This window comes from Collinsella aerofaciens, assembly GCF_015552075.1.
GTDB classification, from domain to species: Bacteria; Actinomycetota; Coriobacteriia; order Coriobacteriales; family Coriobacteriaceae; genus Collinsella; species Collinsella aerofaciens_Y.
Genome location: NZ_JADNDZ010000007.1, coordinates 1 through 51,722, shown reverse-complemented (window position 1 = coordinate 51,722; position 51,722 = coordinate 1). Strand labels below are relative to the sequence as shown.

At 60.6% G+C, this 51,722-nt stretch carries 41 protein-coding genes; 24 read left to right on the top strand and 17 right to left on the bottom strand.

Going from position 1 to position 51,722, the window contains the following annotated elements; all coding sequences use genetic code 11:
• Positions 1-161: 161 nt before the first annotated feature.
• Together trmB and I2D41_RS00505 are read right to left on the bottom strand one after the other, a co-directional pair.
• Positions 162-1,010, bottom strand: a complete 849-nt coding sequence (gene trmB / locus I2D41_RS00510) for a tRNA (guanine(46)-N(7))-methyltransferase TrmB (protein ID WP_195363194.1) — start codon at positions 1,008-1,010, stop codon at positions 162-164.
• A 118-nt stretch (positions 1,011-1,128) separates the two neighbouring features.
• Positions 1,129-2,001: a methyltransferase domain-containing protein gene (locus tag I2D41_RS00505; protein ID WP_195363193.1), complete on the bottom strand. Its 873-nt coding sequence runs from the start codon at positions 1,999-2,001 to the stop codon at positions 1,129-1,131.
• A 267-nt stretch (positions 2,002-2,268) separates the two neighbouring features.
• Here I2D41_RS00505 and I2D41_RS00500 point away from each other — a divergent pair, with 267 nt between their 5' ends.
• The 4 genes from I2D41_RS00500 to I2D41_RS00485 all read left to right on the top strand — a co-directional run bounded on the left by I2D41_RS00500 (position 2,269) and on the right by I2D41_RS00485 (position 6,773).
• Complete coding sequence (locus tag I2D41_RS00500; protein ID WP_195363192.1) at positions 2,269-2,991, top strand: helix-turn-helix domain-containing protein; 723 nt, start codon at positions 2,269-2,271, stop codon at positions 2,989-2,991.
• A complete protein-coding gene (locus tag I2D41_RS00495) occupies positions 2,988-3,887 on the top strand; it encodes a DUF4097 family beta strand repeat-containing protein (RefSeq protein ID WP_195363191.1) in 900 nt (299 codons plus the stop codon). Before I2D41_RS00500 ends, I2D41_RS00495 begins: the two co-directional genes overlap by 4 nt.
• Positions 3,888-3,986: 99 nt before the next feature.
• Positions 3,987-5,894, top strand: coding sequence for an elongator complex protein 3 (locus I2D41_RS00490; protein WP_195363190.1), 1,908 nt, complete (start codon positions 3,987-3,989; stop codon positions 5,892-5,894).
• Complete coding sequence (locus I2D41_RS00485; protein WP_195363189.1) at positions 5,895-6,773, top strand: spermidine synthase; 879 nt, start codon at positions 5,895-5,897, stop codon at positions 6,771-6,773. It abuts the gene before it with no gap.
• Between the two features lie 26 nt (positions 6,774-6,799).
• Here the strand turns inward: I2D41_RS00485 and I2D41_RS00480 are convergent, their stop codons facing one another.
• The 9 genes from I2D41_RS00480 to I2D41_RS00440 form a co-directional block, all read right to left on the bottom strand.
• Positions 6,800-9,244, bottom strand: coding sequence for a DEAD/DEAH box helicase (locus tag I2D41_RS00480; protein WP_195363188.1), 2,445 nt, complete (start codon positions 9,242-9,244; stop codon positions 6,800-6,802).
• A gap of 116 nt (positions 9,245-9,360) precedes the next feature.
• Positions 9,361-10,665 carry an ATP-binding protein gene (locus tag I2D41_RS00475; RefSeq protein WP_161145013.1) on the bottom strand — a complete coding sequence of 435 codons (1,305 nt, stop codon included), beginning with the start codon at positions 10,663-10,665 and terminating at the stop codon, positions 9,361-9,363.
• Positions 10,658-12,418 (bottom strand): TerB N-terminal domain-containing protein, encoded by a 1,761-nt coding sequence (locus I2D41_RS00470; protein WP_271741609.1) that lies wholly within the window; start codon positions 12,416-12,418, stop codon positions 10,658-10,660. The genes I2D41_RS00475 and I2D41_RS00470 overlap by 8 nt, the downstream gene beginning before the upstream one ends.
• Positions 12,419-12,506: 88 nt before the next feature.
• Positions 12,507-13,223 (bottom strand): DUF554 domain-containing protein, encoded by a 717-nt coding sequence (locus I2D41_RS00465; protein ID WP_195363187.1) that lies wholly within the window; start codon positions 13,221-13,223, stop codon positions 12,507-12,509.
• A gap of 118 nt (positions 13,224-13,341) precedes the next feature.
• A complete protein-coding gene (locus I2D41_RS00460) occupies positions 13,342-14,772 on the bottom strand; it encodes a hypothetical protein (RefSeq protein ID WP_195363186.1) in 1,431 nt (476 codons plus the stop codon).
• An 18-nt stretch (positions 14,773-14,790) separates the two neighbouring features.
• Positions 14,791-15,072: a hypothetical protein gene (locus I2D41_RS00455; RefSeq protein WP_035137055.1), complete on the bottom strand. Its 282-nt coding sequence runs from the start codon at positions 15,070-15,072 to the stop codon at positions 14,791-14,793.
• Positions 15,056-15,655: a hypothetical protein gene (locus I2D41_RS00450; RefSeq protein WP_195363185.1), complete on the bottom strand. Its 600-nt coding sequence runs from the start codon at positions 15,653-15,655 to the stop codon at positions 15,056-15,058. The genes I2D41_RS00455 and I2D41_RS00450 overlap by 17 nt, the downstream gene beginning before the upstream one ends.
• A gap of 90 nt (positions 15,656-15,745) precedes the next feature.
• Positions 15,746-16,255: a hypothetical protein gene (locus I2D41_RS00445; protein ID WP_195363184.1), complete on the bottom strand. Its 510-nt coding sequence runs from the start codon at positions 16,253-16,255 to the stop codon at positions 15,746-15,748.
• Positions 16,252-16,548, bottom strand: a complete 297-nt coding sequence (locus tag I2D41_RS00440; protein WP_117746255.1) for a hypothetical protein — start codon at positions 16,546-16,548, stop codon at positions 16,252-16,254. Before I2D41_RS00440 ends, I2D41_RS00445 begins: the two co-directional genes overlap by 4 nt.
• A 346-nt stretch (positions 16,549-16,894) precedes the next feature.
• Here I2D41_RS00440 and I2D41_RS10165 point away from each other — a divergent pair, with 346 nt between their 5' ends.
• From I2D41_RS10165 to I2D41_RS00425, 3 genes are read left to right on the top strand one after another with little or no spacing between them, the layout of a single operon-like run.
• Positions 16,895-18,496 carry an FAD-binding oxidoreductase gene (locus I2D41_RS10165; protein WP_195363183.1) on the top strand — a complete coding sequence of 534 codons (1,602 nt, stop codon included), beginning with the start codon at positions 16,895-16,897 and terminating at the stop codon, positions 18,494-18,496.
• A gap of 2 nt (positions 18,497-18,498) precedes the next feature.
• Positions 18,499-19,314 carry an electron transfer flavoprotein subunit beta/FixA family protein gene (locus I2D41_RS00430; RefSeq protein WP_117769804.1) on the top strand — a complete coding sequence of 272 codons (816 nt, stop codon included), beginning with the start codon at positions 18,499-18,501 and terminating at the stop codon, positions 19,312-19,314.
• Complete coding sequence (locus I2D41_RS00425) at positions 19,315-20,520, top strand: electron transfer flavoprotein subunit alpha (RefSeq protein ID WP_195363182.1); 1,206 nt, start codon at positions 19,315-19,317, stop codon at positions 20,518-20,520. It begins immediately after the preceding gene.
• Here the strand turns inward: I2D41_RS00425 and I2D41_RS00420 are convergent.
• Positions 20,517-21,329, bottom strand: a complete 813-nt coding sequence (locus I2D41_RS00420) for an HD domain-containing protein (RefSeq protein ID WP_195363181.1) — start codon at positions 21,327-21,329, stop codon at positions 20,517-20,519. The genes I2D41_RS00425 and I2D41_RS00420 overlap by 4 nt on opposite strands.
• An 81-nt stretch (positions 21,330-21,410) precedes the next feature.
• Between I2D41_RS00420 and I2D41_RS00415 the strand changes: the two genes are divergently transcribed.
• The 4 genes from I2D41_RS00415 to I2D41_RS10160 all read left to right on the top strand — a co-directional run bounded on the left by I2D41_RS00415 (position 21,411) and on the right by I2D41_RS10160 (position 24,956).
• Positions 21,411-22,148, top strand: coding sequence for an AzlC family ABC transporter permease (locus I2D41_RS00415; RefSeq protein WP_324249155.1), 738 nt, complete (start codon positions 21,411-21,413; stop codon positions 22,146-22,148).
• Positions 22,138-22,461, top strand: coding sequence for an AzlD domain-containing protein (locus I2D41_RS00410; RefSeq protein ID WP_195363195.1), 324 nt, complete (start codon positions 22,138-22,140; stop codon positions 22,459-22,461). Before I2D41_RS00415 ends, I2D41_RS00410 begins: the two co-directional genes overlap by 11 nt.
• A gap of 141 nt (positions 22,462-22,602) precedes the next feature.
• A complete protein-coding gene (locus I2D41_RS00405) occupies positions 22,603-23,625 on the top strand; it encodes a 2-keto-3-deoxygluconate permease (protein ID WP_195363179.1) in 1,023 nt (340 codons plus the stop codon).
• 188 nt (positions 23,626-23,813) lie between these two features.
• On the top strand, positions 23,814-24,956 hold the full coding sequence (locus I2D41_RS10160) for a GGDEF domain-containing protein (protein ID WP_195361638.1): 1,143 nt from the start codon (positions 23,814-23,816) through the stop codon (positions 24,954-24,956).
• Positions 24,957-25,056: 100 nt separating this feature from the next.
• On the opposite strand, the gene I2D41_RS00395 is transcribed toward I2D41_RS10160, so the two are convergent.
• Positions 25,057-25,992 carry a DMT family transporter gene (locus I2D41_RS00395; protein WP_195363178.1) on the bottom strand — a complete coding sequence of 312 codons (936 nt, stop codon included), beginning with the start codon at positions 25,990-25,992 and terminating at the stop codon, positions 25,057-25,059.
• Positions 25,993-26,091: 99 nt separating this feature from the next.
• On the bottom strand, positions 26,092-29,838 hold the full coding sequence (locus tag I2D41_RS00390; RefSeq protein ID WP_195363177.1) for a phosphoribosylformylglycinamidine synthase: 3,747 nt from the start codon (positions 29,836-29,838) through the stop codon (positions 26,092-26,094).
• Between the two features lie 184 nt (positions 29,839-30,022).
• Between I2D41_RS00390 and I2D41_RS00385 the strand changes: the two genes are divergently transcribed.
• Positions 30,023-31,585, top strand: a complete 1,563-nt coding sequence (locus I2D41_RS00385; RefSeq protein WP_195363176.1) for a cation:proton antiporter domain-containing protein — start codon at positions 30,023-30,025, stop codon at positions 31,583-31,585.
• A 121-nt stretch (positions 31,586-31,706) separates the two neighbouring features.
• On the opposite strand, the gene I2D41_RS00380 is transcribed toward I2D41_RS00385, so the two are convergent.
• Positions 31,707-32,456 carry an SDR family NAD(P)-dependent oxidoreductase gene (locus tag I2D41_RS00380; RefSeq protein WP_195363175.1) on the bottom strand — a complete coding sequence of 250 codons (750 nt, stop codon included), beginning with the start codon at positions 32,454-32,456 and terminating at the stop codon, positions 31,707-31,709.
• A gap of 214 nt (positions 32,457-32,670) precedes the next feature.
• Positions 32,671-34,014 (bottom strand): homoserine dehydrogenase, encoded by a 1,344-nt coding sequence (locus I2D41_RS00375; RefSeq protein ID WP_195363174.1) that lies wholly within the window; start codon positions 34,012-34,014, stop codon positions 32,671-32,673.
• A 583-nt stretch (positions 34,015-34,597) separates the two neighbouring features.
• Here I2D41_RS00375 and I2D41_RS00370 point away from each other — a divergent pair.
• The 7 genes from I2D41_RS00370 (at position 34,598) to I2D41_RS00340 (ending at position 41,116) form a co-directional block, all read left to right on the top strand.
• A complete protein-coding gene (locus I2D41_RS00370) occupies positions 34,598-35,785 on the top strand; it encodes an ABC transporter substrate-binding protein (RefSeq protein WP_195363173.1) in 1,188 nt (395 codons plus the stop codon).
• 139 nt (positions 35,786-35,924) lie between these two features.
• Positions 35,925-36,806, top strand: coding sequence for a branched-chain amino acid ABC transporter permease (locus tag I2D41_RS00365; protein WP_089573309.1), 882 nt, complete (start codon positions 35,925-35,927; stop codon positions 36,804-36,806).
• A 9-nt stretch (positions 36,807-36,815) separates the two neighbouring features.
• Positions 36,816-37,901: a branched-chain amino acid ABC transporter permease gene (locus tag I2D41_RS00360; RefSeq protein ID WP_195363172.1), complete on the top strand. Its 1,086-nt coding sequence runs from the start codon at positions 36,816-36,818 to the stop codon at positions 37,899-37,901.
• A complete protein-coding gene (locus I2D41_RS00355; RefSeq protein WP_195363171.1) occupies positions 37,885-38,745 on the top strand; it encodes an ABC transporter ATP-binding protein in 861 nt (286 codons plus the stop codon). The genes I2D41_RS00360 and I2D41_RS00355 overlap by 17 nt, the downstream gene beginning before the upstream one ends.
• The gene (locus I2D41_RS00350; protein WP_006234438.1) at positions 38,746-39,459 is read left to right on the top strand and encodes an ABC transporter ATP-binding protein; all 714 of its coding nucleotides are present in this window, start codon (positions 38,746-38,748) and stop codon (positions 39,457-39,459) included.
• Between the two features lie 175 nt (positions 39,460-39,634).
• Complete coding sequence (locus I2D41_RS00345) at positions 39,635-40,312, top strand: copper homeostasis protein CutC (RefSeq protein ID WP_195363170.1); 678 nt, start codon at positions 39,635-39,637, stop codon at positions 40,310-40,312.
• A 3-nt stretch (positions 40,313-40,315) separates the two neighbouring features.
• Positions 40,316-41,116, top strand: coding sequence for a DUF4931 domain-containing protein (locus I2D41_RS00340; protein ID WP_195363169.1), 801 nt, complete (start codon positions 40,316-40,318; stop codon positions 41,114-41,116).
• A 27-nt stretch (positions 41,117-41,143) separates the two neighbouring features.
• Here I2D41_RS00340 and I2D41_RS00335 read toward each other — a convergent pair whose 3' ends face one another.
• Positions 41,144-42,142 carry a bile acid:sodium symporter family protein gene (locus I2D41_RS00335; RefSeq protein ID WP_195363168.1) on the bottom strand — a complete coding sequence of 333 codons (999 nt, stop codon included), beginning with the start codon at positions 42,140-42,142 and terminating at the stop codon, positions 41,144-41,146.
• Between the two features lie 274 nt (positions 42,143-42,416).
• Between I2D41_RS00335 and recJ the strand changes: the two genes are divergently transcribed.
• The 5 genes from recJ to I2D41_RS00310 all read left to right on the top strand — a co-directional run bounded on the left by recJ (position 42,417) and on the right by I2D41_RS00310 (position 51,700).
• The gene (gene recJ, locus I2D41_RS00330; RefSeq protein WP_195363167.1) at positions 42,417-45,704 is read left to right on the top strand and encodes a single-stranded-DNA-specific exonuclease RecJ; all 3,288 of its coding nucleotides are present in this window, start codon (positions 42,417-42,419) and stop codon (positions 45,702-45,704) included.
• Between the two features lie 15 nt (positions 45,705-45,719).
• Positions 45,720-48,080 carry a RelA/SpoT family protein gene (locus I2D41_RS00325; protein ID WP_195363166.1) on the top strand — a complete coding sequence of 787 codons (2,361 nt, stop codon included), beginning with the start codon at positions 45,720-45,722 and terminating at the stop codon, positions 48,078-48,080.
• 88 nt (positions 48,081-48,168) lie between these two features.
• Positions 48,169-48,852, top strand: coding sequence for an MBL fold metallo-hydrolase (locus I2D41_RS00320; protein ID WP_324249154.1), 684 nt, complete (start codon positions 48,169-48,171; stop codon positions 48,850-48,852).
• 194 nt (positions 48,853-49,046) lie between these two features.
• Positions 49,047-49,913: a class II fructose-1,6-bisphosphate aldolase gene (gene fba / locus I2D41_RS00315; RefSeq protein ID WP_006234429.1), complete on the top strand. Its 867-nt coding sequence runs from the start codon at positions 49,047-49,049 to the stop codon at positions 49,911-49,913.
• 350 nt (positions 49,914-50,263) lie between these two features.
• Positions 50,264-51,700: a transglutaminase-like domain-containing protein gene (locus I2D41_RS00310; RefSeq protein WP_195363164.1), complete on the top strand. Its 1,437-nt coding sequence runs from the start codon at positions 50,264-50,266 to the stop codon at positions 51,698-51,700.
• The last annotated feature ends 22 nt before the right edge of the window (positions 51,701-51,722 follow it).

Below are 51,722 nucleotides of genomic sequence, written 5' to 3'. Positions count from 1 at the left end.
AGAGAACGCTCCCGCAAACTGCCTCTTGACAACTTATAGGAGCGTCGGTTTTAGTATTGGTTATGCGGGTTGTGCTTGGCTATTGCAAAAAAGTCTACTCACTTAGATTTGAGGGTCGTTTGTTGGCGCCTATTCGCGCTTGTTTGCCGACGTCGCGACCATCAGAAGCCCCTAGGATCCTGCGGTAGGCGCTTCTTGCCCTTGCGGGCACGGTTTCTAAAGTTCTCGACGGCCTCTTCCATGCCCAGAGGCACATAGGCGAGCTCATCGAGGTTATCGGGCAGGTAGCAGGCTAGGCTTTGCTCCTGCGCGCGCCCCGCCGCGAGCTGTTCATCGCTGGGCTGCGCTCCAGGTGTGGCGCAAATGCCATAGACGGCGGCGCCCATCTCGCGCGTGCGGCGCTCGTACTCGGTCTCGGGATGCTCGGGATGGTCGCGGCGGACGTTGTCGCTTACCCAAAGCGTGTCGTAGCCGGCCGCGGTAAACTGCCCTAGGGCGTAGTCGCGCAATGGCTTGCTGTCGGTGCGCAGCGTGACGGTGGCGCCGGCTGCAAAGAGCGGGCGGTAGAGCATCAGATGGTCGACATGGACGAGTCGTTTTTTGGCGTACTTGGCCTTGGGCTGCGGCGTGGGAAAGTTAATGGTGATGACATCGAGCTCGCCTTCGGCAAACAGCTGCGGCAGCGATGCGGCGCCTCGGGGCAGGACGAGTGCGTTGGTCAGTTCCTGCTCGCAGATTTTCTGTGCGGCATAGGCGATGCAGATGGGCTCCTGGTCCATACCGATAAAGAGGGTGTTTGGCTTGTGGGCCGCGCGCTCTACAAGGTACGTTCCCTTGCCGCAGCCAAGATCCAGGTGAAGGTGTTCGAATGGCTTGCTGCCAACTGGCGCACAGGCTTCACGCCAATCTCCGGCATAGGCCTCGGGGTTCGTCTCAATCGCATCGGCGTAGCGCTCCAGGCGCTCCTCGAGCACAAAGTTCTTAGGCGTGCGAACGTGGACGGCTCCCATGAGGCTCCTTGGTCATAAATATGGAACGCATAGCTGCGCGTTCCGTCAATGGGTTGAAAAGGGGTGGGCATTATTTGCCCGAAAGATGCGGTACGGCTCGACGGCGAGTCGTCGGTGCCTACAGGCGCTTGAGGATCACATAACGGTTGAGCTCGCCGCTGCGACCGTCGGCATGGAAGCGCTCAAGCTCGCGCACGGGGACCTCGCCGCTCTTGTAGAACGTACGGACGCCGCGCACCAGGTCGGTGATTTGCTGATCGTCAAAGTGATGGCAATAGCGGTAGGCGTGGCGGTCGTTTTGCCAGCCAATGAGGTGGTCGCCGGCTTCAAACTGCGCGGAATCGTAACCCTCAAACGGCGGGGTGAGCTCGGCGCGGGCCTCGGCTCGAACGGCCTTGCGCGCCATGCGCTCGTCGTTCATAAACTCCCAAAAGCTGATGGCGATGATGCCGCCTGGGCGCGTCTGGCGCACCAGGGCGTCGAGCACACGTACGCGGTACTCGCACGATGGCACGTGGTGCATAAAGCCAAAGCAGACCGAGATGTCGGCGAGCGGGGCGTCGAAAAGCACGTCGGGCGTCTCGGCGGGGTTGAGCTTCATGAGGGCGTCGAGCACGTCGAGTTCCTGGAAGTGCAGGTTGGGAATGCGAAGCGCGTGGCCATGTGCATCGATAGCCAGGTCTTGGCACGAGTCGACACCATAGAACTCAAACGGGCAGCTGGCATCTGCCGAGGGGTTTGCGCCGTCGACGCCCTTGGCGGCAAGTGCGTCGCCGGCGGCAAAGTTCTCGAATCGCATATTGCCGCAGGCAAGATCGAAGACGCGGACGGGATGCTCGATCGTGGCGGCGTTGAGCTGCCCGAGCGCGATGTCCATGGTGCGCACCCAGCCGGGCCACGGGGCCTGGCGCGTATCGGAAAAGGAAGCGGAGTGCTCGCGATAGAACGTATTGTTGAGCTGGATGAGCGATGAGGCGAAATCGCGGTTCACGGCGCGGAACTCCCTCCGTTGGCGGTGCGGAATAAACAGTACGACCATACTACCGTTAACGCCGCAACGGGGACAACCGAGCCGTGGGTCATTGCTTTGTTTGGACACATTTCCGCAGCTCATATGTGCCCGCAACCGCCGGTTGTCAAAAATCTCACTAGAATAGGTGGCATGCTTTTGGCGGTGGCGGATAGATTTTTAACTGTGCAAGGCGCCTTAAGAAGAAAAACGGTCCGGCGGCACGGCTGGCATCACATAGGAGGAACCATGAATGTAGAAACTGCGCAGCGGCTCGCCGACCTTCGTCGCAGCAAGGGTTTTAGCCAAGAAGGGCTCGCGCGAAAGCTGGGGCTGTCGCGCCAGGCGGTCAGTAAATGGGAGCGCGCGGAGAGCTCGCCCGATACCGAGAACCTGATCTCGCTCGCTAAACTCTATGGCGTGAGTTTGGACGAGCTCCTCAATCCGAGTGACGAGATCGAGGACGATATCGAGTTTGAGAACGAGGACCGCGCTCGTCAGCGCGAGGCCGAGGCGGCAGAGCGTGCTCGCACCCATGAGGCGGCGGCGCGCGCTACCGAGGCGGCAACGCAGGCGAGTGATGCTGCGGCCAAGGCGGCGCAAGCGGCAAGCTGGAGTGCGCAGGCCGCCAATGCCGCTACGGCGCAGGCGACGAGTGGCGGCGCAGTTGGTTCGACTCCGGTGAAGGGCCCGTTCCAGTCGTTCCCGTATTGGGCCGTGTGCTGGCTGCTGTTCTTTTTACTGATGTTCCTGGTTGGTGCCAGCCCCTTTCCCGCACTGATCTTCTTTACGATTCCCATCTATCACTGGGTGGCGCGTGCGCTCGATGGCGATTGGGCACGCGGGGATATCCAGGTTGGTCTGGCACCGGTGACGGCTAGGACTCAGGTGCAGGATGCTTCCGCTGCGGTTGATGCTGACGTGGCTACCGCGACTACCGCTGAGCCGGGCTCCAAAGAGGGTGATGAATGATGAAGCTTTCGCATGAATCCAAGGTACGCTTGGGCGTTGGCATCGGAGCGTTTGTTCTCATCATCGGGCTTGTCTTTGGCACTTCGCGGCTATTGGTTCATTCCGATATGGTGCGTACGACCGGTATTCTATCTGGCCATTTGTCTGATTTTGACGATATGTTTGACGAGGACGATTCCTTGAATAGCGGTAACTATTCTGCTCGGCCTCAGCAGCTTTCGAGCACGACTTTTGATGCCGATGAGTTCCGCTACCTCGATTTCGATATCGCTGCGGCTACGGTGGACGTCAAGGTTGTTGATGGCAACAAGGCTCGCGTTATCGAGCGGGGACGCGTTGCCAATGGTATGGATGCCTCCAAGGCCGCGACGCAAAACATCGCATCCGTCGAGGACTCGACGCTCAAGGTTTCCCAGTTTGGAAGTGATGACGGTAAGGCAATCGATCGCTCGGTTACGGTCGAGCTGCCGCGCCGTGTTGCCGAACATCTGAAGGGAGTCAACGCGCACGTGGGCTCGGGCGATCTGCAGATTGCCGGTGTCACCTGTGATGGTTTCGACCTTTTCCTGGGTGCGGGAGATGTAGAGTTTACGGGCAGCGTGACTGATGCGCTCAGCGCTGAGGTCGGTTCGGGCGATGTGACATTCGAGCTCTACCAGGCCCCCGCGAAGTCGATGGACGTGAGCGTGGGCTCGGGCGATGTGGAGATGACGGTTCCGAGCTCTACGGGCTTTAAGGCGAGCCTCACCTTGGGCAGTGGCGACTTCGAGAGTGATTTCCTTCCGCTTGGCTACGACGGCGAGACCATTTTGAATCTTGAATTCGATAACGGCGATAAGTCTGCCACGTATCGTTTTGAAGTCGATTCGGGCGACATGTCGTTTGATTCGGAGTAGTGAGGCAGACGAAAGCCTAGGCGAAGACATAGACGCGCTGTTTGATGAAGGCGCCGAAGCCGAGATCGGCTTCGGCGCCTTTGCCTTTACAATGGGGACATGGAACAGATTATCTTGAACATACTCGAGGCTCTGCGTCGCGGCGAGACCGTGGACGACAAAGCGCTCGTCAAACTGATACATGCCGAGGCGCGCCGTGAGGGTGCCGACAAACGCGATTTGGCCAAGCGCCGTCTGCTGCCGTTCTACCAGCGGGTTAAACGTGAGGAGCCGGTTCGGTGGGCTGCGTGGAATGTCGATTCCGATCTGGAGCGTCAACTGCTGCAGGTCCTGCGTATGAAGCCGCGCCGAACGGCCTCGGGCGTGGCGACCATTACCGTCATTACCAAGCCCTGGCCATGCTCGGGCGATTGCCTGTTTTGCCCCAACGATCTGCGCATGCCCAAAAGCTATCTGCACGCCGAGCCGGCGTGCGCCCGTGCGGAGCAAAACTGCTTCGACCCGTATCTGCAGGTGAGCGCTCGTCTGACCGCGCTTTCGCAGATGGGACATGCGACCGACAAGATAGAGCTCATTGTGCTCGGCGGTACCTGGAGCGACTATCCGCAAGGGTATCAGACGTGGTTTATGTCGGAGCTTTTCCGTGCGCTCAATGACGATGCCGTCGCCGGTGTGGCGGCAAACCCCATGTTGGCGCGTCCGGGCATCAGCCGTGCCGAGGCAGGGCGCCTGCTCGATGACGCTCCCGCCGATGCCCTGCCGCCGGTGGTAACAGAGCGCCGCGAGCGCTATCGGGCTGCCGGCATTGCGACCGACGAGGCCGAGCTTGCGAGCGGCGTTGCCGACGAGCAGGGGCGTGTGGATGCTGTCGTTGGTGGCTATAACCGCGCAGTGCGTCGTCTGTACGGCTCCGGTACGCCATGGGGCGAGGCTGCCGAGTGGCAGACGGCAACGATGGAGGAGCTTGAGCGTCAGCAGCGCATCAACGAGACGGCGAAGCATCGCGTGGTGGGGCTCGTTATCGAGACCCGCCCCGATGCCGTGACGCCACAGGCGCTCACGCTCATTCGTCGTCTGGGCTGCACCAAGATTCAGATGGGCATCCAGAGCCTCGACCAGCATTTGCTCGATATCAACGAGCGTCGCATTTCGGTGGCTCAGATCGAGCAGGCGTTTTCGCTTGCGCGCCTCTTTGGCTTTAAGATCCATGCGCATTTTATGCTCAACTTATTGGGCGCCACACCCGAGGGGGACAAGCGCGACTACGAGCGCTTTATGACCGAAGGGGCCTTTATGCCCGACGAGGTCAAGGTCTACCCGTGCGCGCTCATCGAGGGCTCGCGTCTGGTGGGCTGCTATGAGCGCGGCGAGTGGCGTCCCTATACCGAGGAAGAGCTGCTCGATGTGTTGGCCGACGACATCGTGGTGACGCCGGCGTTCTGCCGCATCAGTCGCATGATCCGCGACTTTAGCTCCGACGACATCATGGTGGGCAACAAGAAGCCCAACCTGCGTCAGCTCGTTGAAAACCGCTTGTCGGCTCGTGGGGAAGGCGCGACAGTGCGTGAGATTCGCTATCGCGAGATTAGCACGGCGGGCGCCGACTTGCATGAGCTGACCCTTGACGAGGAAGTGGCGTACGAGACGCCGGTGACGCACGAGCGCTTTTTGCAGTGGGTTACGCCGCAGGGCAAGATCGCGGGCTTTTTGCGTCTGTCTCTGCCCGATCGTGCTTTTGTTGCCGCGCATGCGGATGAGTTGCCGACGACACCGGACGAGGCGATGATTCGCGAGGTGCACGTGTATGGCATGGCGGCGCGCGTGGGAGATCAAGGCCAGGCAGCCCAGCACCATGGATTGGGGCGTTTGCTCGTAGAGCGTGCGTGCGAGATTGCCCGGGATGCGGGTTATACGCGTATCAACGTGATTAGCGCAATCGGTACGCGCGAGTACTATCGCCATTTGGGTTTTTGCGACCATGGACTCTATCTGCAAAAGGAGCTCTAGATGAACAAGCCGAGTGTTTCTGCTGGCGTCGTTGCCGGTGTTGCTCTGGGAGCCGCGGCGCTTGGTGCGGCCGCTGTCGCTGTTCGTGCTGCCTGTCTGCAGGTTGCGCGAACCCGCAATGGGTTGGCGCGTGTGAAACGCGTGCACGATGAGGGCGGCGACGAGATTCGCGTGTTGGTGCAAGGCAGCGTCTACCAAAGCGCAAGTTACGTTGGTGAGCGTTGGGCGGAGCCCGTCTTTGCGTACTATCGTGCGTTTGACGACGTGTTTGAGTCCGAGGATGCGATGCGTGATGCTTATGGTCACGGTATCAACCGCATGCTTATGCTGGGTGGCGGCGGGTTTGCCTATCCCAAGTTCGCGCTGATGTCGCACGAGGGCTTGCGCATGGACGTCATCGAGTATGACGGAGAGATTACGCGCCTGGCGCGCTGCTGGTTCTATCTGGACGAGCTGGAGTGCACGGCGGGCGATCGCCTGCGGGTGATAACCGCTGAGGCTCGCTCTTATCTGGGCGTGACGAGTGTTGGTCATCGTCGCTACGACGTGGTCGTGAGCGATTGCTTTGGCGGTGCCGAGCCCGTACGCGAGCTGGCGACGGTTGAGGCGTTGCGTTTGGTGCGGGGCAGCCTAAATGTCGGTGGCGTCTACGTTGCCAATATCGTAAGCACAAACGAGGGGAGCGATGTGACGTTCCTGCGCGACTGCGCTGCCACGGCACTCGAGGTATTCGCCCATGTCTGGGTGGTCCCCTGTGGCGATGCGGAGTTCGGCGGCGAGGAGAACTACCTGCTCATCGCCAGCGACGGCGACTATGTCTTTGCCGAAGCCGTGCCCTTCGACGCCGACTTCCTCGGCACCGCCCTTCACGACAAGTAAGTCTCTCCGTCCCAAAAAGACTGGTCTTAGGCGTGGTCGCGCCAGCTGAGGACGCGCTGCTTCATGCCCTCTATGTCGAGCACGCCTTCGGCAAAGCCCTTGCGCACGAGCTCTTCGGGAACAAACTCGTCGTAGCGGTCAAAGTAAGGCACCTCGCCAGGATAGACGAGCTCGATGGGATCGAAGTCTTTCTCGGCCTCGGCGGCGAGTACCTCAAAGAACGTCTCCTCGTCGGCCTTCATCTTAAACTGCATAAAGTACGGGCGTGACGGGTCGAGTCCGCGAAGGCCCAGCTCCGCGGCACATTTAATCTTGAGCATGCGCTCGAGCGCCAAAAAGGCGTAGCTTCCCAACCAGGGGAAGAGCACCCAGGTGTCGCCGCCCAGGTTAATGAGCGGCTTGGTTCCCGCGCCCGAAATCTCGGCGGTATGACGAGCCTGCGCAAGGCGGGCCCGTGCGTTACCCATAAGGTACGGATATGCTGCGTGCTCGTTGAGCGCCTTGCGCATGCGCTCGAGTACGTGTGTATTGATATCACCGGGGCAGTCGCCAAAGTAGGCCGGCACCCGGCCCTTGACCTGCGTGGCAAAGACGGTGTGGCGCTTCCAGTCCACTTCCTCGACAATCCAGCAGTGTCCGGCGATGGCGATGCGCTCACCGGGCGGTGGCGGATTGACGATCGTGCCCAACTCGGCCGACTCACTGCGAACGGTGAACTCCTCGTTTTCCTGGAACACAGCGTAGAACTTAAAGTTGTTAATGATGCGCTCGCCCGCGAGGCCCACGATGAGCCCGCCGCCCTCGGTGACTTGGATATGGTCGATCTTAATGAGGTGACGCAGCAACACGCAATAGTCATCGGCCGAGATGCGATGAAAATAGCTGAGTGTGAGCACGCGCTGGGCAAGCTCTGCCGGCGTGAGTTCGCCGGTGCTGGCAAGCGTCGACATAGTCTGGTGGTAGAGCAGGCTGTAGGGGAGTCGATCGAGTTCGGGTGGCTCGACCCACTTTTCCTCGCGATAGAGTTGTACGAGCGCGATGCCCTGCAGGAGCTTCCACGGAATGGTCTCGGGCATCATCGTGCGCGGCTCGGGTTCTTCCTCGCGCATGACAAACCACATCTCGGGCGGAAGATCGCGGCGCCCCGTGCGGCCCATTCGCTGCAAAAAGGAGCTGACGGTAAACGGTGCATCGATCTGAAACGCACGCTCCAGACGGCCGATATCGATACCGAGCTCCAGTGTAGATGTGGTGACGGTTGTCTGTGCCTGCTCCTCATCGCGCATGAGCTCTTCTGCCGTCTCGCGCAGCGATGCTGAAAGATTGCCGTGGTGGATGAGAAAGCGGTCGGGCTCGTGCCGGCTCTCGCAGTAGCTGCGCAGCATGGAGCACACGGCCTCTGCCTCCTCGCGCGAGTTGGCAAAGACCAGGCACTTGCGGCCGCGTGTGTGCTCAAAGATATAGCCCATGCCGGGGTCGGCGTTGTCTGGCGCCGTGTCGGTGGGGTTGAGTAATGCCTGTTCGGGTGCTCGGGGGATGTCGACTTCGCCCTCGGGGGCCGACGAAGTGCGGCGATCCCTGGAGGTAGCCTTGTCCCGTGCCCGCTCACGACGTTGACGGCGCTCCTCTTGTGTGAGCTGTCCGCTGTGACGCATGTCTTGGGCGCCGGCGGGCAGTGCCGCGGGTGCCGCTGCCTCAATGCGCTCGCACGCAAGCACTTCGGCCTCTTGAGGACCCGTGCTCTCGAATCCTCGTTGTTGCGCCTGGGGACCCGAGTTGTAGAAGTGCTCCATGGAGATACGCCACACGCGGCGCGGCTCCTCAAAGCGGGGGATGATGCAATCGCGTCCTGTTCCCTGCGAGAGGAAGGCACCCGTACGCTCGGGGTCACCGATGGTGGCCGAAAGGCCGATGCGGCGGGGCTGCACGCCTGCCATGCGCGAGAGGCGCTCGATAAGGCAGAGCGTCTGACCGCCGCGGTCGCCGCGCATGAGCGAATGGACCTCGTCGATGACCACGTAGCGCAGGTCGCAGAACATGCGCGGGATCGCCATGTGCTTATGGATTAAGAGCGCCTCGAGTGACTCGGGCGTAATCTGCAAGATGCCGCTCGGTTTTTTTATGAGCTTAGCCTTGTGCGACTGCGAGACATCGCCATGCCAGTGCCAGACAGGGATATCGGCCTCTTCGCAGAGGTCGTTGAGACGGACGAACTGATCATTGATGAGCGCTTTGAGGGGGCCGATGTAGAGGGCGCCTACGCTCGCGGGCGGGTTCTCCCAAAACTCGGTCAGGATGGGAAAGAAGGCTGCCTCGGTTTTGCCGGAAGCCGTGGATGCCGTCAGGAGCACATTATCTTGCGTGTTAAAGATGGCGTCTGCCGCTGCAACCTGGATAGAGCGCAGACTCTCCCAATCGTGGGAGTAGATGAAGTCTTGGATAAACGGAGCATATCGGTCAAAGGCGTTCACGGGGCCTCCTCTCAAATACGAATCTCTTAACGCGGTGGCCAAGGGTTTGCTGCATTACCGCCTCAACGTTTGCCCAGATAAAACCTGCCAAAATAAACCTGTCCCTTTTTGGCAGGTTAGATGGTGAACTCGGCGAAGTTGCGGTCTTCGCTTGCGGTGTCGGTGTTGTCCGTTACGGCTGCCGGCGCCAGCGCGTCGCCACCGACGCTTTGCAGCAACTCGGCCACGTTAGCATCGGGGTTTTGGCATAGGATGTCGAGCAGCTCGATAAAGTCACGAATGACTTCACGCGGCGTTAAGTGCGTATCGGCTCCCACGCGGCCAAACTCAATCTTGAGGAAGTCCACCAAGTCGTTTTCGGTAAGCGAGGGCGTCCAGCCAAAGTAGCCGGCATGGATCTGCATGAGTTTTTCGATCAGCACCAGCAGTTCCTCATAGGTGAGTGGCTGTAGGCGGATGATGGGCGCGAGCATGTCCTTAAGGTCCTCGCGCGCAAAGCGGCCCTGAGCGAGTCGGCTGCGCAGGGCTTCGTAGGAGAACACGCCGCGGCGGCGGTCTTCGATGGAGGTTGGCGTGCCGCCCATAATCATGCCCAGGTACTGCGCTTTGCCCTGAAGCGTGTCGTTGTACATGGTCAGGATTTTCTCGTAGTTGTACTGGCGCGTGATAGCGTTGGGAATCTTATACAGATTCACGAGCTCGTCGATGAGCACCAGCATGCCCTTGTAGCCGCTGCAAACCAAAAAACGAGCGATGAGTTTGACGTAGTCGTACCAGTCGTCATCGCTGATGATGGTTGAGGAGCCCAGCTCGGCGCGTGCCTCACTCTTGGTGCGGTACTCGCCGCGAATCCATTTGGTCACGCGGCTCATAGCTTCTTCGTCGCCCTCGGATACGGCCGCGCGGTAGCGGCGGAGCATACGGGAGAAGTCGAAGCCGTGGACCATTTCCTCGAGCGGGGCCAGTTGGGCATTGACGGCAGACTCATCGGCATCGGCACACGAGGCGACCCAGCGATCCAGGATAAGGTTGAGTGCACCGCCCTCGGGGCGCGTTTTAGTCGATATGTTGCGGATGAGCTCACGGTAGGTGGCAAGGCCCTGTCCCTGGCCGCCCTGCAGGCGGCGCTCAGGGGATAGGTCGGCATCGGCGACGACGAATCCCTCGCCCATGGCGTGCGTGCGGATGGTCTGGAGCAAAAAGCTCTTGCCGGCTCCGTAGCGACCGACTAAAAAGCGGAAGCTCGCGCCGCCATCGGCGATGAGACTCAAATCGGTGAGCAGGGCGCGAATCTCGACCTCGCGTCCCACGGTGATATAGGGAAGGCCGATGCGCGGGACCACGCCGCCCTTGAGCGAGTTAAGGATAACGGCAGCGACGCGTTTGGGTACACGGGGCGCTGCGGATGCGGTATCACTCATGGTCTAGGTATCCTCTCACGTCTGCTTCGTAGTCCTCGATAATCTGCGGCCCTGCCGCGCTAAATTCAATTACGGTGTCGCCCACCAGGTCAAAGAGCGCCTCGTTGATGCTGTCGACGAGCATGTCCTCGCTCTGCCCCGATTGCACTACCGCCGATTCCGCCTGTACTGCGTTGTGCTCGAGCAGCGCGCGGAGATAGGCGTCTGCGGCAGGCGTGAGTTCGTTCGTGGCGTCAGCGGGCGCAACAGCTGCGAACGCGGGCGTCGGCGCGAGAAGCGGTGCCACGACACCAAACTGTTCGGTGGATATGGTTGGCTCGTCGGTCTCGTCCTGCCGAATGGGTGCCGCGACCGCCTCGACAATCGCGTCGGCTACGGGCTCGGCTTCCGGTTGCCCTGAGTCCGCTGCCTCGGCTTCCACAGGTGCGCCGTCCTCGCGCTCTTCGTCGACTAAAAGTGCTTCGCGCGTTTGCGCAGCGGCGCTCCGAATGTGCCCCAGCTGAGTCAGGTCGATATCGATCTTGACGGGCTGGTGTGCGGCGTCCCACGAAAGCCATGCCACAATCTCGTCATCGATAATCTTGGCCAGATATTTGGGGACCTTTTCTTCCTTAAGGGGATGGGCGGGGTCCAGCGCCAGGCGCAGGCGTTGGTCGCAGGCGCGCATCATTTCACCGAGCTTGCTGCTCTTTTGCCTACTACCATGGATACGCATACATTCCCAAAAGCCGTTTTGGCAACGGTAGATATGGATGGGATCCAGGCGGTATTCGCAGTTCTCGTGGCGCTCGGGCGCAAAGAATACGGCCGAGGCAAACATGGTGTAGGGCATGGCCGTCTCCTCCCCAAACAAGCTCGCTACGATGCCGGTCTTTCGATGCGTGTCATAGTAGCGCGCCATGCGGACATACGCGGCGCATGCCACGTGGCGCAGATCGCGGTGGTGGCTGCGGTCGAGCCGCGAGTTACTTAGGTTGTACGTGGAGAGGGCGTTGATGGCGGCCATGAGTCGCTCCTCGCGCACCTCATCGGGCGGAAGGGGGAGCGTGGGCTCGGAGGTTTTGCGACGTTTGGGGGTCTGGTCGGACGGTGCCGGTGCCGGTACAAGGTCTCGTGCCGCGCGCCGCAGCTCGATAAGGGCGTTATCGAACATGACGGTTTTAGAGTCGCGGAGCAGCTTGGGGTCGAGCCCATGGAATACGGCGTAATCCTGCAACCACACGCGTGCAAACCGATCAATGCCGGGCTCGAAGGCGCGATAGACATCCCAAAAGGCCTTGATCTTGTTAAAACCGTCGAGCGGGTCATCTACGCCAATGCCGCAAATCAGCTCATAGAGATACAGAAAGGCAAAGGACGTAGACGTTTCCTCGACGGTTCCGCGGCGCACTTGGGCACGCCAGGTAAAGTAGCCGCGCAGCTGCCGGTCGCTCATGGCGTTGTAGGTGGGAAAGTACGACTTAAAGGTGCCGTTGTAGGGACAGTCGTCCTCAAAGTCGGCCATCAGCAGGCCCTGGCGGTAAAAAAGCTCGGCTTCCGAAAGCCAGCGGCCCGCACCGCCCTTGGGGTCATCCTGCCAGCGCGATATCTCGCGCATTTTACGGTACTGGTCGGGGAGGAAATTCTGCATCTGTCGGCCGGTTTTGAGAATCGGCTCGTCTGCGTAGATTTCGTTTGAGAAGCGGGTGGACTGATGGGTCCGGGCCTCGGCCATAATGCGCTCGATGAGCATCTTGATGTCCTGGTCGGCCACCGCTTCTCCTCTCCTAACGCAGCTACGGTGACCTCATATCATAGCACAGCATCAAACAGATGTTCGAGATACCGCTGCGTTGATAGATTTAGAACAGGAGGGCGTAGATGACGGCGATGACGACGGAGGGGAGCATATTGGCCGTGCGGAAGGTCTGAGGACGGATGAGGTTGACGCCGACGCAGAAGATGAGCATGGAGCCTACGAGCGAAAGGCTGTCGAGGGCTGCCGTGGTCATGATGGGGGAGAGCGCGCCGGCAAACAACGTGATCGTCCCCTGGAACACGGCGACGGGCAGGGCGGAGAAAATGCAGCCGCGGCCAAGCGACGCCGTCATGGTGCAGACGATGATGCAGTCCAATGCGCCTTTCAAGGCAAGCGTTGACCAGTCACCGAGCAGACCGTCCTGGATCGATCCCACGATAGCCATGGCACCGATGCAGACGGTCAGCGATGTCGAGACAAAAGCGTTGGTGAACTCGTTATCGCCCTCACTGCCAGTCTTGCGCTTGAGCCATTCGCCAAGGTTCTCGATGGCGGCCTCCAAGTTGATGGCCTCGCCGATGAGCGAACCGAGCGCAAATGAGACGATGAGCATGGTGGTACCGGTGGTCGCTAGCGCCTTTCCATCGATGATGAGCATCTTTTGCATGGTGCCGCCCAGGCCGATAAACAGGACGCACAGCCCCGATGCTTTCATGAGCGTGTCTTGGATGCGCGGTGTAATGAAGCGGCCGCCCGCTAATCCCAAAAGACCGCCCGCAACTAAAAGCACAACGTTGATGATTGTTCCCAAGCCCGGCATGAGCCCTCCTGTATTGATGCCAACGTGGCAATCGTAGCAGAACGAAATGCGAGGCACATCGCGACTCATCTAATACGTTATATAAGTGGTGTTAGGAATGATGCGCAGCATTTAAGCCTCAGGTGGTTGTCGGGACATAGGGATAGTATTCAAAGCGCAGTGTCATAAGCCGCTGCGGGAATTCAATAGCCGCGGCGATGATATTGGCATCGCGGGCACGATCAAACCCTTCGAGTTCGATCTGATACGAGACGTCTTGCATAATGTCCAGACGCCGCCAGGCTAGGAGTGTGTCGCCATCGAATTCCAAGGTCTTGCCTCCATCTGGAGCAACGGCGTATAGACGCAGCTTGGCGGTGGTTGCAGGGTCGACAACCGTGACCTTTTTAATTTCGTTTCGAGTATTCTTGGCGCCCAACAAGGTGAGCAGTGTTGGGGCCACGACCTCGCCCGATGGCAAAAAGACGACTTCGATGGATTCGGGAAATGCGATGATGGCCGACTTGCGGACGGGTTGATTGGCGGCGGCAACTTCGATGTTCGCAGCGTCGATGACCTCTGTGTGGTCGAGCGCGGCAAGCACGCAGCAGTTACCTTCATCGATCTCTTGAGGATCAGCAAGCCCCAGACTGTCCGCGAGTTCGGAATCGTTTGGATCGGTAGCGGGTTCATTCGGTGCTTCGAGAGAAGCTGGGACGCTGTTTGTCGGCGACGGCGTGTCGCCCGCACCTGCTTCTTTGTCCGCGCTCTCTTCTTGTATGGTTGCGTTGATGGGTTCGTCGTTTGGGGGGAGCGTCTTGGCGTCAAACGCGGAGGGGAGAATTCCGATAGCTCCGGATCCGTTCCACTCCATTTCGAGAAGCGCCGGGTCGGCAAGAATGCGTTGCCTGCTTTGCGCGTGGGAATCGATTTCAAAAGGACCTGCCTCTATCCCTCGTGTAAGGCTGAGTGATCCGGCTGGCTTCTCGAAATGAGCGTCTGTGTCTTTGGTACTGACGGCGTAGAACAGCAGGGACGCTTCTCCCGCCGCGATGGCATCGGTGCCGGCTTTGGTCAGCCGCAATGATGCCGTGAATGAGAGGGTGGGCTGCGCATCGTCTGCATTCGCGGCGGCGACGCCCAGACATATACCGCCTCCTTTCTCAAAAAACGTACCGTCGAAGGCGACCTTCGCTCCGTTCGCCGAGTCATCGACCGAAGCGATGTCGATGCGCAGCTCTAAATTGCATGGATCGCCATCTGCATCGAGCACAGCCGAGCGCCACGTGCAGACGGCGCACCCCGCCCGGGAGCCGTTTGCCTTGTTCGAACGATCGATATCCACGACTATCGAGCCGTCCGTATTACGACGAAGACATCCCGAGGTCGAGATTGCGGCCTGTGCGATCGAAAAACGCTTGCACGCAATGGCGCTCGATGGATTTGGTGCGGAACTTAGGGCTGCTGGTAAAGAGTCTGCCATGACGGGAGCCGCCCAAGCGGCGACAGACGTTCCGGTTGCGAGCGCGCCGCAGAGTGCGACGACGGGCAAAAGGTTCTTCGATGCCATGGGGTCTCCTTAGCTAATTTAGTGCGGCCTGTCCGTGTTTTGTTTCTGGCTGCGTTTGATGTGCAGACCGAGGCCGGCGGTTCCCGCGCCTGCTGCTGTGGCGCCTGCTGCCAAGAGCCATCGTCTGTCGCCTGTCTGCGCCAACGGTTCCTCGCGGTCGCCGCGGTCGAGCTCCGAGAGGTCGACCGTCACTTGCGTGGCGGCCTGCGCCTGTTCTTGCTGGGCAAAGGCCATGGCTGGCCCAAACGCTAGGATGCTGACGGCGGCGGCCAGGGCGACGGCCTTATGCCGTGTGCGCACCGGGCTCGACCGTCCAGGTGATCGTTGCAACCTGATCGCCTTCGCCGGTTACGCGGAAGATGTCGCGCGTGACGCGGGCGACGTTTCCGCTTGTCTTGAGCTTAATTTTGTCCGTGCCGCCGGCAATGCCCTGGTAGCCCATGTCGAAGGCTGCGTTCTTGGAAAGATCGAGGCCCGTCTCCTGCATTGCGGCGCTGGCGTTTTGGAGTGCGCCGTCGGGGCCGACCTTAAAGTCGATGGAGTTCTGTGCGGTTCCGGCCTTGGCGTCGGCGGCAATGGTCCAGGTGTTCATGGCGTCGATCTTCATGTTGGTGACATGGATGCCGTAGGCCGAATGATTGTCGATGGTGGTCGCGTCTTCTGAGGGGCCCTGAAGCGTGCCGTCGGCCTTGGCGACGAAGGGAATAACCGTCGGAACTTTGAACTCAACGTTGTCGATCTCGGTCCTGACCATTACTTTCGTGGTTCCAACGCGCCCGGCTGCCATAGCTGGCGTCGGGACGGCGCCCATTGCGAGCGCGAGCGCGAGCCCTGCGCCCACGACGAGCGCTCTGGCTCCGTTCATGTTCCTGGTGATGTCCATGGTCGTTCCTTTCTATTCGCCGCGGGCCGTCCCCGCGATGATTGGACGAATGCTGGTGAATTGCGTGCGGTGTCGCGTCGACTGGAAAAGCTAGTTCTCGGTTTGCTCAACCCGCACCTTGACACGTGTCGGATTGCCGTGGCTGTCGAGGGTCTTGGCATCGAGTGCCTGGATCTCGATGTACGCCTCGCCTTCTTTGATGTCGCCGGCGGGGCACGTCTCGATTGTCTTACCGGTCTCGACCACACCGGATTCGTACATGGTCTCGTCGTTTTGGATGACGCGGAATCGCTGGGGAAATTTATTGTCTTGGACGTTTTGCACGTTGACGCGCAGCTTGCCGTCCTCCTGCAGCTGAGCGACCGGTGCGACCGAAATCGTCATCATGTTGTCGCGGACTATGGCGTCGAGCTCATCTTGGATTTCCTGACGCGTTTTGCCCTCGGCCGTCGTAACCGAAGCGCCCGCCTCGGGTACGGGCTGCGACTGCCAAGCGTATAGTCCTACGGCGACAAGGGCACAGACGATGGCCAAGCAGGCAACGATGAGCTTCTTGCGACGACCCAGGCCTGCAAAGTGGGGTGGCTTCTTCGCGCTCATGCGGCATCCTTGGCGGTATAGATGCGCGCAAAGGTGGACGGGTTCGCTCCAAAGAGCATGTGAAGCATCAGGCGGCGTGAGTAGACAAGCTCGTCGAAGTCGGGAGGGAGCTCGATGTCGTGGATATGCGCGATGCGGTGGGCGAGCGCCGAGAACGACTCGGGGTCGCAGATCACATCGGTGGTAACGTGGTAGACCGTCGTATCGGGGAATGCCTCTTCGTCGAAAGGCAGGAGATGGGGATCGTCGTCGACTTCGATGGCGATGCCGTACTGGGGCCAGTAATATGCCATGGGAACCTCCCTGCTTCTGGGGCCAAAACTTCTGTCGGTTTTGGCTGTCGATGCCGACCGTATCAGCCGTTACTTGACCAATTGCTGACCAAATGCTTGACGGATTGGCGTCTCCGCAGGTAAAAGGCGGCAAAAAATACTCCAACTTTTTTCGAGCGGCAATCGCGCGGTCAGTGACGGCGGGGCCATATGTATTAAAAGCATCGTCTGCCGAGGAAATCCAGCCGCTCGCCGAATTGCACGAACGTAAAAATCGCCAATTATGGAGACGGTCTCGAACACGTCGACGAAACGATGCGGTAACATCTCCCTGCAAACACTGTAGTTAGCTAAAGGAGGAGTTCGCGTGTCTGTAACCATCAAACCCTTCACCGACGAGTTCGAAGAGTATGGCCGCGATGAATCTCGCGCATCGGGCGAAGCATCGAGCATCTCGTTTCCGACAACGGAAGACGAGGTCCGTGCCATTTTGGAAAAGCTCCATGCCGAGCGTGTCCCGGTAACGGTTCAGGGCGCCCGAACCGGCCTTGCCGCCGGTGCCGTGCCCCACGGCGGGCATATCCTCAATACTTCCCGTATGAATCGCTACTTGGGCCTTCGCCGCGATGAACAAGGCCAATTTTTGCTGCGCGTGGAGCCGGGCGTTGTGCTCTCGGAGCTGCGCAAGCAGCTGAGCAAGAAGGTGCTGCCGACCGCTGGTTGGGACCAGGCATCGCTTGAGGCCTACGAGGAGTTCCAAGAGGCTCCCGAGCAGTTCTTTCCCACCGATCCCACCGAGGCGTCTGCCTGTCTGGGCGGCATGGCGGCATGTAACGCCTCCGGTGCCCGCAGCTACGCCTACGGCCCCATGCGCCCACATATCACGGGACTCCACGTCGTGCTGGCTGATGGCGATTTGCTTGAGCTTCGGCGCGGCGAGGCTTTTGCCCAGGGCCGCCACCTGTCGCTCGTGACGGCAGCGGGCCGTACACTCGAGCTCGATCTTCCCGGCTATACCATGCCCAAGACAAAAAATGCTTCGGGCTATTTCGTTGCTGACGATATGGATGCCATCGATCTGTTTATCGGTGCGTGTGGCACAATCGGTGTCATCACCGAACTCGAGATTGCCCTGCAGGTGGCACCCGCGGTCGTTTGGGGCGTGAGCTGCTTCTTCGACAGCGAAGACAAGGCCGTGTCCTTCACCGATTCTGTGCGTCCCGTCCTGTCCCATGCGGCTGCCATCGAGTACTTCGATGCTGGCGCCCTGGATATCCTGCGTCGTCAGCGTGAGCAGTCGACGGCGTTTGCCTCGCTGCCTGCGCTCGACAAAGACGCCAAGGTCTGTGTCTACGTGGAGCTCGACTGCGACGACGAAGCCCAGGCGACTGAGGAGCTGTATCACTTGGGGTGGGTACTGGAGCTTGCGGGCGGCAGTGACGATGCGACATGGGTCGCGCGCACCGAGGTCGATCGCGAGTGTCGGCGATTCTTCCGCCATGCGGTGCCCGAGAGCGTCAACATGCTCATCGACGAGCGCCGCCGCATGGATCCCACCATCACCAAACTGGGTTCGGACATGTCGGTGCCCAACGCGCACTTGGCCGATGTTATCGCCCTCTATCGCCGCACGCTGGCGGAAAGTGGGCTTGAATCTGCCGCCTGGGGGCATATCGGTAACAACCATCTGCATGTGAACATTCTGCCGCGCGATGCACAGGATTATCGCCGCGGCGCAGAACTCTTTGCCCAGTGGGCTTCCGAGGTCACGGCCATGGGCGGTGCCGTCTCCGCAGAACACGGCGTCGGCAAGATCAAGGCGGGCTTCTTGGAGACGATGTACGGTCACGAGGCCATGGTCGAGTCGGCGCGGCTCAAGCTCCAGCTCGATCCTGCCGGGCAGCTGGGTCGCGGTAACCTGTTTTCGGAGAAGCTCTTGGATGAGCTCGTCCAGAAAGGGGGCGCGTGAAGATGAGCGATTTCCATATGGTGGTGTGCGTCAAGGCCGTGCCGGGCAGCACTGAGGTCAAGATGGACCCCAAGACCAATACCATCGTGCGCGATGGCAAGCAGGCGGTCATTAATCCCTTTGATGCGAGCGCTTTGGAATGCGCGCTGGCGCTGAAGGACGACTTTATCGGCTTTGGCATGGATGTGCGCGTGACGGTGGTGTCGATGGGCATCCCCGCGACCGAGTCGCTGCTGCGCGACTGCATCGCTCGAGGCGCCGACGATGCGCTGCTGCTGACCGATCGCGCCTTTGCAGGTGCCGATACCCTGGCAACCACCTATGCCCTCAAGTGCGGCATCGAGGCGCTCGACGAGGACTTCGACCTGCTCATCTGCGGCAAGATGGCGGTGGATGGCGATACGGCCCAGATTGGTCCCGAGCTTGCCGGTGCCTTTGATATTCCCTGCGTGACCGACGTGAGCTGCGTGCAGAGCGCGGGCTTTACGACCTGTGGCTCGCTGGCGCTCGTTCACGGATGCGATGCTGGCGAGGAGACGGTGTACCTTGAGATGCCGTGCGCGATGACGACTGCCAAGGAGATTGGCCAGTTGCGTATGCCGAGTATTGCCGGTATTCGCGCGGCGGAGGAGGCGGACGTGCGCGTGGTCAGTGCCGCCGACGTGAACGCCGACCCCGCGCGTTGCGGTCTTGCCGGGTCGCCGACACAGGTCGTGCGCTCGTTTGTGCCCGACCGTGACCAAACGTGCGAGGCCGTTGAGGGGACGGCGTCCGAGCAGGCGGCAAAGCTTGCCAAGATTATCGAGGGGATGGCATAGATGAGCGGACTGATTATCGATAGCGAAGCCTGTATCGGCTGCGGTCGCTGCGTTCGCGCCTGTGCCTCGGGCGGCATCGTAGTGGAAGGCGAGCGACCCAACCGATGCGCCCGCGTAACTGACGGCTGCATCCTATGCGGTGGGTGCGTCGACGCCTGCCCCGTCAATGCTATCTCGATCGAGCGTGACGAGGCCGCTGGTGCGGTGGACCTTGATGCATATCGAGACATTTGGGTCTTCGTGCAGACTGACGAGCACGATGCCGTGGCTCCCGTGGCCTACGAGCTCATGGGCAAGGGGCGCGAGCTTGCCGATGCTCGCGGCTGCCGTCTGGTGGCACTGGTCGGCATGAGCCCCGAGGGCTCGCTTGGGGACCTGGAGCATCTGGTTTGCGCGGGCGCCGACGAAGTCCTGGTCTGTCGCGACGAGCGCCTGCGCCAAAACGATGCGGAGGTCTACGCCCGCTTGATCTGCGATTTGGCAGCCGAACGCAAACCCGAGGCCATCCTATATGGTGCAACCGCTTTTGGTCGCGAACTGGCACCCGGCGTTGCCGTGCGTTCGCAGACGGGTCTTACGGCCGACTGCACCGTGCTTTCGATGGATGCGGAGTCGGGCCTACTGCAGCAGACGCGCCCGGCGTTTGGCGGCAACTTGATGGCCACCATTATCTGCCCCAATCATCGTCCCCAGATGGCAACGGTGCGTCCCGGCATCTTTGGAGCGCCCGAGTTTGATTACGGCCGCTCTGGCACGATTACCCAGGTATCGCTGGCGGATGATGTTAAGGCCCGCGTCAAGATCTCGATTCCAGCCGAGGAGTGGGGGCAGCAGGCATCAATTGCCGATGCCGAGCGCCTGGTCGTGGTGGGCCGCGGCATTGGCTCCAAGAAGAATCTGCCTCTGATGCGAAAGCTCGCCGATGCGCTGGGTGCCGAGCTTGGTTGCACGCGTCCCGTCGTGGAGGCGGGTTGGCTGGAGTACCGCCACCAGATTGGCCAGACCGGCGTGTCGGTTTCGCCTAAGCTCCTCGTGAGCATCGGCGTTTCGGGTGCTATCCAGCACCTAGCCGGCATCGGCGGCGCGGAGTGCATCATCGCCGTCAACGAGGACCCGGATGCTCCCATCTTTGGCGCTGCGCAGTACAAAGTTGTCGGCGACGCCGTCGAAGTCGTCGAGGAGCTCCTGGCCCAGCTCGAGCGCTAGGCGCGCGCCAGCCAGTCGCGCATCTCGTCCTTTAAGCGCTCCCAGGTCGCTTGCGTGGCGGGATCGGTAAAGGGGCGCACAATGCCAAAGGGTGCGTCGAGCAGGCGGTAGATATCGCCCTGCTCGCGCGCCAGCGCGCGGCTTGCCGGATAGACGAGCTCAAACATAAAGCAGATAAGCCCCACCAAGAAGTCGGCGGGCTCATCGCGTTCGTCGCGTGCGACGCAGCGGTGCTCGTCAAAGGCGGTAAGCGCCGGTGTCGAGAAGCGGCTGGCGAGAAATGTGTCCTCATCAACCTTGAGGATGGTGTCGACGGTGCTGTCGGCGATGGCGCGCATAATGTCAATCTTGTCACCATCGCGCACGATATCGCAGAAGCTCCGCGTGCGCTCGTCGAGCTGCGCGGGTAGACGGAAATCGCTGTGATAGGCAATGCTCGCTCGGATGAGCTCATCTTCTGCTGGGTCATCGATAAAGTCGCGGATGCTCGTTACGGCGGGCGCATTGGCGGGATTCTCGCCAAAGAGGACTTCGACGCCCAACGCCGCATGGCTCATGCTTTCGGCATCCTTAAACGTGTCCCAGCGTCGCAGCTGTTCAAAGCGACCCATATCGTGCAGCAGGCCGCAAAGCCACGCCAGGTCAATGTCCTGCGGTGACCAGCCCTGCTCGCGCGCTACGGCATCGCATGACTCGGCCACGTGGTACGTATGCTCGATTTTGAGCGCGATGCGTGGGTTGGTGGCGTCGTAGGCATCGGTGTAGCTTTTGAAGGCCGCGCGCGCCCGGTCTCGATCGATAGCTGTCATAATGACTTCCTAAAAAGTTGTGTCTTTCGATCCGGTGGCAATTGTAGGTGAACTCGGTTGCTGTCGGATGATGATTCTGCCATGTCGTTACATGCGGCTCGGAGACCTTGTCAGGATGAGAAGCGTATGGTGCTCAAAATCGTTAGAACCGTCTGGCCGGTGATGCTTACCTATGTTGCGATAGCCGCGTCGTGCGGAATGATCATGGGGCAGACGGGAATGGAGCCCTGGATGGTCTTTGCTCTGAGCAGCACGTTTGTGACGGGCAGCGGGCAGTTTATGATCTGCAACCTGTGGTTGGCGGGTGTGCCTGCAGCATCGATCGTCGCGAGCGTCGCCGCAATCTCCTCGCGTTTTGCGCTTTACTCGGCATCGATCGCGCCGCATCTGAGGGGTGCCTCGAAGCGTCAGACGCTGGCTGTTGCCGCGACACTTACCGAGGAGGCATACGGCATCTCGCTTGCCAAGTTGGTTGAAGGGGAGGATTGGGGCCCGCGTGAGTCCTTCGTGCTCAACGTGATCCTTATCGCAACATGGGGCGTTTCGTGTACGACGGGCGCCATCGTCGGCGCCGTTGTCGATGTTCCCACCGCTATCGCGGGTTTTGTCTGCACCTCGCTCTTTATCTGCCTGCTCTTTTCGCAGCGACTGTCGAGCGGCAATGTCGTAGCTGCCAGTTTGGCTGCGGTGTCCGTTGCCATATGCAAGTTCTTGGGGTGGACGAATATCGCCGTGCCGGTAAGCGTGCTCGTCGGCGTTGCCGCGGCGCTTGCGTGCGATGCTCTCGCCGAAGGAAGGGGTGCTCGCGATGCCCGTTAATGAGTTTTTGGTCCTGTGGCTGTCGTCGTGGGCGGCCATCGCATTTTTCCGCATTGCCCCGGCGTTTGCGTTGCGCGGGAGAACGCTGTCGCCCCGCGTTACCGAGGCCTTGGGTTATATTCCGCCCGCCGCCTTCGCGGCGCTGGTCGCTAATGATTTGATAAACCCCGGCGCTTTTGACGCCGGCTTGTGGCGAGGCTTGATTCCCTGGATTGCGGCCGCCGGCGTCGTGGCGGTGGCAATTAAGACAAAGTCGATGTTGTGGTGCTGCTTCTCGGGCATCGTGTTCTATATCGTTTTGAGTCTTGTATAAAAGCAGGGCGCGCTTACCGTCCTGGCCAACGAATCGAATTTCTCACCGAGCCGGCCTGCTTCTTCTGGTACCATGGTCAAACTTTACTGTAGCAAAGCGTGACGTGGGCTTTTGTTCTGCGTCAGCGGAAATGGGGGTTTCATGGCACAGGAAGCAACCGCCAACGAGCAAAAGAAATTCAGGGTCCCGCGCATCCCGGGCGACATCATGATTTACCCGATGATCGTCGGTCTTTTGCTCAACACCTTCTGCCCGCAGGTCTTTGAGATTGGCGGCTTCTTTACGGCTGCCTGCCGCGGTGGCTCCAATACCATCGTCGCCGCGATCCTGCTTTTTGTGGGCGCCGGCATCAGCTTCAAGTCCACGCCGGACGCCATCAAGACTGGCATTGTCGTACTGATTCCCAAGCTGGTCGTCGCAGCGGCTCTCGGCCTAGGCGTGGCATATTTCTTTAACGACAACTTCCTGGGTCTGAGCTCCGTGTCTATCATCGGCGGCATCACGTTTTGCAACATGGCGCTCTATACGGGCATCATGGGCGAGTTCGGCGATGAGTCCGAGCAGGGCGCCGTCGGTATCCTGTTCTTTACGGCCGGCCCCGCCGTCACGATGATCATCCTTGGTGTTTCGGGTCTTGCCAACATTCCCGTTGGTACCATCATCGGCTCCATCTTGCCACTCGTTATTGGCATGGTCCTGGGCAACTTGTTCCCGTTTATCAAGAACCTGCTGGTCCCCGGCGCCAATCCCGCGATCGCCGTTATCGGCTTTCAGCTCGGTGCGTCCATGAGCCTTTCGAGCTTTATCACCGGCGGTATTTCGGGTATCCTGCTGGGCCTCATCACGCTCTTTATCGTCGGTCCCATTACCTTTGCCTTCGAGCGCTTGTGTGGCGGCAACGGTAAGGCGGCTGTGGCATGCTCCACCATTGCCGGCACGGCCATGACCACGCCGGTCGCCCTCGCCGAGGTCGCTCCGCGCTATGCCGAGCTTGCGCCCACCGCGTATGCGCAGATCGCCACCGCCGTCATCATCACGGCAATCATGGCCCCGATTCTGACCGGCTGGGTCGATAAGAAGTTCTGCCAGGGCAAGGAAGACCTGTCGCCTGCCGGTGTCGAGGCCATCGAGGAGGCTGTCGCGGCCGACATCGATGGCGAGTAGCAATCGATACCCATCAATGATTCCGGCGTGCAACTCGCGCCGTTTGAGCGCCCGAACGAGAGCTGTCTTGCAGTGACGTTCGGGCGCTCTGCTATTATTCCCCTTACCCCTGCGGAGAAAGGGGCGTTTATTGCCCAGACACGAATCGGGCGATTCTGACCACTTGGATATTGAAGGGAGGGCGTCTAGTGGTTAAGGCACTCAAGATTGAGATATTCCTGCTATGCATGATTGTTCTTATCGGGCTTGCCGTACGAAGCCGTCGCTCCCTGTTCTCGAGCACCCAGCAGCTTTTGTTTAGCATGCTGGGCTACACGTCTGCTGCCTACATTTTCTTCGATATGATCTGGACGCTTTCGGATGGTGTGGACGGCACGTTGGGCATTGCAGCCAACTGGATTTCCAACGCGGTTTCGTTTTCGCTCTTCGCCATCGCGTGTCTCATTTGGTTTATCTATTCCGAGACGATGCAGGGTTCTCACCTTGTGACCTCGCGCTATAGGGTGGTGCTTGTAACGTTGCCTACGGCTCTGGTGGTCGTGCTGGCTTTTACCAGTTACTGGACGCACGCCCTGTTCTATATCGATTCGCAGGGCGTGTATCGTCGCGGCTTTGCCTATATGATCCAGCCCATTGTCAGCTACTGTTACGTTATACATACGTCCCTGCATGCGTTTGTGCAATCTCGCAGGGTCGAGAGCCTGCAGACGAAGGCTATCTATCGAACCTTAGCATTTTTCGCCATTCCGGCCCTGGTGGGCGGTACCTTTCAGATCGTATACTCGGTGCCTGGCCTTTGTGTCGGCATAATGATTAGCATGTTGCTGCTCTATATCATCTGCCAGGAGCAGCTCATCTCGACCGACCCGTTGACTGGCCTCAACAATCGCAACCGTTTTGAGACCTATATGCTGTCGCTCTTCTCAAATGTTGGTCATACGGACGATGTGTATCTTCTCATGATGGACGCTGACGGCTTTAAGCAGATTAACGATCGCTATGGACATGTGGAGGGTGATCATGCTCTTCAGGTCTTATCTGCTGCGCTCAAAAAGGTCTGCACGGCGTCTGGCAGCTTTATCGCACGTTATGGCGGCGATGAGTTCGTAGTCCTTCAAAAGGCGGCAGCGGAACAGGACATCATACGTCTGTGCGCGGCAATCAACGACGAGCTCGCGCGCGCCGAGGTGCCGTATCTGTTGCGGATGTCCATCGGCTACGCACGGGTCGGTGACGGCGTCGATACCTGGCAAGACTTGCTTCGCGCTGCCGACGCGGAGCTCTACCGCGTCAAGGCCGAGAAAAAGAAGGCCGGCGTCCAGATACGCTAGGAAAAGGGCGCACGCTGGCGTGCGTGGCGCCCCTCGGCTCACCGATGTACTCCATTAAGCTAAAGTATGTGAATCCCTTCTGCTAAATTAGGGCAGCTCGTTAGGCCTTTTTGGGCCTGTTGACGATGATGATGCCGCTGCAGACCAACAGCAGGGCAACGATGACGGTAACGGGGCTCGTGCCAGCGCCCTCGCCGAGCAGCAGCGCGCTCAGCACCACACCAAAGACGGGGTTCATAAACCCAAAGACCGAGACGCGGCTGACGGGGTTGACGGCAAGCAGGCGCGACCACAGCGAGTACGCGACGGCGGAAATGAGTGCCATATAAATGATGAGCGCGATGGCGGGGGCGATTTCGGTGGGGGACAACGTGCCGCCCATCAAAAACCCGATGGCGGTAAGGACCACGCCACCGACTAAAAACTGCCACCCGGCAAGCAAGACGCCGTCGTGCTCGCGCGAGAAGATGCCGATCAGGCAGGTCGATAGGGCGCCTGCAACAGTGGAAGCCAAGATAAAGCCCTCGCCGTCGAGCGTAAAGCCAAAGGTGCCGTCCGCGCCCGAAAGGTTGACGAGCGCGACGCCGGCAAAGCCCAGCGCACAGCCAAGCACCTTGGCCGTATTGAGCTTCTCGGTGTGAAATGCCAGGGCGGCAAAGAGGATTGCGAGGAAGTTGGCGCTGGCCTCGATGATGGAGCTCGACATGGCGCTGGCGCGCGAGAGGCCCAGATAGAAAAAGAAGTACTGCCCGATAGTCTGGAAGAGCGACAAGACAAAGATGGGCTTGATGTCGCGCGCTTGCGGTATGAGGGGGCGGCGTTGGGCCGCGCTCATCCCAACGATAACCAGGGCGCCGGCAAGCGTAAAGCGTAAACCTGCAAAGAGCAGCTGCGAAGCGCTATCGTGCGCTGGGATGCTAAAGAGTGCGTAGCCGATCTTGATGCAGGGAAAGGCCGATCCCCAGAGTGCACAGCAAACAAGACAGCCCAGGATGAGTCCGGGCAGGGTGGCGAGATACGGTTTGCGGCTTTCCATGATGTCCTTCCTACATGCGCGAAGTAAAAAAGAACCCGCCACCGGATGTGTCGGTGGCGGGTGTTGTTACCCGAAGGGATTGTACCTGATGGGAAAGGTTTAAGCGAAGTAGGCCACGCCGCTCTCAAAGATCGGCATGAACTTATCGCCGGGGACATGCTCGGGCACGTTGCGGTACAGGTTGTCGCCGCGACGCTCGGCATGGCCCATCTTGCCCAGGACGCGGCCGTCGGGGCTCGTGATGCCCTCGATGGCGAGTGCGGAGCCGTTGGGGTTGACGGAGAGATCCATGCTGGGCTTGCCGTCCTCGCCCACGTACTGCGTGGCGACCTGGCCGTTGGCGATCAGCTGGGCGAGCACTTCGTCGTTGGCGACAAAGCGGCCCTCGCCGTGGCTGATGGCGACGGTGTAGGGGTCGTCCAGGCTGCACTGCGACAGCCACGGGGACAGGTTGGACGAGATGCGGGTACGCACCAGACGGCTCTGGTGGCGACCGATGGTGTTGAACGTCAACGTGGGCGCATCGGGCGTGGCGTCGACGATGTCGCCGTAGGGCACCAGACCGAGCTTGATCAGGGCCTGGAAGCCGTTGCAGATGCCCAGCATCAGGCCATCGCGAGCCTTGAGCAGGTCGCGGACTGCCTCGGTGACCTCGGGAGCGCGGAAGAACGCCGTGATGAACTTGGCGGAGCCGTCGGGCTCGTCGCCGCCCGAGAAGCCGCCGGGGATCATGACAATCTGGCTTGCGCGGATGCGGCGGGCAAGCTCGTGGGTGCTCTCGGCGACGGCCTCGGGCGTGAGGTTGTTGATCACGAAGGTGTCGGCCTCGGCACCGGCGGCACGGAAGGCGCGGGCGCTGTCGTACTCGCAGTTGTTGCCGGGGAACACGGGGATGATCACGCGCGGACGGGCGATCTTGGCGCCGCTGTACACGTGGATGTCCTTGGCACGGAAGCCGATGGTCTCGACCTCGGGGGTCTCGTCGGCGCTGCGGTAGGCAAAGACGCCCTCGATGCCGCTCTCCCAGGCCTCCTGGAGCTCGGAGAGCTCGATGACCTCGGAGCCGGTGTCGATGACATAGCCCTCGACGGTGGTGCCCAGGGGCTCGACGACAACGCCGTCGGCGACCTCGGGCAGCTCGGCATCCTCGGCGAGCTCGACGATAAAGCTGCCGTAGAGCGGGGTGAAGAGGCTCTCTACGTCTACATCATCGGCAAGCTCGATGCCGATCTGGTTACCGACGCACATCTTAAAGAGGCTCTCGGCGCCGCAGCCGTAGCCGGGCGTGGAGATGGCCAGGGCGTTACCGGTAGCAGTGAGCGCCTCGACGGCGTCAAACGCGGCGAGCAGCTGCTGGGCATCGGGCCGGTAGTCCTCGCCATAGGTGGCGGGGGCGATACGGACGACGCGGTGCGTCAGGCCCTTGAACTCGGGGGAGACGGCGCGGGCCGCCTTGCCCACGGCGACAGCGAAGCTGATCAGGGTCGGCGGAACGTTGAGCTCGCCGGCCTCGTCCTCAAACGAGCCACTCATGGAGTCCTTGCCGCCGATGGCGCCGGCACCCAGGTCGACCTGAGCCATAAGGGCGCCCAGGACGGCAGCCATGGGCTTGCCCCAGCGCTCGGCCTCGGTGCGCAGGCGCTCGAAGTACTCCTGGAAGGAGAGGTAGGCGCGCTTGTGCTCAAAGCCGGCGGCCACGAGCTTGGCGATGGATTCGACAACGGACAGGTAGGCGCCCGCAAACTGGTCGGCCTCCATCAGATAGGGGTTGAAGCCCCATGCCATAGCGCTCGCCGTGGTGGTCTCGCCGTCCACGGGGAACTTGGCGACCATGGCAGAGCTCGGAGTGAGCTGCGTCTTGCCACCAAAGGGCATGAGCACGGTCGCGGCGCCGATGGTGGAGTCGAAGCGCTCGGAAAGGCCCTTGTTGGAGGCGACGTTGAGGTCGGTGACAAGCGAGGTCATGCGCTCGGCAAGCGTGGTGCCGGCCCAGCTGGGCTGCCACACGCTGCGGGCGCAGACGTGGGCAACCTGGTGCTTAGGCGCACCGTTGGAGTTGAGGAACTCGCGGGACAGATCGACGATGGCGACGCCGTTCCAGGCCATGCGCATGCGCGGCTCGGCGGTAACCTCGGCGATGACGGTTGCTTCCAGGTTCTCCTCGGCGGCGTAGCCCATGAATTCCTCGACGTCACCGTCGGCGACGGCGCAGGCCATGCGCTCCTGGGACTCGGAAATGGCGAGCTCGGTGCCATCCAGGCCGTCGTACTTCTTGGTCACAGTGTCCAGGTCGACATACAGGCCGTCGGCAAGCTCGCCCACGGCGACCGAGACGCCGCCGGCGCCAAAGTCGTTGCAGCGCTTGATCAGACGGCAGGCATCGCCGCGGCGGAACAGACGCTGCAGCTTGCGCTCGACCGGGGCGTTGCCCTTCTGGACCTCGGCCCCCGAGGTCTCGATGGACTCGGTGTTCTGGGTCTTGGAGGAGCCGGTGGCGCCACCGATGCCGTCACGGCCGGTGCGGCCACCCAGCAGGATGATCTTGTCGGTGGGGGCGGGGCACTCGCGACGAACGTGGTTTGCCGGGGTAGCGCCCACGACGGCGCCGACCTCCATGCGCTTGGCCACGTAACCGGGGTGATAGAGTTCGTTGACCTGACCGGTGGCAAGGCCGATCTGGTTGCCGTAGCTGGAGTAGCCGGCAGCAGCAGTGGTCACGAGCTTGCGCTGCGGCAGCTTGCCCTCGAGCGTCTCGGAAACCGGGACGGTGGGGTCGCCGGCGCCGGTGACGCGCATGGCCTGGTACACATAACTGCGGCCCGAGAGCGGGTCACGGATGGCACCGCCCACGCAGGTGGCGGCACCGCCGAAGGGCTCGATCTCGGTCGGATGGTTATGGGTCTCGTTCTTAAAGAGGAACAGCCAGTCCTGGTCCTCGCCATCGACATCGACCTTTACCTTGACGGTGCAGGCGTTGATCTCCTCGGATTCGTCAACATCGGTCATGACGCCGGTCTTCTTAAGGTACTTGGCGCCGATGGTGCCCATGTCCATGAGGCAGACGGGCTTGGCGTCGCGGCCGAGTTCGTGGCGCATCTCCATGTAGCGGTCGAAGGCTTGCTGCACCACGGCGTCATCGATCGTCACGTCCTCCAGGACGGTGCCGAAGGTGGTGTGGCGGCAGTGGTCGGACCAGTAGGTGTCGATCACGCGGATCTCGGTGATGGTGGGGTCGCGGTCCTCATCGCGGAAGTACTGCTGGCAAAAGGCGATGTCCGCCTCGTCCATGGCAAGGCCGCGATCTGCGATAAAGGCGGCAAGGCCGGCCTCGTCGAGCTCGCGGAAGCCGTCGAGCACTTCTACGGGCTGGGGCTCGGGGGTCTCAATGTGCAACGTCTCGGGCAGGTCGAGCGAGGCGATGCGCGCCTCGACGGGGTTCACCACGTAGTGCTTGATGGCCTCGATGGCGGCTTCGTCCAGAGCGCCCGAGATCATATAGACCTTGGCGGAGCGCACGGCGGGGCGCTCGCCCTGGCTGATGAGCTGCACGCACTCGCTGGCGGAGTCGGCGCGCTGGTCAAACTGGCCAGGCAGGAATTCGACGGCAAAGACGGCGCCATCGCTTGCAGGGAGCTCGTCATAGGTCACATCGACCTGGGGCTCGCTAAAGACGGTCGGCACGCAGGAGCGGAAAAGCTCCTCGTCGATGCCCTCGACGTCGTAGCGGTTGATGATCCTCAGGGCCTCGATGCCCTTGATGCCGAGAATTTCGGTCAGCTCGCCCTTGAGCTGCTGAGCCTCGACGTCGAACCCGGGTTTCTTCTCCACGTAGATACGAGAGACCATTGGTTCCTGCCTTCCTGATCGGTTGGGCGTACGGTACGGTATGCGGCAGCGGTCGGTTTGCGGGGCAAGCCTCGCGGTCGCCTTGAGCCACATGTTTGTAAACCTCACTATGATACGACAGCTCGTGGCGCGTTGAGGACGGCGAGGGTGCTACAGTGATGCGCAAACAAGAGAAAGGCATCACATGGCATTTGTTTCGCTCGCCATCATCGCGCTCGTGGCCTTTGCAAGCCCCTTCATCGCCTCGGCGATTCCCGGGAAACCCGTTCCCGAGACGGTCTTTTTGCTCGTGTTCGGCGCGGTGCTGGGACCCCATATGCTCGACATTATCCATGTAGATGCCGAGGTCTCGCTCGTGTCGGAGCTCGGCCTGGCCTTTTTGTTCCTGCTTGCCGGCTTTGAGATCGATCCCAAGAACATCACGGGCGTCGAGGGGCGCTACGGTATGGCCACGTGGGTTGTCACATTTTGTATCGCCTGGCTTGCCGTGCGCTTTACCCCGTGGTTCTCGGTTAGTCATTTCGACGGTATCGCCGTGACGCTTGCCCTTACTTCCACGGCGCTCGGCACGCTCGTGCCCATCATGCGCGAGCGCTCGCTCACCGGCACACGCGTTGGCAATTCGATTCTCGCGTATGGTACGTGGGGCGAGCTCGGTCCCGTGCTCGCCATGTCGGTGCTGCTGTCTGCCCGCACCGGCATCCAGACGCTCGTGATTCTTGGTCTGTTTGCTGTTGTCTGCGTGTTGCTGGCCGTGGTCCCAAGTCGTTCCAGGCGCGTCGGCAGCCGCTTCTTTTCGTTTGTCGAGGAACGCGCCGACACCACGTCGCAGACCTTCGTGCGACTGACGGTGCTCATCCTGGTCACGCTCGTGGCGTTTTCGGCCGTCTTTGACCTCGATATCGTGCTGGGTTCTTTTGCCGCCGGCTTTGTCCTGCGCTATATCATTCCTGAGGGTAACCATACGCTCGAGACCAAGCTCGACGGCCTGGCCTACGGCTTTTTGATTCCGGTGTTCTTTACCGTATCGGGCGCAAAGATCGACCTAACGGCCGTGGCGTCGCGCCCGGGCTTGCTCGCGGGCTTTATCGTGGCGTTGCTGATCATTCGCGCCGTGCCGATTCTCATCTCTATGGGCATTTGTCCCGCGACGCGCGATGTGTCGGCGTATGGCCGCATTACCGTGGCCCTGTACTGCACCACGGCCCTGCCAATCATCGTTGCCGTGACAAGCGTTGCCGTCAACGCGGGCGCGCTGTCGCAAGATATTGCGTCGGTCATGGTTGCCGCCGGTGCCATCACGGTGTTCTTGATGCCATTGCTCGCGCAGCTCTTCTACCGTGTGGTCGACGCCGCGCCGGTTGCCGCCGTGGCAGAAGTTGCCGAGCATCCATCCGATGCGCTCGACATCCTGCGTGCTCATCACGATTTGGCAAGCCTGCTCGCACGCGAGCACGAGCTGTTGACATCGCATGGCCATGGTCGCGTATTCGAGGGCCTGCCTACGCTCGATACGATTGCCGAGCGTCTTTCCGCCGAGGCAGCGAGCGGCCACATCGATGCCCGCATCGTGGACGCGGCGCATCTTCTTGCCGATAAGACCTATGGTGATGAGGTTGACCCGTCCGAGCTGACTCCGCGTGAGCGCCGCCGCTTGGAGCGCGCCAAGCTCGCCGTGCGCGAATATCGCCGCCGCATGCTAGAGCTCTATGCAAGAGAAGAAGCCGAGGACGACGACGGCAAGTAGCAAGGAATGTCGGGATACGGGTTCCGTCCAAATAATAGAAGGCGCGCTGCCTGCGGTTGATGCAGACAGCGCGCCTTTTGCGTTGGGCCTCGTTGAGGTTCGAAGTCGTGGCTTGCGACCTTTAGGAGCGGGCGGCTCCGTCGACGGGGAGCACGGCGCCCGTGACATAGGAGGACATGTCGCTCGCCAGGAAAACAAAAGCGTTGGCGACATCCTCGGGCTCGCCCATGCGGCCGAGCGGAATAGTGGCGACGATGGGCTTGATGACCTCTTCGGGCAGGTTGGCGACCATGTCGGTCTTAGTCACGCCAGGGGCAACGGCGTTGACGCGGATGCCCATGGGGGCGAGCTCGCGCGAGAGCGACTGGACCATGCCGTTGACGGCAAACTTGGACGTTGGATAGCCGACGCCAGAGGGCTGGCCGTACTTGGCGACCATCGAGCTCGTGGTAGTGATGGTGCCGCCGTGGCCGGCCTCGGTCATAATCTTGGCGGCCGCCTGGTGACCGTTAAAGACAGCGACGACGTTGAGGTCCATGACTTTGGCGAACTCCTCGGCCGTGTAGTTGAGCAGCGGCGAGCGCTGGGAGATTCCGGCGTTGTTGACGACCGTGTCCAAGCCGCCCATGTCGGCTGCAGCCTGGGTAAAGGCCTCGGTCACGGCCTCGAGCGAGGTGAGGTCGCAGGAGCGGCCCCAGACCTTGGCGTCGGGATAGGCGGCTGTCAGCTTCTCAACGGCCGCACCGGCGGTCTCCTGACGCGAGCCAAAGACGGTGACGGCGGCGCCCTCCTCGATAAAACGGCAGGCGATGGCATAGCCGATACCGCGCGTGCCTCCGGTGATGATCGCTTTCTTGCCCTCGAGCAACATGGTGCTTCCTCTCATCGCGGGCGGACATTCGCAGCACAGCGTAGCGGTAGCCGGAATCGGTCGCGTCTGCATATCGGTGAACGGTAGCCCGCGTTACCGATGAGCGGTTCGCGCAAATGTACTCTGCCGTTGTGCTTGGGGCAGGAGACAAAAGGGCTCCCGTCCCACATCGGACGGGAGCCCTCAAAGCGTGTATTGCTAGGCAAGCGTTGGATTAGTTGGCCATAACACCTTCGGTCCAGGCCTCGACGTCCTCGATACGCAGGACGTTGGCGACCTCGGCCACGCAGTCGACACTGGCAAGCTCGGCGGCGGCAGCCTGGACGTCCTTCTCGAGTGCGCGGTGCGTCAGGAAGATGACCGAGCAGGCATCGCTGACGCCCGACTTGCCGTCTTCGACCTGATTGATGAGCGAGATCGAGATGTTGTGCTTGGCAAAGATATCGACCGTCTCGGACAGGGCACCCACGCGGTCGGCGATCTTCAGGCGCACATAGTACTTGGTCTGAAGCTCGTCCATGGGCTTAAAGGCGAGGTTGTGACCATAGGGCTCAATCTCGGGCAGCGGAGCCACGCCGCGGCTGATCTGCTCGGAGAGCGACAGGATATCGCCCACGACGGCGCTCGCAGTGGGGAAGGAGCCTGCGCCCGCGCCGTAGAACATGGTCTCGCCCACGGCGTCACCCACCACGTAGACGGCGTTCATGGCGCCGTTGACCTTGGCGAGCATATGGTCGGCGGGAATCAGCGTGGGATGCACGCGGACATCGACGCCGGCGTCGGTGTTGCGTGCGATGCCCAGCAGCTTGATGGTGTAGCCGAGCTCGCGGGCCTGGGCGATGTCCTCGGCGCCGATGGTACGGATACCCTGCTGGTACACATCATCGGTGGTCACGCGGGTGCCAAAGCCGATAGAGGCGAGGATCGCCGTCTTGCTGGCGGCGTCGAAGCCGTCAACGTCGGCGGACGGGTCGGCCTCGGCATAGCCCTTTGCCTGGGCGTCGGCGAGCACGTCAGCGTAATCGGCGCCCTCGGCGTCCATGCGCGACAGGATGTAGTTGGTGGTGCCGTTAAGGATGCCGGCGATGGTCAGGATCTTGTTGCCCACCAGGTCGTGCTCAAGCGTGCTCACGATGGGGATGCCACCGCCGCAGCTGGCCTCGCACTTAATCTGCACGCCGCACGCGCGCGCCTTCTCGGCGAGCGTCTCGACATGACGGCCCAGCAGGGCCTTGTTGGCAGAGACGACGTGCTTGCCGTTCTCGAAGGCGGTGGTGAAGATTTCGGTCGCGGGGTGCTCGCCGCCGATGAGCTCGACGACGATGTCGACGGCGGGGTCCGTGACGACGTCATGCCAGTCGCTCGTAAAGGCCTCGCGCTCAATACCGGCTGCTTCGGCCTGCTCCCAGGCAAGCGCACAGGCGCGGGTCAGCTTAAGGTCGATGCCGTAGGCGGCCAGGTACTCATCGTGGTGGCTCTTGATCAGACGGGCCACGCCGCCGCCGACGGTTCCCAGACCGATGAGGCCGACGTTCACGGTGCGCAGGGATTCGCTCATAGATAGCTCCTTCGTGCATCTTATAGATGGATTAACCAATTGCAGGTTGAGTGCATTCTAGCGTGAACCGAGGGCGTGTGCTTGCCAGGCAACAGGAGCCGCATAAAACGGCACCCCCGAAACGCTGCGGAAACATTGGAAACACGCTCGCTACAAACGGAACTCCGTAACAAACTGTCAACGTTTGCACCATAAGGTTTGCCCTGTGCGACTGGGGCATGCAGGCGCTCGTCGGCGTGGAATGACGAGGGCCAGGTCGAAAAGCCCGCTACGGCCTATGTGATCCAGGACGGCAAGTACATCGCCGCCTAGGCGCGCATAAAGCGCGACCGGTGAGGCTGTTTTATGCAGGGCGGGGATGTCTGTAACAGAACGGAAACATTGCTTTCACATAATAAAGTGGCATTACTGCATAAAGCAATAGAAATACGCAGAAATATGGATAAATGAACAAATCCAAAGAAAAGCCGAAATAACCGCCACTTTTCCTAACTAAAGCGTCTACTATTTTGCGAACGCCGAACACGGCGAAGGATGGCCTGTCGGGTAACAGAAACCCGACGAGATTTGAGAGGAGAGCCGCATGTCGAGCCTCACCGGTAAGTCATTGAACCCTGTTATGAATCGCAGGAGCGTTATCGCGAGCGCAGCAGGTCTGGGGGCGATGTCCATTCTAGCTGGCTGCTCCTCCAACGGCGGCGACAGCGGTTCCGCTGCGAGTGACGCTTCGTTTAAGATCGGCACCATCGGCCCGCTGACCGGCGCCAACGCGTCCTACGGCAAGTCCGTTACCCAGGGTGTCGAGCTTGGCTGCAAGGATTTCTCGACCAAGGAGCTGCCGCTTGCCAGCAAGGCCGAGGATGACCAGGCCGATGGCGAGAAGGCCGTCAACGCCTTCAACACCCTGCTCGACTGGGGCATGCAGGCCCTCGTCGGTCCGACCACCACGGGTGCGTCGGTTGCCGTTGCCGCCGAGTGCGGTAACGACCCCAAGACGTTCATGATCACCCCGTCCGCGTCCTCCGAGGACGTCACCGACGGCAAGGATTGCGTCTTCCAGGTTTGCTTCACCGACCCCAACCAGGGTGTCAACGCTGCCAAGTTCCTGGCGCAGAAGTATGCGGACGAGAAGTTCGTGCTGTTCTATAACTCCGGCGACGCCTATTCTTCGGGCATCGCAGATTCCTTTAAGGCCCAGGCCGCTGAGTCCAAGCTCGAGATTGTCGACGAGGAGACCTTTAAGGACGACTCCGCCACGAGCTTTACCAACCAGCTGACCAAGGCCAAGCAGGCCGGCGCCACCATGATCTTTGCGCCGATCTACTACACGCCGGCGTCCGTACTGCTCAAGAACGCCAAGGACATGGGCTACGACGTCAAGATGATGGGCTGCGATGGCATGGACGGCATCCTGGGCGTTGAGGGCTTCGATACCTCTCTTGCCGAGGGTCTGCTGCTCATGACCCCGTTCTCCGCCGATGACGAGAAGAACGCCGACTTCGTCAACGCTTACAAGGATAAGTACGGCGATACCCCCGACCAGTTTGCCGCCGACGCCTACGACGGCGTGCACGCGGTGGCCGAGGCCGTCAAGGAGGCCGGTCTTGGTGTCGACGCCGACCCGACCGAGGTCGCCGAGAAGCTGTCCAAGGCTATGCTCAAGATTACCGTTGACGGTCTGACCGGCAAGCTCACCTGGAACGATAAGGGCCAGGTCCAGAAGGAGCCCACGGCGTACGTCATCACCGACGGCAAGTACGTACAGGCCTAATAGGCCGCCTTACATAGAGCGGTTTTGATCCCAAGCAGGGGAGGTTTTGGCCTTCCCTGCTTGCTTGGTATCTAGGGACAGTGTAACGTCCCTGTTTCATACATTAACTGGAAACCTATTCGAAAGGGGGATGTGGAACATGACGGTCTTTATCCAATACCTGGTCAACGGCCTGTCCATGGGCAGCGTCTACGCCATCATCGCGTTGGGCTACACCATGGTCTACGGTATCGCCAAGATGCTGAACTTCGCTCACGGCGACGTCATCATGGTCGGTGCCTATGTCTCGTTCTGTGCCACGTCGTATCTCGGCCTCCCGGGCTGGGCATCTGTAATTCTCTCTTGTGTGGTCTGTACCGTTCTCGGTGTTCTCATCGAGGGTCTGGCATACAAGCCGCTGCGTCAGGCGGGCCCGTTGGCCGTTCTGATCACGGCCATCGGCGTTTCTTACTTCCTGCAGAACGCCGCTCAGCTTCTGTGGGGCGCCACGCCCAAGAACTTCACTTCGCTCGTCACCTTCCCGGTGCCGGAGTTCTTGGCCAAGTTTAACGTAAGCGCCGTCTCGCTCGTCACCATCGTCGCCTGCCTGGTTATCATGGCCGGTCTGATGTTCTTTACAGGTAAGACCAAGATGGGCAAGGCCATGCGAGCCGTGTCCGAGGACAAGGCCGCTGCTCAGCTCATGGGCATCAACGTCAACCGCACCATCTCGATGACGTTCGCCATCGGCTCCGCCCTCGCCGCCATCGCCGGCGTACTCCTGTGCTCCTACTCGCCGGTGTTGCAGCCCACCACGGGTGCCATGCCTGGTATCAAGGCCTTCGACGCTGCCGTCTTCGGCGGCATCGGCTCCATTCCCGGTGCCTTTGTCGGCGGCATTCTCATCGGCATCATCGAGGCGATGGCGCAGGCTTACATTTCCACGAGCCTTGCCAACTCCATCGTCTTTGGTGTTTTGATCATCGTCCTGCTCGTCAAGCCTGCCGGCCTCTTGGGCAAGTACGTCCCCGAGAAGGTGTAGGTGAGCGTTATGAAGTTTCTTAAAGACAAGCAGACGCGTCATGACTTTGTCACGTACGCCATGTGCATTGTGGCGTTCGCCATCGTGTTCTTTATGCAGTCCAACCACATGATCCCGCGCATGATCGCCGGTCAGCTGGTTCCCATCACGGCCTATATCGTCATGGCCATCTCCCTTAACCTCGTCGTCGGCATCGCGGGCGACTTGTCGCTGGGCCACGCGGGCTTTATGAGCGTCGGTGCCTATACGGGCATCGTCACCGCCGTCGCGCTGGAGAGCGCCGTTCCGTCCGATCCGATGCGTCTGATCATCAGCATTGTGGTCGGTGCTATCGCCGCTGCTATCTTGGGCTTCTTGATCGGTATCCCGGTCCTGCGCCTGAGCGGCGACTATCTGGCCATCGTAACCCTGGCTTTTGGCGAGATCATCAAAGAGGTTGTCACCTGCCTCATTGTGGGCGTCGATTCCCGCGGCCTGCATGTGATCTTTAACATCACGGGTAACTCCACGATCGACGACCTGCACCTGCTCGAGGACGGCACCGCCATCATCAAGGGCGCGCAGGGAGCATCGGGCGTGTCGACCTATTCGACCTTCCTTGCCGGCGCAATCCTGGTTATGGTCGCGCTCGTGATTGTACTCAACCTGGTTCGCAGCCGTACCGGTCGTGCCATTATTGCCGTGCGCGACAACAAGATCGCTGCCGAGTCCGTGGGCATCTCCGTCACCCAGTACCGCATGATCGCCTTCGTGGTTTCCGCCGCCCTCGCCGGTGCTGCCGGAGCCCTTTTCGGCGGTAACTTCTCGCAGCTTTCCGCCACTAAGTTTGACTTCAACACGTCGATCCTCATTCTGGTGTTCGTGGTCCTGGGCGGCCTGGGCAACATGCGCGGTTCCGTTATCGCGGCGGCGCTGCTCACGGTGCTCCCCGAGCTACTCCGTCAGTTCTCGGACTACCGCATGCTCATCTACGCCATCGTGTTGATTCTGGTCATGGTCTTTACTAACAACCCGCAGCTCAAGGCGTTCTTCGCACGCATTAAGGACCGCTTTGCTTCTAAGAAGGAGGTGGCAGCCGATGCCCAGTCAATTTGAGTTCAACAAGGGCAAGATGGTCCCGTATCCTTCTGGCGCCATCGTTCCCGACCGCGACCTGGGCGAGCGCCCGGCACTTGAGTGCATCCACCTGGGCATTGAGTTTGGTGGCCTTAAGGCAGTCGACGACTTTAGCCTGACTATCGGCAAGACCGAGATCGCCGGTCTGATCGGCCCCAACGGTGCCGGTAAGACCACGGTCTTCAACCTGCTCACCAAGGTGTACCAGCCCACGCACGGCACCATCCTGCTCGACGGTGAGGACACTTCGGGCAAGTCGGTCTACCAGGTCAACCGCATGGGTATTGCCCGTACGTTCCAGAACATTCGCCTGTTCAATACCATGACGGTGGAGGATAACGTTAAGGTCGGCCTGCATAACCAGGAGCGCTACTCCGGCTTTGAGGGCGTGCTGCGCCTGCCGACGTATTGGAAGCACGAGAAGGCTGCTCACGAGCGCGCCATGGAGTTGCTGTCCATCTTTGATATGGAGCATCTGGCAAACGAGCAGGCCGGCTCGCTGCCTTACGGCGCTCAGCGTCGTCTGGAGATCGTCCGCGCGCTTGCCACCAACCCCAAACTACTGCTGCTCGACGAGCCTGCCGCCGGCATGAACCCGTCCGAGACCGCGGAACTCATGGAGAACATCGTTAAGATTCGCGACACCTTCGGCATTGCCATCATGCTTATCGAGCACGACATGTCGCTCGTCATGAATATTTGCGAGGGTATCTGCGTGCTCAACTTTGGTAAGGTCATCGCCAAGGGCACGGCCGAGGAAATCCAGAACAACGACGCCGTTATCGAGGCATATCTGGGCAAGCAGGATAAGGGGGAGAACTAAATGGCAGAGCCGATGCTTTCCGTCTACAACATCAACGTCTGGTACGGCGCCATCCACGCCATTAAGGACATCTCCTTTAACGTTAACGAGGGCGAGATCGTGGCCTTGATTGGTGCCAACGGTGCCGGCAAGTCCACAACGCTCAAGACCGTCTCGGGCCTGCTGCGTTCCAAGACCGGTTCCATCAAGTTTATGGGCGAGGACATTACTCATACGCCCGCTGATAAGCTGGTTGGTAAGGGCCTGGCTCAGGTTCCCGAGGGTCGTCGCGCCTTTTTGCAGATGACGGTCGAGGAGAACCTGGAGATGGGTGCCTATACGCAGCCCAAGTCCACGGTGGCTCCGGGCCTGGAGCGCGTCTACGAGCAGTTCCCGCGCCTGAAGGAACGTCGTCGCCAGGTCGCCGGCACCCTTTCAGGCGGCGAGCAGCAGATGCTCGTTATGGGGCGCGCCCTTATGAGTAACCCCAAACTGCTTATGCTCGACGAACCTTCCATGGGTCTGGCACCGATTCTGATCGAACAGATCTTCCAAATTGTCGAGGATCTGCACAAGGCCGGCACCACGGTGCTTCTGGTCGAGCAGAACGCACAGATGGCTCTTTCCATCGCCACACGCGGCTATGTGCTCGAGACCGGCAAGATCACCATGACCGGCACCGGCCAAGAGCTCCTGCACGACGACAACGTCCGCAAGGCCTATCTGGGCGGTTAATCCATTCAACAAAGGGGGCGCTGACCAACCCGGTCAGCGCCCCCTTTTAAGTTGCGGTGAAATAGGGACTGAATACGGGCTCCAGAGGCCAAAACAGTCCCTATTCCACCGCAACTTCATGGGGATGTGTGACAATGCCCGTCGGAAAACAACTGCTGTCTTTGGGGGCCTATCTATGCTGTACGAGTTTTGTGCCGAGAACTTTGAGCGAGTGCCGGTGGCCATCGAGGCCGGTGCGGGGCGCATTGAGCTGTGTGACAACCTCGCCGTCGGTGGCACCACGCCTTCCGCCGGCGTTATTAGCGCTACAGTCAGCTACGCTCACGAGCACGACGCGCGAGTGATGTGCATGATTCGTCCGCGTGGTGGCGACTTTCATTACAACCAGGACGAGCTGCGCATGATGGAGATGGACTTGGGTCTTGCTGTGAGCGCCGGCGTTGACGGCCTGGTCTTTGGCTGCTGTAAGCCCTGTGCCGGCGGCTGGGCGCTCGACGAGCTCACCCTCGGCGCCCTCGTTATGGCTACGGGCTGCGCGACCGAGGAATGTAAGCGTGAGCCCATCGACATCACCTTTCACATGGCATTTGACCAGCTCTCGCCCGAGTCTCAGCTCGATGCGATTGATACACTTGCCGACTGCGGCGTTACGCGCATCCTCACGCATGGCGGCGCTGCCGGTACGTCGATCGAGGATAATTTCGATCACCTGGCTCGTTTAATCGAGTATGCGGGTGATCGTTTGACCATCCTTCCCGGCGGCGGCATCACTACGGCAAATCGTGACGCGGTCGCGGCGGCGCTAGGCGTCTCCGAGCTCCATGGCACCAAGATCGTGCCGCTGGAGGTATAACCCGTGGCGCTGGTATTTGACGTTCAGCAGGCGAACGGTAAGCCCGACGACAACCGTCGTCCCGGCACCGCGTGCCCCTTTTGCGATACAGAAGGGCTCACCGACATCATTCGCCGTGATGGCGATTGTATTTGGCTCGAGAATAAGTTCAAGACCCTGCGCGCCACCCGTCAAACCGTGCTGATCGAGTCGGCCGATCACGATGCCGACCTGGTGACCTATGAGCCGGATGAACTCCACCATGTGATGCGGTTTGCCCTGGGTTGCTGGCAGCAGATGATCGATTCACAGCAGTATCGAAGCGTGCTCATGTACAAGAACAAGGGTCCGCTCTCGGGCGGTAGCCTCGTTCATCCGCACATGCAGATTGTGGGTTTGGAGCAGGAAGACGGCTATGCTTCGCTGGCTTCCGCCAATTTCGAAGGCATCAATGTCTGGCAACAGGGGAGGATCTCGGCCAACATCTCAACCGAACCCATCATGGGGTTCTTTGAGATCAACGTTTCAGCCCCGCGGGGAATCGCCGCCAGCGATGACACGAGAGATCAAGCCGAGGCGGATCTCTTCGCCGATGCAATCCAGGTAGCTCTGCGCTATATCCTGAACGAGCACCACGGTGGTCGCGCAGAGTCGTATAACCTGTTCTTCTATCACCTGGGCGGTCGGACCATTGCCAAGGCGCTGCCGCGTTGGGTGGTTTCGCCCTACTTTGTCGGCTATCGTTTGGCCCAGGTCAATGCTGAGACCACGCTCGATGTCGATGCGGAGCGACTCCGTGCACATCTGGAGGCGCTCACATCGTAAAGTGAGCGCCCGCACACTGCGGACAGTCTAGCGTGCCATGGCGTCGCGGCCGGCCTCGACCCGCTTGCGCTGGGCGGCGCGCTCCTCGCCGGTCAGACGCTCAAAGAGATGCCCGATAAGCGAGGCGAGCACCTGCTGAAACAGCGTTCCACACATGACGGGAAACACAACTTCGCCCGGAAAGTATTGCGTGGCGATGACGGCGCCCGAAGAGATGTTACGCATGCCGCAGGTAAAGCACATGGTAGTCGTCTCGCTATATGGCAGATGCAGCGCACGGGCGACCAGAAAACCGATGACAAAGCCGCTGATGGCGAAGGTCAAAATAAAGAGGGCGACTTCCAGGCGCACCGCGTTCATGTGCAGCACGTACTCGCTCATGGCGGTGGAGTTGGAGGCGATAACGCCCATCATCATGAATTTGCAGGCGGGCGAGAGCGCGGGGGAGAGCTTCTCGTGTCCCCATCCACGCGTGAGCTCGTTGATCACGATGCCGAGCACGGCGGGGATGGCGATCATAAAGGCCATGTCTTGCATCATGCTCGGCACATCGATCGAGACGGTGGCACCCAGCAAGAGCTTAAGCGTGAGCGGAATCGTCACAGGGGAGATAACTGAGGACGTCAGGATGATAGTGAGCGCGAGCGGGCCGTTGCCGCCGAACATGCTGATCCACATAAAAGCGGTGACGGCCACGGGCACGCTGTACTCGAGCACGATGCCGCAGACAAGGTTGGGGTTGGAGCCAAAGAAGAGTGACCCTATGGTATACGCCGCGATGGGAATAAGCACTGCCGAGACCAGCAGCGCCAGAATCAGGTGCAGCGGACGGTGGAACACCTCGGCTACCTGGTGAAAAGTGTTGCTGAGCGCGCCCTGAAACGTCATAAAGGCGAAGAAGGCGGGAACAATGGGCTTGAGCACGCCGATCTGCTGGGGAAAGAGCACTCCGAGCGCCACGCAAATCGGAACGATGATCTGCATATGCCCCGCGAGGAACTTTCCCAGTCCAGCCCATTGCTTCATATGTCCCGTGACTCCCTTTATCCGCGAACTCGTTTGTATGGATATGCTAGACGCTCGTATGCGTCCGTGCGGCTGAAACGCTCGATTATTTCGAGGCCATTACCGCCATCGTTTGCCGAAACCGCGGCGCACCGCGGCGTTTTGCGTCCGTGCCGCACGGTATAATAAATCCGTTCAACAGATCTGCCTGCCGAAGCGGGCATACACAGAGGACTCATCGCTATGAACCGTGAGAGGTATCGCGGCGACCTGCCCCTATCGGGGGTGGGCGCCTATGTCATCGCTTAAGACGACGCATCGCTGGGCGGTCGCTCGGCAAAACCCCGAGCTCGAAAAGGAGCTTTCGGCTGGCCTGGGCATACCCGGGCTGGTGGCGCGCATTATGGTTGCGCACGGCATTACATCCATCGAGGAAGGCCAACTGTTTTTGACGCCTTCGCTCGATCGCGACTGGGCGGACCCGCTCGTTATTCCGGGCATGGCGGTCGTCGCCGACCGCGTTGAGCGCGCTGTTCGCAGTCACGAGCGCATCGCCGTCTTTGGCGATTTTGACGTCGACGGCATAACGTCGACTTGTCTGTTGACCGAGGCGCTGCGGATGTTTGGCGCCAATGTCACACCGTTTATCCCGCACCGCTTTGACGAGGGGTACGGCCTGTCGCGTGCGGCGCTCGACCGCGTCAACGAGCTCGCCCAACCCAACCTGATTGTGACCGTCGATAACGGCATTGCTGCCAAGGAAGAGGTCTCCTATCTGGAGAGCCTGGGGATCGATTTGGTGGTCACGGACCATCACGAGCCTTCCGACCAGGTGCCGCAGGGCGTGCCCCTGACCGACCCCAAGCTCGAGGACGAGGGTCCCTCGCGCGAGCTTGCCGGTGCCGGCGTGGCACTCAAACTGGTGCAGGTCCTGGGCGAGCGTTTGGGCAAGCCGTCGTATTGGCGTTCGCTGATAGAGGTCGCGGCGCTGGGCACCGTATCCGACATGATGCCGCTCACGCCCGAGAATCGCGCACTGGTCGCCGAGGGCATCCAGCAGATGCGCGTGACGGCCCGTCCCGGCTATATCGCGCTTGCCGCACTTGCCAAGGCCGATCTTTCTACCATTACGGCCGACGGCCTGTCATTCTCGCTCATTCCCCGCTTAAACGCTGCCGGTCGCATGGCCGATCCCAAGCTGGCGCTCGACCTGCTGCTTGCCCGCAATCCCATCGAAGCAAGCGCGCTGGCGGCTGAGCTCGAGGAAATCAACCGCCAGCGCCGTGAGATCGAGGCGGAGCTCACGCGCGATGCCATGGCAAAGGTCGAGGAGACCTATGACGGCGGACGCGCGATCGTCGTGGGCGGCGAAGGCTGGCACGAGGGTGTCAAGGGCATCGTGGCAAGCCGTCTGACCAACCGCTATCACGTGCCGGCGCTGCTGTTCTCGATCGAGGACGGTATCGCGCGCGGCTCTGGTCGCTCGGTGGGCAAAGTTAACCTGTTTGACGCCGTCGAGCGCTGTTCCGACCTGCTGATTCGTCGCGGCGGACATGCAGGTGCGGTGGGTGTGACCATCGAGGCATCCAAGCTCGATGAATTCCGTCGTCGCCTTTCCGCCGTGCTATCGGAGATTCCCGCCGAGGACTTTGAAGACATCGACGAGGTTGCCGCCACGGTCGACCTTTCCGAGCTGAATATCGAGACTATAGAGCAGATTTCCCGTCTTGAGCCGTTTGGCCAGGGCAACAAGGTGCCGCTGCTGGCCGCCGAGGGCGTGACGATGTGCGATCGCGCCGTGGTGGGCAAAACCGGCGAGCACATGCGCTTTGTGGCGACCGATGGCGCCGCAAGCGTGCCGGCCATTATGTTCCGCGTGCCGCAAATCGATAAGCTCATCAACTGCGATAGTGCTGTCGACTTGGTGTTCGAGGCCGTTGCCGAGCATTGGCAGGGGCGTGTGAAGCCCAAGCTCATGATCAAGGATGTTCTGGTCCGCGATACCACGCTGCCCAGCGTCGACGATCCGGCATGCGAGCTTCGTCGTGGCGTGCAGCCGGCGGATTCCGGCCTGCGCCTGGAGTCGCGTAAGCGCGAGACACTCGCCCAGCTTTCTTATACCGAGCTGACGCGCTCGCTTATCCATAGCTTTATAGGCTCGAACCAGCCGCACCGCGCGCAGGTCGAGGCGCTCGATGCCCTGGCCGATCACCAAAGTGTTCTGGCCGTTATGGGAACGGGGCGCGGCAAGTCGCTCATCTTCCATGTGCATGCCGCGCGCGAGGCGGTTCTTCGCGGGCGTGCGAGCATCTTTGTCTATCCGCTGCGCGCGCTCGTTGCCGACCAGGCCTATCACCTCTCGTCGACGATGGCCGCGCTCGGCATTGGCGTCGGCGTGTTGACCGGCGAGACCGTGGAGGCGGCGCGCGATGACGTGTTTGCCGGCTTGGCTTCGGGCCGTACCGGCATCGTGCTCACGACGCCCGAGTTCCTGTCCATTCACCGCGACCGCTTTGCGCGTTCGGGGCGCATCGGTTTTGTCGTTATCGATGAGGCGCACCACGCTGGCCTTGCCAAGGGCGGCGACCGCAGCGCCTATCTCGACATGCCCGATATCCTCAAAGCCCTGGGCGACCCGGTCGTTATGGCCGCGACGGCCACCGCGACGGCTCCGGTCGTGGCCGAGCTTGCCCGCACGCTTCCGATCACTCACACGGTGGTCGACGAGACGGTGCGCGAGAACCTGCAGCTCGAGGACGACCGAGATCTTGCGAGCCGCGAGAACCGTTTGGTGTCGATCGTGGCGACGGGGGAGAAGACCGTCATTTACGTCAATTCGCGCGACCAGTCCGTGGCGCTCGCCAAGACACTACGCAAACGCGTTCCCGACTGTGCGACCCGTATCGCGTTCTATAACGCTGGCCTTACGCGCACCGACCGCCATCGCGTAGAGGAGGCGTTTCGAGACGGCAGCCTCAGCTGCATCGTCTCGACATCCGCCTTTGGCGAGGGCGTCAACCTTCCCGATATTCGCCATGTCGTGCTCTATCACATGCCGTTTGGCGGCATTGAGTTTAACCAGATGAGCGGCCGCGCCGGTCGCGATGGCCAACCCGCCGTGATCCATCTACTCTATTCGTCGCGTGACGCCCGTATTAACGAGCGCCTGCTCGACTGCTATGCGCCCGAGCGCGACGAGCTCGTCACGCTCTATCGCGCGCTGCAGACCATGTGGCGCTCCAACCGCGGCAAGACCGGGGACGATTCCTTTAGCGCGAGCGATATCGACATCGCGCAGATGTGCCTTGCCATCGATGCTCGCACGCCGGTCGACGAGCGCTCGGTGGAAAGCGGCTTGGGAATCTTCGAAGAGCTTGGTTTTTGTCGCGTTTCGGGGTTTGACGACACCCGTCGCATCGCGATGGCCGAAAACCCCGGCCGCGTGCAATTGAGCAGGTCAATTCGCTATTTGGAGGGCTTGCGCTCGCGCATGGAGTTCTCGGCTTTCCGGAGTTGGGCGCTCGATTCGTGCGCTTCTGATATGCTAGCCAAAGTTAACCGCCCGATCGTACCGCGGGCCTAGGGGAAGGGGACCTCGATGGATGCCGCAGCCCGTACCGCCCATGATTCCACCCTCCAGCCTTTTTCGGAGATGGAGCACTATAAGCATGCCGATGAGCTGCCGCCCGAGATTATGGCGGACAGCTACGACAAGCTGGAGCGCCTGTGCCTCAAATATATGAATGAGGACGACTTTTCTAAGGTTGAGCAGGCCTACTGCTTTGCCGCCGAGAAGCACTGCAACCAAAAGCGCCGCTCGGGCGAGATGTACATTAACCATCCCGTCGAGGTTGCCATCATTTTGGCCGATCTCAAGATGGACTGCGATGTGGTGTGCGCCGCGCTGCTGCACGATACCGTCGAGGATACCGAGACCTCGCTCGCCGATGTTTCCGGCCTGTTCGGCGATACGGTGGCCGAGCTCGTCGATGGCGTGACCAAGCTCACCAACATCGAAGTCGACAGCATGGACGAGAAGCAGGCGCTCACGCTGCGCAAGATGTTCCTCGCCATGTCCAAGGACATTCGCGTCATCATCGTTAAACTTGCCGACCGTCTGCACAACATGCGAACGCTGGCAGCCCTGCGCGAGGATCGTCGCCTGTTTAAGGCTCGCGAGACCATGGACGTGTACGCGCCCTTGGCCGACCGCCTGGGCATGAGCTCTATTAAGTGGGAGCTCGAGGACCTGTCCTTCTTCTACCTGGAGCCCGATGCCTACCAGCGCATCGCGCGCATGGTGGCTGAGTCGCGCGAGGTCCGCGAGCGCTACCTTGCCGAGACCATCAAGACGCTTACCGATGAGCTCAACCGCATTGGTCTGGAGGACTTCCAGATCAACGGCCGCTCCAAGCACTATTGGTCCATCTACCAAAAGATGAAGCGCAAGGGCAAGGAGTTCTCCGAGATCTACGACCTGGTGGCGCTGCGCGTTATTACCCATTCGGTGCGCGATTGTTACTCCACGCTCGGTGCGGTGCATACGCTGTGGCACCCCATGCCTGGTCGCTTTAAAGACTATATCGCCATGCCCAAGGTCAATAACTACCAGTCGCTCCACACGACGGTCATCGGCCCTACGGCTCGTCCGCTCGAGATTCAGATTCGAACCTACGAGATGCATGAGCAGGCCGAGTACGGCATTGCCGCTCACTGGCTATATAAGAAGTCGGGCGGATCGTCTGCTTCCAAGACCAATGACGCTCAACGTTTGGACGACCAGATCAACTGGCTCAAGCATTCGCTCGATTGGGCGGCTTCCGACGAGATCACCGATGCCAAGGAATACCTGCGCTCGCTGAAGGTCGATCTGTTCGATCAGGAGATCTTTGTCTTCACGCCCAAAGGCGAGGTCATGGCGCTTCGTGCCGGCTCAACGCCGCTCGACTTTGCCTATGCCGTTCACACCGAGGTGGGAAACCACTGCGTCGGCGCCAAAATCAACGGTGCGGTGGCTCCGCTCACGCACGAGATCAAGACGGGCGACCGCGTTGAAATCCTGACTAACAAGAGTTCCAAGCCGTCGCGCGATTGGCTCAAGATCGTTAAGACACCTTCCGCCAAGTCAAAGATCCGCCGCTATTTTGCCGCTGCGACCAAGGACGACGACGCTGCCGCCGGTCGCGATATGCTGGCCAAGGATCTGCGTAAGCGTGGCTATGGCATTTCTACGCCGCGTTCGACGCGTGCGCTCAATGCCGTGGCGGAGCAGTTTAACTTCAAGCAGCTCGAGGACCTGTTTGCCGCCGTCGGCGCCGGCAAGGTTGCCTCGCGCGCTGTGGGCAATAAGGTCGAGCAAATCTTGGACCCCAAGCCCGAGGAACAGCTCACCAAGGCCGAGGCTATCGCCGAGGTCGTGAAGCAGCCCGCTCGCGGCTCCAACCGCAAGCCTCAAAAGCGCGGCAAGAGCGCCAGTAACGGCATTATCGTCAAGGGCGAGAGCAACAGCGGCCTGCTGGTCCGTCTGGCTCATTGCTGCAACCCCGTGACGGGCGACGACATCGTCGGCTTCATCACGCGCGGTCGTGGCGTTTCGGTGCATCGCGCCAACTGTCCCAACGTCAAGGGTCTTATGGAACATCCCGAGCGCATGATCGATGTGGAGTGGGACGGCGCTGCCGACACCCTCTTCCAGGTCGAGATCGTGGTCGAGTGCCTGGACCGCATGGGCCTGCTCAAGGATGTCACCATTGCCATTGGCGATGCGGGCGGCAATATCCTTTCTGCCGCCACGTCGACCAACCGCGAGGGTATTGCAACCCTGCGCTTTATGGTCGAGATCTCGGACGCGAGCGGTCTGGATCCGCTGCTGGCTTCCATCAGCAGTGTCGATTCGGTCTACGACGCTCGCCGTCTTATGCCCGGCGAAGGCGGAGCTCAGCTCAAGCGCCGTGTGTAGGTGCGAGAGCCTCTCAGCATCATAGATATTGGTTACGTTCGAGGCATCGTTTGGTGCCTCGAACGTATTTTAGAAGGAGGGTATGCGCATGGGCGATATGACTTTGGACCTGACACCCCGAGGCGCGGCTTCGATTGAGGCGCTCGTCAACGGCCCGATTCAGACCAACAGTTACGCCGTGATTTCGAATGACGAGTGCTTAATCGTCGATCCGGCGTGGGAGGGCGAGCGTCTTGTGGAGCATATCCGCACCGCGCATCCCGAGGTGCGCGTACTCGGCTCTGTCTGCACGCACGGTCATGCCGACCATGTTGGCGGGGTCGCCGGGGTTCGAGCTGTTGTTGGCGACGGCGCACTATATGAGTTGTGCGCTAAGGACGTGACGGTACCTCGCGCAAATATCGAGGAGCAGCGCGCCATGTGGGGTATCGAGACGCCCGATCCGGGTGAGCCGACGCGCTTGCTTGCCGAGGGCGATACAATCGAGGTGGGCGACGTCTGTCTGCAGGTGATCGAGACGCCGGGGCATACGCCGGGCGGCATCGTGCTGTTCGCCGCGACCGAGCAGGGGAACATCGCCTTTGTGGGCGACACGCTTTTCCCGGGCAGCCACGGTCGTACCGATCTTTCCGGCGGTGACGAGGCGGCGATTATGCGCTCGCTCTCCAAACTTGCCAAGACGCTTCCGCCCGATACCGTTTGCTTGACGGGCCATGGCGATTCGACCACGATGGCGCGCGAACTTATGCAGAATCCGTTTATGCAGATGTAGGCTCGAAGCCGTCTTTCGAACCACGAAGACCGCTCAATCGTCAAGCTATTTTCCCCAGTGGGTCGATTCTGTGGGGCAAACGGTCAAAATTTGTCCAATCGGATGGTATTCGTGAACAAACGAACGTTTATGCTCGGGTATGTCGTGGTAAAATCTCAGGCGTTATCGGAGCAACCTTACAGGAGGTTTCTTTTATGCTCGTCAACGCAGCAGACATGCTCAAGAAGGCCGAGGCCGGCAAGTACGCTCTCGGTGCCTTCAACACCAACAACCTCGAGTGGACCCTGGCTATTCTCCAGGCCGCCGAGGAGGCCAAGTCTCCGCTGATCCTTCAGTGCACCGCTGGTGCCGCTAAGTGGATGGGCGGTTTCAAGGTCTGCGCCGACATGGTCAAGGCTGCCGTCGAGGCCACGGGCGTTACCGTCCCCGTCGCCCTTCACCTCGATCACGGTTCTTACGAGGACTGCTTCAAGTGCATCGAGGCCGGCTTCACGTCCATCATGTATGACGGCTCTCACGAGGAGACCTTCCAGCTTAACCTCGACCGCACCAAGGAGCTCGTTGAGCTTGCCCACTCCAAGGGCATGTCCATCGAGGCCGAGGTCGGCGGCATCGGCGGCACCGAGGACGGCGTGACCTCCAACGGCGAGCTCGCTGACCCCGCTGAGTGCAAGCAGATTGCTGACCTGGGCGTCGACTTCCTCGCCTGCGGTATCGGCAACATCCACGGCGTGTATCCCGCCGACTGGGCTGGCCTTTCCTTCGAGCGTCTGGGCGAGATCAAGGCTCAGACCGGCGACCTGCCCCTCGTTCTGCACGGTGGTACCGGCATCCCCGAGGATCAGATCAAGAAGGCCATCTCCCTGGGTATCTCCAAGATCAACGTCAACACCGACCTGCAGCTCGTCTTCGCCAAGGGCGTTCGCGAGTACATCGAGGCCGGCAAGGATCAGCAGGGCAAGGGCTTTGACCCCCGCAAGCTCCTCAAGCCTGGTCGCGACAACATCGTTGCCCGCACCAAGGAGCTCATGGAGGAGTTTGGCTCCGTCAACAAGGCGTAAGCGTCGCTAAACTTCCCACCGGAAGCCCCGTCTCCCTACACTGTTTCCTTTGCGCTCACCTGGCTTCGCCAGAAGTCGCGCCAAGGAAACAGTTCCGGGAGACGGGGCTTCCTTCGTTTAACGCCGCAGGGTTACGAGTCTGAATTAAGGTGGCTACTGGCTTCGCCAGAAGTCGCGCGACGGAATCAGCTCCGGGTGAACGGGGCCTCCTTTGTTAACTCGCTACAGGGTTACTGGGCTGAATTCATTTTTTGACTACCGCTCGGCGGTGTTGATGGCTCCCTTGTTGGGGCTTTCTTTTTTATCTCGCTACAATGGACTTCAAGAGTTCTAATGACTTGGAGTTTGGTATGGCTGTTATTAATGTGCTGCCTTCGGATGGGAAGGTTATTGACGAGGGTCCTGTTGGTTGCTCTGTTGATGTTTGCTGCGATGACTTTCGCCATCTCGATATTGGACTACCGCCTGAGATTCTTCGTCTTAAGGATGCCGGGTATTTGACGCAGGCTGTTGCCGCCTGCGATCGCCTTTTGGAGCAGAATCCTGAGCCTTCCCTGGCAGCCTGCGTTCGTGCCGAGCGGTATCGCATGCTTGAGACGCCGCTTCATTTTTCGGTGTCGCGCGCTCGGGCTATTGCGATGATTCGCGAGGAGTGGCCTGAGTTTACCGAGGAGCAGTTTGACGATTTGATTGACCGTAAGCGTATTGACTGGCGCTTTATCGATGGCGAGCTGTTCGTTCTCGACAACTTCCTCGATTCGCTTCGCGTATATCCCAAAGAGGTCCCCGGCATGCGTCCCGATTCTACGGACGGAATAGCACTGCGCAACGAGATGCTCAAGGAGATGGAGTCGCAAAACGGATTGACTCGCGTTATTACGCTTCAGGCGTCCTTGTCTGTCCCCGGCGCTCTAGAGGGGGAGACCGTTTGCGCTTGGCTTCCCGTCGCGGCTGCCTGCCGTCAGCAGTCTCGGGTCGAGATTCTCGACATGACGCCGGAGGGTACTGTTGCTCCCGCGAACGCTTCGGCGCGTACCGCCTCGTGGTCTTCTTCGAGTGAGCGCTCATTCTCGGTGACCTATCGTTATCACATCGATGCCGCTTATCGCGATATCTATGGGGGTGCGCTTCCGGCGCATCCGTGTATGGACGCGCCGCTGTCCGAGGATATTTCCGAGGACCGTCCGCACATTGCATTTACGCCGTATCTGCAGCAGCTGACGGCCGGTGTTGCTGACGGACTCGAGGATCCGCTCGATCGCGCTCGTGCTATCTATGATTACCTGACACAGCATATCGACTATCGCTATCAGCCACCGTACCTGCTTTTGGGATCTATTGCCGACGACTGTGCGCATTCGCTCCGCGGCGATTGCGGCGTTATGGCGCTCACGTTTATCACCATGTGCCGCATCGCGGGGGTGCCTGCTCGTTGGCAGAGCGGCCTGTATGTTGCGCCCGATTCGGTGGGGCCGCACGATTGGGCTGAGTTCTATACGCCACAGACCGGTTGGCTTAACGCCGACGTATCGTTTGGTTCCTCGGCACGCAGGATGGGGGAGGAGTGGCGTCGTCGTCACTACTTTGGCAATCTCGACCCGTGGCGTATGGTGGCCAACAATCGATTCCAGGCTGAATTTGTGCCTGCTTTCGATGGTATGCGCGAGGATCCCTATGACAACCAGATGGGCGAGGCCTCGGTTGACGGACGTGGATGTCGTAAGCGGGAGATGTTACGCAAGGTTGAGCTTATCGGGTTGATTTCCGATCTCAGCCGAACACATTAGGCGGACAGGCCGTTCCCGCAGC

Coding starts and splice junctions, on each gene's coding strand:
- I2D41_RS00405 (WP_195363179.1), top strand. CDS start 22,603: ATGGCACAGGAAGCAACCGCCAACGAGCAAAAGAAATTCAGGGTCCCG.
- I2D41_RS00445 (WP_195363184.1), bottom strand. CDS start 16,255: ATGAGCGCGAAGAAGCCACCCCACTTTGCAGGCCTGGGTCGTCGCAAG.
- I2D41_RS00370 (WP_195363173.1), top strand. CDS start 34,598: ATGTCGAGCCTCACCGGTAAGTCATTGAACCCTGTTATGAATCGCAGG.
- I2D41_RS00320 (WP_324249154.1), top strand. CDS start 48,169: ATGGGCGATATGACTTTGGACCTGACACCCCGAGGCGCGGCTTCGATT.
- I2D41_RS00380 (WP_195363175.1), bottom strand. CDS start 32,456: ATGTTGCTCGAGGGCAAGAAAGCGATCATCACCGGAGGCACGCGCGGT.
- trmB (WP_195363194.1), bottom strand. CDS start 1,010: ATGGGAGCCGTCCACGTTCGCACGCCTAAGAACTTTGTGCTCGAGGAG.
- I2D41_RS00450 (WP_195363185.1), bottom strand. CDS start 15,655: ATGGACATCACCAGGAACATGAACGGAGCCAGAGCGCTCGTCGTGGGC.
- fba (WP_006234429.1), top strand. CDS start 49,047: ATGCTCGTCAACGCAGCAGACATGCTCAAGAAGGCCGAGGCCGGCAAG.
- I2D41_RS00390 (WP_195363177.1), bottom strand. CDS start 29,838: ATGGTCTCTCGTATCTACGTGGAGAAGAAACCCGGGTTCGACGTCGAG.
- I2D41_RS00495 (WP_195363191.1), top strand. CDS start 2,988: ATGATGAAGCTTTCGCATGAATCCAAGGTACGCTTGGGCGTTGGCATC.
- I2D41_RS00355 (WP_195363171.1), top strand. CDS start 37,885: ATGCCCAGTCAATTTGAGTTCAACAAGGGCAAGATGGTCCCGTATCCT.
- I2D41_RS00490 (WP_195363190.1), top strand. CDS start 3,987: ATGGAACAGATTATCTTGAACATACTCGAGGCTCTGCGTCGCGGCGAG.
- I2D41_RS00310 (WP_195363164.1), top strand. CDS start 50,264: ATGGCTGTTATTAATGTGCTGCCTTCGGATGGGAAGGTTATTGACGAG.
- I2D41_RS00385 (WP_195363176.1), top strand. CDS start 30,023: ATGGCATTTGTTTCGCTCGCCATCATCGCGCTCGTGGCCTTTGCAAGC.
- I2D41_RS00410 (WP_195363195.1), top strand. CDS start 22,138: ATGCCCGTTAATGAGTTTTTGGTCCTGTGGCTGTCGTCGTGGGCGGCC.
- I2D41_RS00460 (WP_195363186.1), bottom strand. CDS start 14,772: ATGGCATCGAAGAACCTTTTGCCCGTCGTCGCACTCTGCGGCGCGCTC.
- I2D41_RS00350 (WP_006234438.1), top strand. CDS start 38,746: ATGGCAGAGCCGATGCTTTCCGTCTACAACATCAACGTCTGGTACGGC.
- I2D41_RS00375 (WP_195363174.1), bottom strand. CDS start 34,014: ATGAGCGAATCCCTGCGCACCGTGAACGTCGGCCTCATCGGTCTGGGA.
- I2D41_RS00425 (WP_195363182.1), top strand. CDS start 19,315: ATGAGCGGACTGATTATCGATAGCGAAGCCTGTATCGGCTGCGGTCGC.
- I2D41_RS00325 (WP_195363166.1), top strand. CDS start 45,720: ATGGATGCCGCAGCCCGTACCGCCCATGATTCCACCCTCCAGCCTTTT.
- I2D41_RS00475 (WP_161145013.1), bottom strand. CDS start 10,665: ATGAGTGATACCGCATCCGCAGCGCCCCGTGTACCCAAACGCGTCGCT.
- I2D41_RS00395 (WP_195363178.1), bottom strand. CDS start 25,992: ATGGAAAGCCGCAAACCGTATCTCGCCACCCTGCCCGGACTCATCCTG.
- I2D41_RS00415 (WP_324249155.1), top strand. CDS start 21,411: ATGTCGTTACATGCGGCTCGGAGACCTTGTCAGGATGAGAAGCGTATG.
- I2D41_RS00335 (WP_195363168.1), bottom strand. CDS start 42,142: ATGAAGCAATGGGCTGGACTGGGAAAGTTCCTCGCGGGGCATATGCAG.
- I2D41_RS00465 (WP_195363187.1), bottom strand. CDS start 13,223: ATGCCGGGCTTGGGAACAATCATCAACGTTGTGCTTTTAGTTGCGGGC.
- I2D41_RS00430 (WP_117769804.1), top strand. CDS start 18,499: ATGAGCGATTTCCATATGGTGGTGTGCGTCAAGGCCGTGCCGGGCAGC.
- I2D41_RS00360 (WP_195363172.1), top strand. CDS start 36,816: ATGAAGTTTCTTAAAGACAAGCAGACGCGTCATGACTTTGTCACGTAC.
- I2D41_RS00365 (WP_089573309.1), top strand. CDS start 35,925: ATGACGGTCTTTATCCAATACCTGGTCAACGGCCTGTCCATGGGCAGC.
- I2D41_RS00440 (WP_117746255.1), bottom strand. CDS start 16,548: ATGGCATATTACTGGCCCCAGTACGGCATCGCCATCGAAGTCGACGAC.
- I2D41_RS00420 (WP_195363181.1), bottom strand. CDS start 21,329: ATGACAGCTATCGATCGAGACCGGGCGCGCGCGGCCTTCAAAAGCTAC.
- I2D41_RS00500 (WP_195363192.1), top strand. CDS start 2,269: ATGAATGTAGAAACTGCGCAGCGGCTCGCCGACCTTCGTCGCAGCAAG.
- I2D41_RS00485 (WP_195363189.1), top strand. CDS start 5,895: ATGAACAAGCCGAGTGTTTCTGCTGGCGTCGTTGCCGGTGTTGCTCTG.
- I2D41_RS00345 (WP_195363170.1), top strand. CDS start 39,635: ATGCTGTACGAGTTTTGTGCCGAGAACTTTGAGCGAGTGCCGGTGGCC.
- recJ (WP_195363167.1), top strand. CDS start 42,417: ATGTCATCGCTTAAGACGACGCATCGCTGGGCGGTCGCTCGGCAAAAC.